Raw genomic sequence first — 57671 nt, forward strand, 5'->3', positions numbered from 1 at the left:
ATTGTCTGATATATTGTTAAAGAGCAAAAAATAAATTGGTCGGCGAGATAGGATTTGAACCTACGACCCACTGGTCCCAAACCAGTTGCGCTACCAAGCTGCGCTACTCGCCGTCAGATTTCTCACTTAAGAGAAGATGGGGTGGCTAATGGGATTCGAACCCACGACAACTGGAATCACAATCCAGGGCTCTACCAACTGAGCTATAGCCACCATTGATTAGTTGTTTACCGCATTGACTTCTGGCGCGCTCGACAAGATTCGAACTTGCGACCTTTGGCTCCGGAGGCCAACGCTCTATCCAACTGAGCTACGAACGCGTTACTGCGTCGTTGCAGGGGCGTATATTAATGATTTCCAAATATCTTGTCTAGCACTTTTTTGAAAAAAAATATCAAAAGATAAATTTTTGTTCAATTTGTATAGAATTTATTATGTATTCGTTTATTTTTAGTGCTAAAACGTAAAAAAGGATAGCAAATTGCTATCCTCTTTATTTCATTTATTCCTTATTACGACGTGCGCGACGTTTCATTCTTCTTACCCAACGGGTGATTTTCCATGCTTTTGTAATTGAATAAGCATAAAGGAAGAATAATACAATAAACGCAATAAACATTGCCCATTCATTAATATAGAAGACTTCGCCTAAGATCCCGATTGTCGCACAAATAGCAGCAAAGAAGGTAATTAATAAGAAGGCTTGGCGAGACGTTAATCCTGCACGAACCATTAAATGGTGTACGTGTAAGCGATCCGGACGGAATGGACTTTTCCCTTTACGTAAACGACGGTAAATAATGGCTACCATATCAATTAAAGGAACAGCAATAATCCAAAGTGCGGTCACTGGATTCATCGGATGTCCTTTCCCTTGCGTACTTAAAAGTAGAATCCAAATAATAGTAAAGCCGATTAAAGTACTTCCTGCATCGCCCATGAAAACTTTATATTTAGGTCCTAACGGAATCCCTAAGTTTAATAATAGATAAGGCAAAATCGCGACAATTAGGGCAAAACTCCAATATGCCATATCCATCTGACCATCACGGAACATTAAAATACCAATGGCAGCAAAGGAAACAATTGATAATCCACCCAATAATCCATCGATACCATCAATCATATTAAAGGCATTAATAATTGCTATTGTCGCAAATACGGTAATAATCAACCCAATAGAGCCAAGTGTTAATTGGAATGGTCCGAGAATTTGACCTAAATGATCTAAATAAACATTACCTAAGTCGATCATTAAAATCGCAAGCACGGCTTGAATCCCTGCACGCAAGAAAGGGCTAATATCGAAGCGGTCATCTAAGATACCAATTGCCAGTAGAACAAAAATACTGAATATATAAAGATACGGTAAACGAAGTTGATCCCACTCCATTAAATAATAGCAAAGGTTTCCCATGAAAAGAGAAACACCGCCAATAAGGGGAATTGCACCTTGGTGACGTTTACGATAATTCGGTTTATCAACCAAGCCAATTTTATTGGCAATTGGTCGCATGACAATTAAGGTTAAAAATGCCCCTAAAAAAGTGATGAGAAGACTTAGCATAGTTTTTATCCTAAAAATTTTTTGCAAAGGATAACATAAAGAAAAATCAGCACACAAAGGTTTTTCTCAAATTCAGTTTTTTAGTACAATATGCCCACTTTTAATATAAGGATTAAAAATCATGACAAAATCAACCGCACTTTTCTCTCGTGCACAAGAAGTTATTCCTGGTGGCGTAAACTCCCCTGTTCGTGCTTTTAAAGGCGTAGGTGGTACACCTGTATTCATTCAAAAAGCCAAAGGCGCTTATATTTATGATACCGAAGGCAAACAATATATTGATTATGTGGGTTCTTGGGGACCAATGATTTTAGGTCACAACCACCCTGCTATTTTAGATGCTGTATTAAAAGCAGCAGAAAATGGTTTAAGCTTTGGTGCGCCAACACCATCTGAAATTGATTTAGCGGAACTAGTCTGTGAAATTGTGCCATCTATTGAAATGGTTCGTATGGTGAGTTCAGGTACTGAAGCAACCATGACAGCCATTCGTCTTGCGCGTGGTTATACAAATAGAAGCAAAATCTTAAAATTTGAAGGTTGTTACCACGGCCATTCTGATTCACTTCTAGTAAAAGCAGGATCGGGGGCGTTAACACTTGGTCAACCAAGCTCACCAGGTGTGCCTGAAGATTTTGCAAAACACACTTTAACTGCAGAATATAACAATCTTGATTCTGTTAAAAAATTATTTGAAGAATTTCCTAACGACATCGCTTGTGTGATTATTGAACCTGTCGCAGGCAACATGAACTGTGTTCCACCAAAAGAAGGTTTCTTACAAGGCATTCGCAAAATCTGTGACCAATATGGTGCACTTTTCATTATTGATGAAGTCATGACGGGTTTCCGTGTTTCACTTGCGGGCGCACAAGCTTACTATGGTGTAACACCGGATCTCACCACATTAGGTAAAGTCATTGGCGGCGGTATGCCAGTGGGTGCTGTTGGCGGTAAAAAAGTGATTATGCAACACCTCGCACCAACCGGCCCTGTTTATCAAGCAGGTACTCTTTCAGGTAACCCAATTGCAATGGCGGCTGGTTTAGCCTGTTTAACCGAATTGAAAAAAGCAGGTAATGAACAGCACCTTGCAGAATTAACCACTAAACTTTGTGACGGCTTAAAAGCATTAGCTCAAAAACACAATGTGCCATTTGTAATTAATCATGTAGGCGGCATGTTTGGTATTTTCTTCACTGACCAAAAACAAGTTACCTCTTATGCAGAAGTCATGAAATGTGATACCGAAAAATTCAAAATATTCTTCCATAAAATGCTCGATCAAGGTGTTTACCTTGCGCCTTCTGCTTTTGAAGCTGGCTTTATGTCTTTAGCTCATACAAATGAAGACATTGAAAAAACGCTTGCTGCCGCTGATATTGCATTTGCAGCAGTTGCTTAAAATATAAAAGTGCGGTTAAATTTAACCGCACTTTTTTATTTCATATTATAAACGTTCATAGAGTACGTTTTCTAACAATCCCCTTTCCTCTTCGGTTAATGCTGTGCCTTTCTCATTTGTTAGAATAAAAAAGTCTTCAGCTTTTTCTCCCACTGTCGTGATTTTTGCATTCCAAAGATTGAGTTTTAACTCGGTAAAAATTTGACTGATTTGAGCCAATAAACCTGGTTTATCTAAAGCCACCACTTCTAATTCGGTATGCTCTTTTTTGGTTTCTTTCAAAAAACGTACATCTGTTTTTACGGTGAAATGTTGCAACTGTCGATTATTTGCAAAAGACATGGATGGCAATTTTTCGCCTAATAAAACAGAGGTTAATACCGTCTCCAATTCTCGGCGACGTTCTGAACGAACCAATTCACCATTTAATTCTGTGATGATAAAGCTGTCGAATACGTAGCCATCATCGGATGTCAAAATTTGCGCATCATGAATACTGAATTTTTTCGCGCCAATGGTTGATACCACTTTATTAAATAAATTGGCTTGATCGGGACAATAAACAAAAATTTCTGTTCCGCCGGAAGAAAAACGGTTACTGATTTTAACGAGTACTTCACCATCAAATTCAGCTAATAGCTCCGTATGCCACGCAATTTGTTTTGGGCTATTTCGTAAGAAATAATCAGATGGGCAACGCTGCCACAACGCTGAAATTTTCTCTTCCGATAATTCTGGTTTTTCTTCGGATAAAATTGCCAACGCCAATTGACGATTTTCAAGGATCTTTTCTTTATTATCTAATAATAAATTCATCCCTTGGCGGAATTGTTGTGACGTATAATCATACAGTGAGGCAAACAAAGAACGCTTCCAGCTATTCCACAAGGTACCGTTTGTTGCACAAATATCCGCGACCGTTAAACAAGTGAGGTAATCTAAGCGCACATGATTTTGTACACTTTCCGCAAAGCTCATCACGACTTCAGGATCATGAATATCTCGACGCTGCGCAGTGATTGACATGAGCAAATGTTCTTTCACTAGCCAAGCCATCGTTTCGATTTCTCGACGATCAAAACCATGCAAACGGGCAAATTCAACAATATCTTCAGCCCCTAACTCTGCATGATCACCACCTCGACCTTTCGCAATATCATGGAAAAGAGCGGCAACATAAAGCAAAGTGCGGTCAGAAATTTGGCTAAATATTTGATGGCAAATGGGATGAGATTCTGCTTCCTCTTCAGCTAAGAAACTTTCCAATTTCAACATCACTCGTAAGGTATGTTCATCCACCGTGTAAATGTGGAAAAGATCAAATTGCATTAAACCTTCAATTCCCTGCCATTGTGGTAAATAAGCCGTTAACACACCGTATTGGTGCATTGGGAGAAATGCGCGCTGAATCGCTTTCGGTTGATTAAATAACCGAATAAATTTTTCTCTTGCTTCAGGAATATCACATAATTTCTGCGTCAAACTTTCCAACGCAATCTGAAGTTGGCGTAATGTTGATGAATGAATTTCGGCTTGTTTATGCTTCGTAAGATAGAAAAAAAGATCCAATATACGATCTGGTGAACGTAAAAACACATCTTCCTTACGTAAACACAAACTTTGATTCACTAATTCAAAATTCTCATCCAAAGGATGAATAGAGAGCTCGCCATCTGTTGATAAAAAATGCGCTTTATAATGCTTAATCAGGATATCACTCAAACGAGAAATTGTGCGTAAAGCTTGGAAAAAACGTTTCATCATTTTTTCGACACCACGGTTTCCTTCACCTTCAAAACCAAGCATCTCGCTCACTTTGATTTGACGATCAAACAACAAGCGGTTGTCATAACGTTTTAAAATCAAGTGTAAAGCGAACCGCACTTTGAATAAAAATTCTTGGCTCTCTAATAATTGCTGATGTTCTGATGGGTAAATAAAGCCGCTTTCCAAAATGCCATCAAGTGTCATTTCTCCGGTATGGCGTAATGCGATCCAATATAAAAGATGAAGATCCCGTAAACCACCGGGGCTGTATTTTAAATCGGGTTCTAAGTTGTAAGTGGTGTTGTGATAACGCTGATAACGTTCAATTTGTTCTTGTACTTTAGCATCAAAGAATGATTTTACCGCCCAAAAATCTGGCTTTTTCAATATTTCATCTAAGGCATTGAAAAGGGACACATCTCCCGATAAATAACGAGACTCAAGCAAATTGGTAGCAATGGTAATGTCTTGTTTACCTTCCTTTTCACATTCTTCTAAAGAACGAACACTATGCCCTACGTCAAATCCACAATCCCACAAGAACTGCACAAACTGAGCAATTTTTTCTTCCGTTTCAGGCTCTTTTTCTTCTTTTGAAAGAACAAGAACATCCAAATCAGATAAAGGAAACATTTCTTGTCTGCCATAACCACCTACCGCAATTAAGGTGAGATGAGCTTTATCTAATTCAAATTGCTGCCAAAGCTGTTTTAACAAATCATCACAAAACTGTGTACGGCTAGCAATCAGCTCAAAAACAGAATAATCATCGAAGTGATGACGTTCAAATTCCTTCAAATTTTCACGCTGGATTTTGACCGCACTTGGCGTGAGTGGAGAGTCGAAATGATAAGGAAAAAGCATAGGTATTCCACAAACAAAATAATTATAAAAAAAGCCCACTATCGTAGGCTTTTAGCTGAACTTAAAGATTATTCATCATACGTTGAATTCGACCTTCCGCAATTTCTTCATCGCGGATTGTCATCACTTCACAACCGTTTTCGGTAACCACAATTTGATGCTCATATTGCGCTGAATGGCTACGGTCTTTGGTTTTTACTGTCCAACCATCGCCCATAATGCGTACTTCTTTTTTACCCGCATTAATCATTGGCTCAATGGTAAATACCATTCCAGGTTTTAAAATCACACCGCCATCATCCGCATAATAGTGTAAAACTTGCGGTTCACAGTGGAATTCAGTTCCCACGCCGTGACCACAGTACTCACGCACCACGCTGAAGCCTTGGCTTTCGGTATATTTTTGAACCGCTTTACCAATTTCGTTTAAACGAATACCCGGCTTAACCGTACGTAATCCCACATAAAGTGCTTCTTGTGCGGCTTCAACCAATTTTTGACTACGAATATTGGTTTCACCCACGACATACATTTTAGAGTTATCACCGAAATAACCGTCTTTTATTACGGTCACATCAATATTGACAATATCGCCCTGTTTTAATTTTTTATCGTCGCTTGGAATACCATGGCAAACCACTTCATTTATAGAAATACAGGTTGCTTTCGGGAAACCATGATAATTTAAGCACGCAGGAATCACTTTTTGTACATTCACCATATAATCGTGACAAATGCGATCCAATTCACCTGTGGTCACCCCTTCTTTGACATAAGGTTCGATCATAACCAAGACATCTGACGCTAATTTACACGCTTCACGCAACTTAACAATTTCTTCTTCAGTTCTTAATGGAATGCCCATTATTTCTCCTTATTTAATTCAGATTTATTCGCATATAATAGCACTAATTCCGTGAAAAATCTTGAATGAATTAACAGGTTATTAGATAATACAAGGATTATTTTTAGGAAAGTGGGGATAGAGATATGTCAGATTTAGATATGGCCGTACCGCTAACTTTTACTGATGCGGCAGCCAATAAAGTAAAAAGTTTAATTAGCGAAGAAGAAAACAACGAATTAAAATTACGCGTTTATATTACCGGTGGCGGTTGTAGCGGTTTCCAATATGGTTTTACCTTTGATGATAAAATCAATGAAGGTGACTTAACCATTGAAAAAGCCGGTGTGCAATTAGTGATTGACCCAATGAGTTTACAATACTTAATTGGCGGTACTGTTGATTACACTGAAGGATTGGAAGGTTCTCGTTTTGTGGTGAACAATCCAAATGCAACCAGCACCTGTGGCTGTGGTTCTTCATTCAGCATCTAATATGGATTTTCAATTTACCCATTATCTAGGCAATGTGCACGCCAAATGTTCAATGGAACACATTGCTCTAGCCAATTGGTTTAATTCAGAAGTGCGGTCAAATCCTCAAGCGTTTTTGACCGCACTTTCTGCCTGTGAGCAGATTAAAAATAATGATGAAGTCACGTTGATTGGTTCAGAATACACGCTTTTTATCAATACAGATGAAGTGATGATTCGCGCCAATAACCTTGCGATTGAAACAGATGACATTTTAGAAGACGACTTCCATTATTATGATGAAGAAAGTATCGCCTTCTGCGGTACAACAGACTTCATCCATTTTCTTAATGCCTATTTTGAATTTATTGCTTAACCTCATTCTCTGAAGCTAACTATTATGTCGGAAACGGAAAACACCTCACCTGAACAACAAGAAACACAAGCGCCAGATAAGCGCCGTTCTTGTAAAATCTTTTTAGCTAAAGTAGCCTTTACTTTAGGGACACTTGCCGTATTTTATGGTGGCTATTTAGACTGGCAAATTCGCTCAAAAATGGATGGCCAAATTTGGCGTTTACCGGCAGAAGTGTATAGTCGTTTAGAAAGCGTAAAACTTTCTGATAACCTTTCTTTTGACGAAGTGATTCAAATCTTACTCGATAACGAATACCGCCAAACCACAATGATTGCAGCACCAGGTGATTTTAAACTCGAAGAGGATACCATCGTATTACTTCGTCGCGCATTCCCTTATCCTGACAAGCCTGAGCCACAACGTGTATTACGTTTACGTTTTACAGATAACAAACTTTCTCGTATTGAAGATTTAGTCAACGTAAAAGCGGTTGATGAATTCCGTCTCGCACCTAAATTAATTGCAATGTTGGAATCAGATAATGAAGATCGTTTAGCCATTCCGTTACAGCAATACCCTCGTTTACTCATCGATGCCTTATTACTCACAGAGGATCGCCGTTTTTATGAGCATAACGGGATTAACCCTATCGGTATTATGCGTGCAATGATTGCCAATATTAGAGCGGGTCAAACGGTTCAAGGCGGCAGTACGCTGACTCAACAACTAGTAAAAAACTTGTTCTTATCGAGTGAACGTTCTATTACACGCAAAGCCAATGAAGCGTTGATGTCATTAGTATTAGATTGGCGATATGATAAAAACCGTATCTTAGAAACCTATCTGAACGAGATTTACCTTGGTCAAAATGGTGATATTCAAATTCACGGTTTTGCGTTGGCGAGCCAATTCTATTTTGGTCGCTCTATCCGTGAAATTAGCCTAGACCAAATTGCCCTTTTAGTTGGCATGGTGAAAGGACCATCCCTTTATAATCCATGGCGAAATCCACAATATGCACTCGATCGCCGAAATGTGGTGTTAAAACTGATGCTTGATCACCAAATGATTGGAGATGAGTTATATGAGATGTTGAGTAAACGGCCATTAGGTGTACAAGCAAAAGGACAAATTTCACGTAAATACCCTGCTTTCATCCAAACATTACAAGCAGATCTTCGTCGTCAATTAGGGGAAAATAAAACCTCTGCACTACTTGGTGCACGTATTTTCTCCACCATGGATTTAAAACAACAGGAACAAGCTGAAAATGCTGTGGTGAATACAGTTAATCAATTGCAAATACAAACTAAAAATCCACATTTAGAAGGCGCAATGATTGTCGCGGATTATCACTTGGGTGAAATACGTGCTGTTGTCGGTGGATTACAAACAGAATATGCCGGATTTAACCGAGCCTTAATGTCAAAACGTCAAATTGGTTCTTTGGTAAAACCATCCATTTATTTGACCGCACTGATGAATCCGGAACAATTTCGTTTAAATACGCCAATTCAAAACCAGCCAATCACGATTTATGTTAAAGGTAGCCAACCTTGGCAACCTCGTAACTACGATCGCAAATATAGCGGTTCGGTGATGTTGATGGATGCCCTTGCTCGCTCGCTGAATATTCCAACGGTAAATATTGGGATGAAAGTCGGTTTAAGCAAAGTGATCGATACGCAAAAAGCCATGGGCTGGGATAATGTAACGATTCCAAAAGTGCCTGCAACCTTGCTCGGTTCTTATAGTATTTCACCTTATGATGTGACCAAACTCTATCAAACTATTGCAAATCAAGGTGGCAAAATTGAGTTAAGTACCATTCAAAGCATTGCCGATCGTCAGGGGAATATTATTTACGAACACAATACAGTACCGGATCAAGTGGTGCCGAGAGAAGCCGCCTATCAAACCTTGTATGCGATGCAGCAAACCGTAGAACGTGGTACCGCGCGTAGCTTACAAAATGATTACGCAGATCTTCGTCTTGCAGGTAAAACAGGCACGACCAATGATGCCCGTGATACTTGGTTTGTCGGTATTGATGGTAAAAATGTCAGCACCATTTGGCTAGGTCGTGATGATAACGGTGAAACCAAATTGACAGGTGCTTCAGGTGCATTACAAATCTATAAAGATTATTTAAACCGTGTTGTCATTGAAAAACTAAAACTCGGCCAACCTTCTACGATTAAATGGGTTGGCATCAATGCTTACGGTAGTTGGAGCTGTGGTAGTAATCGAACAATTCCAGTTTGGGCAAATAAGGATCAAAACTTCTGTGCGTCTGCGCAAACAACGAGTACGGCGACTGCTACCGCTGCACAAACTACGCAATCGCCACAGCCTGATCAACCAGAATCACCAAAACAAGAAAGTGTATGGGATGTGTTAGATAATAAAGCGCCTGTTGAAGAAGCGGCACCCGCTCAATAAACTCGCTTATTTTGACCGCACTTTAATATCTCGATAAAGCGCCTAACAAGGGCGCTTTATTCTTTTGAGCATAAAATAACCATCTAGGATTTCCACCTCTTATGAATTTTTTGATCTCAATCACAAAAATTAGAATTATTTATTGTCATTTCACTGATATCAAAGGATAATCATGAATAGGAATTAATTTCATTTGAGGTAATGAGGTAAATAGACGATGCTATCCCGTTCTATTCGATTTTTCTTTTTAATTTTTTCACTCGCCTTTTCTTCTTCACTCCTTGCACAAGATAACTATCAACAATGGGTTGATGATATTACGGCTCGCTTAGATAAAACGTCTCAACTTATCCAACAAGGAAATACAGATGACGCCCGAACTGAAGTGCAAATGGCTTATTTTGAAGTCTTTGAAAATCTAGAAGGTCCAATTCGCATCAATTTCTCCGCACAAAAAAGCTACCAAATGGAAGCCACGTTTGGCGAGATCCGTAAAATGATCGGTGAAGGAAGCTCACAAAAAGAGATTCAAGCTAAAATCGATCAACTTAAAAAAGAATTAAAAGAAGTGTTGCCATCTCTGGTTGAAGGTCATCAACTCAATGCCGATGGACAACATGGTGTTTATGATAATCAAGCGATTGCCCCTTATTGGCAACAAAGTTTTAAAACTATTGATGACTTAATCGCTCAAGGGCTTGAAGCGTATCAAAATGGTGATCTCGCTAACGCGAAAAAATTGTTCCAACAAGCACAATATGATGGCTATAAAAACTCAGAAATGGAAATGTCCATTCGTCAAAATCGCTCTGCAGAAATTTCAGCGACAATTAATCAACAGTTTTACAATATCATCCGTTTAAGTGAACAAGCCGATCAAATCACAGAAATTGGCTATCAAAGTACGCAATTATTACAAGATATTGAAGAAAACTTGCCTAACCTGCCAACGACACGTGAAGAACAAAATGTTCAATCCAATGCAGCGCAGCAAGCAACAGATAATCAACAAGAGCAAGATTGGAATAAGATTAAACAAGAGATCAATCAACGTATTCAACAAGCTATCGCGCTCTATCAACAAGGTGAAAGCAAAAAAGCCATTCTTTCCGTACAAGACACCTATTTTGACGTGTTTGAAAGTACAGGGATGGAAAACAAAATTGGCTCTCGTGATAGCAATTTTAAAGCGGAACTTGAAGGCTACTTTACTCGTTTAGTGAGTTTAATGAAAGCTGAACAAGGTGATAAGTTACAAGCACAAGCTGATGGTTTAGACCAGAATCTAACTAAAGCGGTTGAAATGTTACAGGGTGGAGAACAAAGTGATTGGTCGATGTTCTTATATAGCCTTTTAATCATCCTTCGTGAAGGTTTGGAAGCCTTGTTAATTGTTGCGGCTATCGTGACTTACTTAATTAAAAATAACCACCAAGATAAATTGCCAGTTATCCGTCAGTCTGTTTATGTGGCATTAATTGCCAGTGTGATTACCGCATTTATCTTCCAACTTATCTTTGAAAATTCAGGTCAAAACCGCGAATTGCTAGAAGGCTTTACGATGATTTTTGCCGTCGTCATGCTCTTTATGATGAGTTACTGGTTATTGTCTAAAGTCGAAGCACAAAACTGGAAACGTTATTTAGAAGGTAAACTCTCTACTGCCCTCACTACTGGATCACTCATCGGCTTATGGCTTACCAGTTTCTTAGCCGTATATCGTGAAGGAGCGGAAACGGTATTGTTCTACTATGCCCTCGTGGGTGATGCGAAAAGTGCGGTCAGTTTTATCTACCTTTTCGCAGGTATCATTGTCGGTGTAATTATTCTCACCATTTGCTACTTCGTGATGCGTTATACCGTAGTGAAATTACCGCTTAAACCATTCTTTATGTTCACGGGTTCTTTCATGTATTTAATGGCCTTTGTATTCGCCGGTAAATCTGTTTTAGAACTCATTGAAGGCAAACTTTTCGAGCCAACGCTGATTAGCGGTGCGCCTGAAATTTCGTGGTTAGGTATTTATCCTTATATGGAAACCCTAATCCCACAAGCAATCTTACTCATCGCTGCCGTATTTGCTCTGTTTATTATGAAATATCAAAGCAAAAAAGCCGCGTAATACCCAACAATCCTTTAGGAGAAAAACAATGAAAAAAGCACTTTTAGCAACAGCATTATTTGCGGGTATTTTCACCGCGTCTACTGCTAACGCATTCCAAGAATATCCAATCGGTGAAGCGGTAACCATGAATGAAATGGAAATTGCGGCGGTTTATCTCAAACCAATCGATATGGAACCACGTGGCATGGGTTTACCTGCTGCGAAATCAGATATCCACTTAGAAGCGGATATCCATGCAGTAAAAGGTAACAAAAATGGCTTTGGTGATGGTGAATGGATGCCTTACTTAACTATCAACTATACTTTAGTGAATACCGATACTGGTGAAAAACAAGAAGGTACTTTCATGCCAATGGTAGCAGGTGACGGTCCTCACTATGGTGCAAACGTGAAAATGATGGGCGTGGGTAACTATAAATTAACTTACCACATCGACCCACCATCAAAAGCAGGTATGCACCGTCATACTGACTCTGAAACGGGTGTAGGCCGTTGGTGGAAACCATTTGATGTAAGCTATGAATTCAAATTCACTGGCATCAAATAATCTAAGGTAAATATTAATTTTACCGACTTGCCTTCCCTTGTATTTCAGGGGAAGGCAATAGCATTTCATTTAACCTTAAAATATCGTCTGTTTTATCCTATTAAATGGTCAAACTATGAATTATTTTTTTACTTTCCTGCTTCAAGCACTTTTACCTTTTTCATTATTGCTCGGTGTTTATCACAGTAAACAATCCTCTGTAAGTGCAAAAAAATAATTTGGCTTAGCCTATTCGGTTTTATTGCCGGTATCGTATTGCGCCTTAGTTTACCTGCGGGACAAATCACCAATTTAATCGTCAATGGCGTAATATTGGTGCTCTTGATTATCTTTACCTTATGTTTAATTTTCGGCAAAGGTCGCTTACCAGTCTTTTGGCAAACCATATTAATGCTCATAGCGGGAAGCTTCTGGGCAAAAGATCCTAATATTACTGCCCTCGTTTCTACTGATGTTATCAATACTGATTCGATCTTACATATAAGTGCGGTCATTTTTGCCTTTGTTTTTTGTTTATGCTTACAAGGCTGGATCTATTTACTTCTAAAACAAGCGGTAAAAACACAACAAAAATCAACCGCGCTTTTAAAGGGTGCAATTAGCCTTCTCTTAATTTGCTTACTTGTTCCACTTTTTGGCGAACTCTTATTAATTTTAATGAAACTTCAAGTGCTTGAACTCACCAAACTACGTTTAAGCTTTGTTGCGAAATCAGGCGAAATCACTCGCTGGTTAAATTACATCTGTGCCGCCTTACTCTTCGTTGTACTTGCCATCTTCTACGGCAAAATTCATTTATCACGCAAGCAACAAGTTAATGCCACACAAGAACCCATTGAAAAACGCCAGAAATTAGCTGCATTGCGTAACTCCTCTCGCTTACTTGGATGGGGCTATTTGGCCTTGGCAATTATTTTTGCTACACAACTTTATTGGGAGCAAATTGCTTCTCGTCCACCACAACTTTCAGAAGCAATTCCTCTGACCTTAGATGAAAAGCAACAAGTCCATATTCCAATTGAACAAGTAAAAGACGGTAAGTTACACCGTTTTGTCTGGATTGCTGATGATGGTAAAGCCGTGCGTTTTTTTGTTATTAATCGTCAACCGGATAAATTAAGTCTAGCTGCAGTATTTGATGCCTGCTTGCTTTGTGGTGACCAAGGCTATGTTATGGAAGGTAACCAAGTCGTTTGTGTGGGCTGCGGCGTACATATGTTTATTCCATCTATTGGTAAACCGGGTGGCTGTAATCCTGTGCCGATTGAAGATTGGCAACAAACTGAGACTGAAATTCTCATTAATCGAACCAGCTTAGAAGAAGGGTTAAATTTATTTAGCACGATTATTGAAATCGATGTAAAAGATCCGATTAGTGGTACCCAAATGAAAAATACTAAAACGGAGCACAAATATAATTACGAAGGTAAAACTTACTTCTTTGAAAGTGAGAAAAATCTTGATTTATTCCGTGATAACCCTGAAAAGTATTTAGGTAAGGGGGAATAATGCTAGCAAGAATGTTATTTCAATCTTGGCGTTTCAGCATTAAACGTAAACTGTTGGCTGTTATTACTATTTTCTTAGCGGCTGGCTTAGTCTCTGCGCTATTAGCTGTTTCTATTGATATTGGCGACAAAATGGCGAAAGAGCTGAAATCTTATGGTGCTAATATTTTGGTTGAACCTGCAAGCAATGCAGCCTTGCCTGGCGAACTCAGTCATAACACTGATTTAAGTAGCCAGGATTTCCTCGATGAAAAAGAACTGCCGAATATTAAAGATATTTTCTGGCGAAATAACATTGTGGGATTTGCGCCATTATTAAGTGCAGATGTGAAAGCAGAAATTCCTTCTGCAAAAACGCATGAAAAATCGACCGCACTTGAACAAATTAATGTGCTAGGTACGTTTTTCGATCACAACATCCCTGTACCGGATGAAGATGATTACCACACAGGACAAAAAATTATTAGCCCTTATTGGCATGTTCAAGGGGAATGGGTAAACGATCTTGAAACACCAGAAGGTGAATTTATTCCTGCGCTCATTGGTGAACAATTAGCACAACGAACTGGCCTAAAACAAGGCGATAAAATCAAACTTTACTATCAAAATGATGAACTTAATAATCAAAGTGCGGTTGAAATTACCGGGATTTTATCCACAGGTGGTGCTGAAGATAATCAATTAGTCATGCCACTCAATGCTGTGCAAAAATTACTGGGGTTAGAAGGGAAAATTCAATCAGTCAAAGTCTCTGCGCTTACCGTACCTGAAAATGACCTTTCTCGCAAAGCGCGTGCCAATACCGATGCATTAGATGCCGAAGAGTACGATCGTTGGTATTGTACGGCTTATGTTTCGTCTATTTCACATCAGTTAGAAGAAGCCATTTCTGGTGCCATTGTTCGCCCTATTTGGCAAGTTGCCGCGTCAGAAGGTGTGGTCATTGGTAAAATTCAGTTATTGCTTGCTGTCGTTACTCTCGCTGCTTTAATCGCGGCAGCCATGGGAATTGCCTCATTAATGAGTACAGGGATCATTGAGCGCTCAAAAGAAATTGGGCTAATGAAAGCCTTAGGCGCATACCAATGGCAAATCGCCTTATTATTTTATTGTGAAGCCATTATCAGTGCCTTAATTGGTGGATCGCTTGGTTGTATTGCTGGATGGGGCTTAGCAGGATTTATTGGTTCAGCGCTATTTGGCGTACCATTGAGTTTCGCTTGGATTGTCATCCCTTGTGTATTGATGCTGTCTATTTTAATTGCTGTGGTGGGCACTTGGTTCCCAGCCCATCGTATTGCCAAACTTTACCCTGTGGAGGTGCTGTATGGCCGCCAATAAAAGTATGTTTTGGCGTTTAATCTTCCAAGCATTACGCCTACGTTTACAACGAGTATTTATTATCTTCTCTGCGCTGACTGTCGGTGCGTCTATTGTAACCGCAATGGCAGCAGTATATTTCGATATTAATACCAAAATGAGTCAAGAGCTCCGTACTTTCGGGGCAAACTTTTATATTGGTGCAGCCAATGGTGGATTGATGAAAGAACGCCAATTAAAGCAAATCCTACACAACGCCCCAGATAATTTCATCACAGCCGCCAGCCCTTATTTATATGGTGTTGCACGAAGTGATTTAGAAAAAATCGTCATTATGGGCGTGTGGTTTGAAGATATGCATGTTCTGGCACCTTATTGGCAAATTACCGGCTCAGCCATTAATGTGAATTTTGATGATCGCAATGCCATGATTGGGAAAACCTTAGCTGAACGACTCAATTTAAACGTTGGAAGTAAATTAACTCTGTCTAAAAATGCGGTTGAAAAACATGAATTCACGATAAAAGGTATTGTTGAGGCAGGCGATGCCACAGACAACATGTTAATCGTTAGCTTAGAATTTGCGCAAAGTTGGTTAGATAAAGAAGGCTTGGCAAACAACGCCTTGCTCAATGTCAAAAATGAACAAGGTAACGTCGCACAGTTTGCACAAGACATTATGCAACATCAACCTGATCTGACTGCCCGCCCGATTCGAAAAGTCTCTGCTTCTGAAGGGCAGATTTTAGATAAAATCAAAGGCTTAATGGGGTTAATCTCATTGGTTATTTTGATTCTCGCCACCCTTTGTGTAAACACCACATTGATTGCGATTGTTGGTGAGCGAGCAAAAGAATTTGCACTACAAAAAGCCTTAGGCGCCAAACAAAGTGACATCATTAAACAGATTAGTACTGAGATCCTCATCATTGCACTTTGTGCAATTGTTGCGGGACTGATTTTCGGCTACATCTTGGCACAATTACTTGGATTAACCGTATTCAAATCTTATATTGATATGCGTCTGCCGGTTATTCCAATTACTATCGTCTTATCGTTATTGGTTGCCTTTATTGCGGTGATTGTACCAACCAAACGAGCTTTAAATATTCAAACCGCAAATGTATTAAAAGGGGAATAAAATGAGTGAATTTGTAATTGAAACGCAACATTTATATAAACGATTCGGGCAAGTCACGGCTTTAGAGGATATTAATATTCAAATTCGCCAAGGTGAGTTTATTGCAATCATGGGGGCATCGGGTTCAGGTAAAACGACACTCATGAATATTCTGACCGGTTTAGATACCGCCAGTGAAGGTAAAGTCATTTTAGATGGTGTCGATGCGGCACAACTGGATGAAGTGGGTCGTCAGCGTTTTCGTGCAGAAAAAATTGGTTTAGTCTTCCAACAATTCCATTTAATCCCTTATTTGACCGCACTTGAAAATGTGATGCTCGCACAGCACTATCATAGTGTGATTGATGAGGTGGCGGCTAAAGCGGTACTCGAACAAGTGGGATTAGGTCATCGTATTGATCATCGTCCAAGCCAACTTTCTGGAGGCGAACAACAACGGGTATGTATTGCTCGTGCATTAGTGAACCAACCACCCGTTATTTTTGCCGATGAACCTACGGGTAACCTCGACGAAAAAAATGAAGCGCTCGTACTGGATTTACTACAAGAGTTAAATCGCCAAGGTAGAACCATTGTGATGGTGACACACAACCCAGAATTGGGTGAGTTGACTGATCGTGTTATTTATCTCCACCACGGAAAATTTGTAAAAGAGGAAATTCATGAAAAATAAATTCGTCAAACTACTTGCCATAAGTGCGGTCATTTTTGGCAGCGTTTCTTGTAAAGATGAAGTCGCTGCAATTGGTCAAAAAGCACCAGACATCGCTGCCTATGATTTACAAGGTAAAGAAGTGAAACTTGATGATTGGAAAGGCACTCGCTTACTGACATTCTGGTCTGAAACCTGTGGACGATGTGTCGCAGAATTAAAAGAATTCGAAAAATTGGCCGCAGCTAATCCAGATAAAGTTCAACTTATCGCCATTAATGTGGATGGAGATAAAGTGGATACCAAAGCCGTGGTTGCCAAACGTCAGCTTACGTTACCGGTTATCAAAGATCAATTAAAAATTACTGCTGAACGCTATCAGCTTATCGGCACGCCAACAAGTTTTGTGATTACACCTGAAGGTAATATTCAGGCTAAATATGAAGGCGCAATTCCCGCAGAAGATTTAGATAAATTATTTAAAGGCTAGCCAAAATGAAAAAACGAATTTACTTATTCTCTACACTTTTACCCGTTTTAGGCTTTTTATTTGCCCCTCCTGCCCTTTCTGCTGAAGCTGACTTAGTGAAAGCAGAAAAGGTATATAAACGCTCTTGTGCAACTTGTCATGGGAAACAAGGCGAAAAACCAGCAATGGGTGAATCCAAAATTATTAATCAATTAAAACCAGAAGAAATTTCAACCGCACTTTCAGAACGAAAAGCAGGAAATATTCCTAGTGCAGGAAGTCCGGCAAAACAACGTTTAAGTGAACAAGATATTCATAATTTAAGTGAATATATTCAAACACTAAAATAGTTTTTGAATTTTTTTTAAACTAATTCTAAAATATACGGTCTTAGAAGGGGCTTAGTTTTACAAGCTAAGAAATTTTTATTATATCAATAAAGGATTGTTTATGAACAAATTCACTAAAATCAGCGCAACTGCATTATTTGCATTATTCTTAACTGCTTGTGATAAACCAGCAGATAAACCGGCTCCAGCAAAACCTGAAACCACTCAGCCTGCGCCGGAAGCTAAACAAGAAGCAGCTCAACCTGCTGAAGCAGCAAAACCAGCTGAAGCTACACCAGCGCAAGAACAAGCTGACTACAACAAATTACTTGAATGGAACGCAAGCCAAGCGCAAGCTCAAATGGCTGCTCAACAAAAACTTCAATCTGATTTAACTGCGGCTGTTCAAGCAAAAGATGATAAAAAAATTGAAGAAGCAATCAAAACGTTCAACAAAACTGTTGAAGATACAATTGCAAGCTTAGATAAATTAGATATTACAGCACCTTCAGTGAAAAGCATTAAAGATCAAAATAAAGAAGTGCTTTCATTATCAAGCGAATTATTAGTTGATCAATTAAACTTAGCAACTAAAGCGCCAACTGAAGAACAAACTAAAGCTTACCAAGCTAAAGTTGAAAAACTACAAGCTGCAGTAGCTAAATTACAAAAAGACGGTGCTGATTTAGCACAAAAATTTGCGCCTGCAGCACCAGCTGCTCCAGCTGCAAAATAATTAATCGTTAAAGATGAAAAAACCTTACTGTAAAAAGTAAGGTTTTTTTATGCGCTTATTTTAGTATTCTGCTTCTCAACACATCCATAAATCGCTCTGTCGCCCCTTCCCAACGATCTAAATATAACGCAGGTTCAATCAATTCTAATTCATTCAATAGAAATTGATCGTGAATAATCGTTCCATCTACGCGTGCATAGACGGGCATTTCAGGCAATTTATGTAAAACATGGCATGCTGTTTCAATAATATGATCATCAACCTCTACAGGAATAATTTCAACTTTATATTGTGAATTCGCTCGCCATTCATTTTGAGGTGGCTGTCGGCGAATAGCATGACTAAATACACCATTGAAAAAAATCAAACTAGTTTCACCATTTGTCGCCACTTCAGGAATAAACGGCTGCAACACAACTTGCTCACCATACGCAGAAAGATTAGGTAACGCTTCACCTTGTTTTAGTTTTGTCACCAAATTACCACTCTGCCCTACAGCAGGTTTAATGACAAATTCAGGCCATTCTTGGCGTTCAAGTGCGGTCAAAATTTCAGATGTTTTTGCAGAACAAATAAGGGTTGGGATAACATTGATACCCCAATTCTGTAAATCACATAGGTAGCCTTTATGGCTATTCCATAACATCAATTCCGCAGGATTGATGAACGCATTCTTATGCTGTTTAATCCATTGAGTAAATTCATCATAGAAATTCGCATAATCCCATGCTGCTAAAGGCAGAATAAACTGACTTTGTAATGTTTCTTGCCAAGGTAAAAATTGAGTAGGAATACCTTGATCAGAAAGTTGTGTTTGAACAGGAATAAGATTTTGAGGAGCCGAAGGATAAGTTTTGCAAGTGGTGATTGTAAGCATAGTAAATAATAACGGATTTAAACATAAAGAAGATGCGCCAATCATCAAACTGGCGCATCGATTTCAATAATTATTTTACTTGAGCAAAATATTTTTCAAGACGACCTTTGTTCGTCATAGATTTTTTCTCAAGGTCTTTCACCACTTTCTCTGCTTGTTCTTTGTTTGGTAGATTATCACCCACTTGAATCACACCATTCATATTCATTGAACGGTGTACTGGGCAAGTATAAACATAAACACCTTCTTTATCTAAAGTGATCGTGAGTTCCTGATCTTCTTCAGATTGGAATTTTTGTGCACCTTCAGGAATCGCTTTACTGTGTACAAAGTGGCTTTTATTTTCCGGACGAAATGTCACTGTATCACCTGGTTGTACTTTTAAATAACCCGGTTCAAAAACCATTGAGCCTTCACTGTTTGAATTCAACATTTTGATGTCATGATGAGCGGCTTGAGCAGCAAAACTTAAACCTAATAATGCTGCAAGTGCGATTTTCTTCATTTTAATTTCCTTCTAAGAATGTGCTGATTTACGTTGTGGACGAACCACCGGCAAACCGGCACTACATTGCAATAATTCAACGTTTACACGATATAAACGATTAATGGTTTCTACTTGTAAAACATGATGCGCATCGCCCACGCCTTGTACTTTACCTTCACCAAGTAAAATCAACTCATCTGAAAATTGAGCAGCAAGGCTTAAATCATGTAATACCATTATAGTAATCAGATTTTTCTGTTTCGTATAGGTGTAAACTTCTTCTAATAGATTAAGCTGATGATGCATATCTAACGCACTCACCGGCTCGTCTAACATTAAAATCTGTGGCTCACGTAATAAAACCTGGGCAAACATCACCATTTGACGCTGTCCACCACTGAGATTCAGAATATCACGATGGGCTAAATGACCAATGCCTAATTGTGCCATAATACTTGCTGCTTCAGTGAGAAGCTCATCGCTTACTCGCATCGTTAGACTATCCATTCGTCCCAAAAGGACAACTTCAAGTGCGGTCAAGCTTGCATCTACTCGGCTATCTTGAGGCATATAGCCAATTGGTTTGCGCCAATCTGCTAACTTCGTCCGTTCTAGCTGTTTGCCTTGATAGGTAATCATTCCTTCATGTGGTAATTCACCAAAAATGGTTTTCAGCATGGAGGATTTTCCCGTGCCGTTTGGCCCAAGCACCGTGTAAACTTTACCTTCTTCAAAACGGACATTAATGTGATCAGCAACGGTGAGATCACCTCGTTTTACCGTAAGATTCTTTAATTCTAACATTATTGTCCCCTCTTGTTATTTAAAATAATCCAAAAGAAGAAAGGCACCCCAATAAACGAGGTAACAATCCCCACTGGGAATAATGCACCAGGGATAATAACTTTGGATAATACCGAAGAAAGGGATAAGAATGCCGCACCGACTAACATCGCGCCCGGTAAGAAGAAACGTTGATCTTCACCAAGTAACATTCGAGCAACATGTGGTGCAACTAAGCCGATAAAGCCAATCACGCCAACGAAACTAATTGCTGTCGCCGTCATCATTGCGACAAGAACTAAAACCTTAATACGTAATACTTGCAAATTGATGCCAAGACTCGCTGCACGATCTTCACCTAAACGAAGTGCGGTCAATTTCCAAAGCTCTTTGGAAAGTAATGCGACACAAATTGTGGTGACGACAATAATGATGATTAAACTTTGCCACGTGGCTTTATTTAAGCTACCAAATAGCCAAAAAAGAATTTGCTGCGAGACTTCGGGAGCCGAAATAAATTGTACTAATGAGAGTAAGGATTGGAAAATAAAGAGCAATGCAATCCCTACCAGTACGAGCATTTCAGAATTAAAACGACGTTTAGACGCGAACAAGAAAAGAATCCCTGACGCAAGCATGGTCATGACAAACGCACCAATTGGCACTGCAATTTGTACCGGTAAACCAAAACTTCCGAAAGCAATCACAACAGAAGCCCCAAAACCTGCTGCTGCTGCGAGTCCTAATGTATAAGGACTTGCCATAGGGTTATTTAATAAGGTTTGGATCTCTGCCCCACCTACAGCCAATGTTGCCCCGACTACAAGCGCCATTAATGCCATCGGTAAACGTAAATTATGCACAATATTGTCTGTCATTTTATCGACTTCACCGATGCCGAATAACGCATTCACAACTTCAGATACCGATAGCATCGCTGGGCCTGTCATCACGTCGAGAATAAGACTGACCACGCCAATCACAAGAAAAGATAAAATAACAAACCAGCGTTTGCGTTCAAGCTTACGCTGGTTAGCCACAATATCTGCTACAACAGAATTGTTTTTCATTAATTAACGTTTCCTTTATTTGGTTTCAGGGAAAAGATAAATCGTACCTTCCGGGGTAACCGGTAAGTAGTTTTTATAGAAGTTTAAGTAAGTTTGTTGCGGATCTAAATCTTTAAACAGATCAGGATAAGCGGCTTTAGCTACAAACTGAACTGAAGCACTGTCTGATAGAGTACGAGAGTTCGCATGATAGGCTGCGTAAACACGGTTGTTTTTCACTGCCGGTAATTCAGCCCAACCTGCACGATGTTTAAATGCGTTTAAACGACGTTCTGCTTCTGCTTTTTCAATACCAAAGCCCATTACCATACCGTCTTGATTTTTCTTCAATTCAGTTTCACGGCCTGTAATAATAATCGCATCCGGTTTCGCGGCTAATACTTTTTCAGCAGCTAATGTACCCCATTTACCAATTTCTGCAGGAGCAACGTTTTCTGCGCCTACAAGGCTAATCATTGAGCCCCACATACTTGAGAAGAATGTCATCCCTTGTTCAGCTGGGCCACCACGACCGAACTCTACATACACTTTCGGTTGTTTTGCTAATTTTGCATTTTTAACCGTCGTTTGAATATATTCTACGATATCTTTGTATTCTTTCGCCATTTTCGCGGCACGATCTTTCTGCCCCGTCAATTGGCCAATAATTTCCGTTGATTTGATGTGTTTATCTAAGGTTTGAGCGTTGTAATCTAATACAACAATTGGAATACCCGCTTCATTGATAGCATCTAAATCAGATCCTAGCATTTCGTACTGCCAATCAGCTAAGACTAAAAGATCAGGTTTTAATGAAAGCACTTTTTCCACAGAGAATGTGCCTTCCTCTACTTCACCCACATCATCTAGTTGATTCAATTTTGGCACAGCTTTACTAAATAACTCCCAGCTTGCTGGAGCCCAAGAAGACCATACTTTCTTAGAAAAACCGACAACGTTATCTAACGCTTTATCACCACCAACTGCCATATAATCTTGGTAATAGAAACCAAGCACCACGCGTTTTGCCGGTAAATCAACAGTGACTTCACGATCAAGTATATCTTTTACTTTCACGGGATCAGCATTGGCAAAACCTGCACTTAAACCAAGAATAGTGGCAATCGCTAAAGTTGAAAAACGTCTTTTCATAAGAAAAATCTCCTGAGTAAAATTAAACAATTTAAATGATAATAATTATCGCCACGCATAGTAACGAAAACGATTGCTAAATTCAACTCAGGCGTTTAATTATTCTTCATAAGCTTCGTCAGTTAATGTTTTTAAGAATGCCTCTAACGCATTAATCTCTTCATCTGTAAGCGGTTTAGCTTTTAAAACATCAGGATTAATGGTTTGAGCATATTCGACTTTATCCCAAGCTTTCCCTGTTTCAGGATTCACTTTACGATTAGGATTATTGAAACTGTCTTTAAATAGTAAAACGGTTTTTAAATCGCGGAAAACACCGTTATGCATATAAGGCGCAGTGACACCAATGTTACGCAAAGTTGGGACTTTAAATTTACCTTTTTGCTTTTCATCACCTTTCACCATCGGATTATCCAATAGTCCATTATCTACAAAATCTGCAGCTAATTTATTGTGCTTAATTAATTCTTGATTACTTGGTACGCCGATATTGTAATAGCGGTAATTCGTAAAGGTTTCTTTTGCTGAATTCGCTTCACTTGATTGGTGGCAGTTACTACAATTTGTACGTGTTTTATCGAAAAATAGCGCCTTACCTTCGGCTTCAAGTGCGGTCAATTCTGCTTCACCTTTTAAAGCGCGATCATATTTTGAAGAGAATGGCGCAAATAATTCCTGTTTTTCGAACTCGCCAATGGCTTTTTCCATGATGGCATAAATCTTGTCAGTATCTGCCCAAATACTTTCACCATAAAGATCTGTAATTGGCTTGTAATAGGTAGGATCCGCTTTTAATCGTTCAACAATGGCTTTCTTATCCGGCATGCCCATTTCTACTGGGTTTACTGGTGGCCCACCTGCTTGCTCGGCTAAATCTTTTGCTCGCCCATCCCAGAATTGTCCGCCTACATAATCTTTAATTTTTTTATCAAAATGAAAATCCGGAGAGAACATAGCATAAAGCGCCGTATTGGCATTACGATTACCATGAAGATGAGGATTATCCCCTTCTGAGACCATTTGATTTGCGGAATTCTTACGTTGATCCACAAAGGCGGTATCCGGGCTATGGCAGGTTGAACAGCTTTGTGTTTTATTAAAAGAAATAGATTTATCAAAAAATAACACTTCACCGAGTGCTTTATAATCCAATTCTTTTTTCACTGCTTGATCAGCTAATGCATAATTGCTCTGCATCAAAGGTGCAAACAATAAAATAGAAAGCCATTTTTTTTGCATCGTGTTCTCCAAATATTCAATTTATAGATAAAAAATAATCCAACAAAGCTTTGTTGGATTATAAAAGGAAAATAATTTTCTACAAGCCGGTGGCCATCTTAATGCGATCAGCAAACATACCGATGCTCACACCGAAGTAATTTGATTTGTTCCAATCTAAAATCGTGCGGTAGTTATTGGAGACCAAGAATGCACGCCCAACTTCTTTATCTGGGCGAACTAGCCAAAGATCGGCTTGCGAAAGCGCGGCAAGTTTATCTTGTTCTTGTTGGCTGAAACTCGCCAAGGTGATACCTTTAGACTGCCAGTCACTGAGTGAACGCGCTTTGTTCTTCTCAATACCTGAAAGCGATAAATCTAATGGTTGATTTAATGTTACTTCAACGCCCCAAGGCAATTTGTTATCCCAACCTACCGTGTGAAGATAATTGGCAATTGAAGCAAACGCATCAAATTGGTTTGTCCAAATATCCTTTACGCCATCATCATTGCCATCTGCGGCATAATTTAAGAATGCGCTTGGCATAAATTGGGTTTGTCCCATTGCGCCCGCCCAAGAGCCTAACATTCTGTTACGTTGAATATGATCACGTTCTAACATTTTCATCGCATTCACAAATTCTTTACTGAATAAGGCTTCACGTCTGCCATCAAAAGCCAAGGTGGCTAAAGCTGAAAGCACATCATAGCTACCTTGATAATAGCCAAAGCTACTTTCCATACCCCATAAGGCAAGGATATATTCTTGTTGAACGCCATAGCGTTGGCTTGCTTGTTGTAATGGCGCTTGGACTTCCCAATAACGCTCTTCGGCAATATCTACTTTGTTTTGGGTCAGTACTTTATTCAGATAATTGGTTGTACCGTTTGGATTCGGTAACTGTGGTTGATCCGCATTACGCTGACTTCTACCCGCTTGAGCACGATCCAAATCTACAGCCTTTTGCATATATTGAATATTATTTTGTGCATTCAATACTGACAACGAGACGCCTTCAGCCGCCGCTTTGCCTTTTAAGAACTGTACATAATCATTAAAGTTATCTAAAGTTCTTGGTTTGCTATAAACAGCACTACTGCTTACTGACGGAATACTTTTTGTGGATGACGTGGTTGTTGTCGTATTGCTTGAACAACCCACTAATAAAAGTGCGGTCGATAACGCAGTCATTTTTAACATTGAGATTAAATTCATTTCTTTTCCTTTTTTAATTATCAAAATATCGCATTATTTGCGTAAAAATTGGTTATAAACAGCTTTCAATAATGAGGTTGGTAATAAGCGAGAACCTGAACGCAAGGCAAAGGTGAATAGGCCAGAAAATAAGCCTTGAATACCTAAGCGGTGCTTCAATTTAAACAAACGCCATTCTGCCTTGGCTTGGTTTAAACCACGACGACGCCCTACCATACCATTGCCTACGCGGGCATAAACTAAAATATCCGGCAAGTTTGCCACTTTTTGACCTTGTGCCACAAGCTTAATCCACAGGTAATAATCTTCCTGTAAATCTTCATATCCACCACAATTAATAACCGCACTTTTCTGATATGCAACTGTCATGTGATTGAACGGACAACGTTTTTGCGTAAATTTAACAATATCTTGTGCTTCAGTCGGCACGTTACGATATGCCACGATGTCTTGAATATTTTCGCCAAACTCAGCAATCTGCCCACCGAAAATAATCGTATCCGGATGTTGCTCAATAAACGCCACTTGTTTTGCAAAACGTTCTGGCACACAAATATCATCAGTATCCATACGGAATACCCAATCGTGTGAACAATGTTTCAATCCTTCATTGAGCGCTTTACCTAAACCTAAATTTTTTGGCAATTTCACTAAGTTTAAGGGTAATTTTGTTTCGAATTCAGCAACCACGGCTCCCAATTCTGGTGTGACAGCACCATCAAACACTAACACAATCTCATCTGCCGGATGAGTTTGAGCCACTAGACTTTCAAAACATTCTCTTAAATATTGTGGATTTTCCTTAATATATAAGGACATTAAAACTGAAAATTTCATACTTCTCTATCTAAATAAGTTATCTACATAAACCGTTTCAAATTAATTGCCAATTTAGGTGAAATTAAAACCACAAAGGCAATGACTAGCTGCTTAATGCTTTTCGTTAATTTAAAAATCTCAAAATAGTAAAAAGCCGCTTTACGGGATAAATTCATTATATGTGGGTAGGCCAACATATATTGTGCGTTGATGGCAAAATTCTTTTCTTGCTCTGCCGTTTTCACATAATTTTCACGGATATAATCAATCGCTTTTTGCGTATTAGTCGTATCCGTTGATACGCTAGAACGCTTAGTATGGAACGTACAATAAGTTAATGGTTCTGCTACTTTACACGCTTTAAACGTTGGATCTTGCACAAGTTTCAGCAAGAAATCATAGTCTTCCAATGAACGAAGTGCGGTCGATAATCCGCAAATTTTTAAAAACAGCTCTTTTTTCACCCCAATCATCGGCATACCACCGATTTTATTCGCCAGTAAAATTCGCTCTACGCTAATCTCTTGAGGCTCAATCGGGTTGGTCACATAGCTAAAGCCTTCATTCACCATTTCACATTTAGCTGGATGATAAACAAAGTTAACATCAGTATGCTCAGCAATTACATCGGCTAATTTCTGACATTTATCATTTGCAAAACGATCGTCATCATCAAGGAATAACAACCAATCATTATCGGCATTTCTTGCCCCGATATTACGGCTTTCTGCGGCACCTTGATTGGTTTCGTTACGAATCACTTTAACTGCAAATGGATAAGATTGTGTCACTTCAACAGGTTCTTTCGAGCAATCATCCACAATTACCACATCAAAATTATAGGCGGTCTGCTTGGTTAAACTTTCCAATAACGCAGGAATTTCTTCTTTCCGATTATAAGAAGGCACGATGATACTAAACATCTTTCGGCTCCTTTTGTTTAAATAAAATAAGCTGTTTACCGTGAGTGCCAAAAAGCGATAAGAACATCAACATCACGAACATAATGCCAGGAAAAGCAAAGGTATCCGCTTTGATGTTACAAAATGCCAAAATCACAAAGGCAGAAAGAATAAATTTCCAGCTACCATCAAACCAATTTAAGGCGACTTTACGCACAAAATAGAATGTCACGGCAAAACACACTAAAGCATAAGATACGCCACCATAAAGAATCTGACGTAAGAAACCGGAATCCGTATGACCATAATAACGGCCGACTTCCAACTGCCCTGTCATATACATGCCATCGCCATAAATAAACTGTTTAAGCGTTGGCATGAACAGGTGGTTTTTCATCAATGTATCTGTTGACGAACTGACAAATCCTGCACCGTGTAATAAGTTGATCACGGGTTCTAAAGCATGTGCCACATAAGGATTTTCTGGTAAGAAATACGCCAATAACAATACCAAAATAGCAAATGCAATGAGTGATGGAACATAACGCCATTTGAAATACACTAAAATGCTCACAACCGATAACAGAAGGAATGTACGTCCTGAAATTAATCCGATACATAACATTAAAAATACCAAAATACTTGGAAGCGTATTATGTTTAGCGTTGTATGCCAGTAAGAAATGCAACAGCATTAAATAGAATAAACTCAGTTGGAAAAAGGCGGTTGCGGTGATGTTATATAAGCGATATTCCTGCTCTGAACCATAAAAACGTGCAGGTAACACCGCATTGGTCGAAAGCAAGAAATCAATCATAAATGATGCACCGAGTAAGCCAATCACGCCCACAGCAAACTGTACAACCACACCAAGTTGTAAATCACGCACCACGCTCTGTTGACCATTTACATTGGCATAGAAGGCATTATAAAGTCCCACGCCGAAGATAAATAAAATCAGCTCTTTCACATACATGGTGATGACAGAAAAATCTCGCGTACCGTTAACTAAAAGCGGAATCACACTAAATGCAATCAGCCCAATGATAACGGCTAAACTATCCACGGGCACAGTGATACCTTGTGGTTTCTGTTTTTTAAGGTATTGATAAGCCAATACAACCAATGCCGCTAAGCCCGCGACGAATGACATTCGTACGACATGAAACAACCAAGGATCGTAAAGATAAAAAAGATTAAAAAGTGCTGTCATTTTTACATTATTTTCCTAAATTCTTTTTCACAGCTAAGATTTTTTTGAGTGGATATTTAATTAATTTCTTCACTAAATTATTAGATTTTGAACCGCGAATCGACTCCAAATTACTCACTAGTTGTGGATTTTCAATGGCTACAAGCGGACGAACCACATTGTTATTAATCTGGAATTTGGTTTCAAATAATAAGAAATCATCAGCCAGCCAAAACGATTTTTCTTGTTCGAGTTGCTTTAAAAATGCACGTGCCGCTGATTTTTTAATTAGGTATGCCACCGTCCCCGCAAAATAACTTTTATACGGATAAGCCACGGTGACATCACCAATTGTTTGACGTAAAAATGAGAAGGTGGTTGGATAATTAATTTCCAATTCCACATCATCAAATTCCGCAATTTTTGATTGCCCGATTAATACGATATCTGCATCACATTTTTCGGTTAAAAGTGCGGTTGTGTTTGGCGATAAATTAGCATTAAATAACGCATCATCTTCACAGACTAACGCATAGTCATTTTCCGTCACATTTTGATCTTCCACGATCTGGCGATAAACCGCTAAATGGCTTAATGTACAACCAATTTCGCCTTTTGTGACGTTGCGTCCATAATGCTGTTCAAACTTCGTTGGATTGAACACTTCTGCCAATTCATCCCACTCTTTTTGCATGGTATTAATGGCTGAAAATACAACGAAATCTGCTGTATCCGGTTGAGCAAAAAACAGCTCTCGACGCTGAACATCTTTATCTAGTGAAATCAAATATTTATTCATAATTATCTCAAATTTGGTTTTTGCAGTATTTTGATTACAACAAACGGAAATAGTTGCAAATTATACTAAAGAAATAGTCCAATGGCATGGCTTTTAGCACAACTTTAAAAGCCTTAAAAAAATAACCGCACTTTAAATGCTTAAAGCGCGGTCTATTTTAAATGGATTAGTACGTTATTTCTTTCAATTAAAAAATTGCAGTCGCTAAACCTACTACAACACTTAAAGAAAGCACTACAGCTAACATTGCATAACCAAAATCACTCATTTAAATTTCCCACTTGTTTAGTTAAAGATAACCTATTCTAACAATAAAGCTCGTTTTTTCAAAAATTTTTTATAATTTACTTAACCTATTTGGTGACAGTCTTTATAATGGGAAAAATTCTCTAGAGGCAAAATTATGGCAACAATTAAAGATGTCGCAAAAATGGCTGGTGTTTCCACCACCACTGTTTCACACGTAATTAATAAAACCCGTTTTGTAGCAAAAGAAACCGAAGAGTCGGTGATGCAAGCCATTAAAAGCTTGAAATACTCACCAAGTGCTGTTGCTCGGAGTTTGAAAGTCAACACGACAAAATCCATTGGGATGATTGTGACCACCAGTGAGTCCCCTTATTTTGCTGAAATCATTCATGCTGTTGAAGATCATTGTTATCGTCAAGGCTATTCACTTTTTTTGTGTAATACACAAAATGATCCTGAAAAAATTAAAAACCACGTCGAAATGCTTACCAAAAAACGCGTAGATGGTTTATTGGTAATGTGTTCTGAATACACACAACATTCACTCGATGTACTTTCTAGTTTCTCGTCTGTTCCAATGGTGGTAATGGATTGGGGGCCAAATACAGACACAGATATCATTGAAGACAACAGTTTTACCGGCGGTTATATTGCGACTAAGCACTTAATTGATTGTGGTCATAAAGAGATCGGTCTTATTGCAGGTGAATTAGATAAAACGACGGCAAAAACCCGTTACGAAGGCTTTGTAAAAGCCATGAATGAAGCCAATCTACCAATCCATGAAAATTGGATCATGGAAGGCTTCTTTGAGCCTGAAGATGGTTATGAGTGCATGAACAAGATCCTTTCACAAGACAGCCTACCTACTGCTGTATTCTGTTGTAATGATGTGATGGCATTAGGGGCAATTTCTGCCATTACGGAAAAAGGCTTGCGTGTGCCTGATGATATCTCGATTATCGGCTATGATAATATTCACTCATCGCGTTTCTATGCACCACCACTCACCACGATTCACCAATCGAAGTCTCGTTTAGGTGCACAGGCAGTGAATCTCTTATTTGAACGTATTGCGAATAAAGATAACGACAATCACGAAAAACACCGCATTGCGATCCATCCTGAACTCGTTATTCGAAAATCAGTTCGCAACCTTAAATAAACATTAAACTTTTTGACCGCACTTTGAATTTTATCTAAAAAAGTGCGGTCATTTTTTTACTTATTTTAGCCTTTTTTGATTTAATACAAGTTTTTGACGTATAGCATTTGATCCCGATACATATTTTTGGTTATATCTCTCCTGGTTTTATTTTTTCTTTATCGGAGTTCATATGACTGATGAGTATCGCACTCTCCGCCATAATATTAATATGTTAGGGCGTTTTCTTGGAGAAACCATCAATGATGCGCAAGGCGAAGACATTCTCACTTTAATTGAAAATGTTCGTCAATTGTCCAAACAATCTCGAGCGGGCGATAGCCAAGCGCGTAAAACATTGTTGGATACCCTATCTACCATTTCTAACGAAAACATTATTCCCGTTGCGCGTGCATTCAGCCATTTTCTTAACTTAACGAATATTGCTGAACAATACCAAACGGTCTCTCGTCAACATAAAGATTTACAATCTTCTAATCGTTCATTAAGTGCTTTATTCCAACGCTTAAAAGCATTAAATGTTTCAAAAGAAAAAGTTTACAAAACCGTTGAAAACTTGCTCATTGAGCTAGTATTAACCGCACACCCAACCGAAACCACACGACGTTCGTTAATCCACAAACACGTTGAGATCAATAAATGCTTAAGCAAATTAGAGCACGATGATTTGACGCCTAAAGAACGCGGTATTATTGAACGATTGCTACTTCGTTTAATTGCTGAAGCTTGGCATACCAATGAAATCCGTACTGTTCGCCCTACGCCATTCGATGAAGCAAAATGGGGCTACGCCATGATTGAAAACAGCCTATGGCAAGGGGTGCCGGAATTCTCACGTCAATTAAATGAACATGCTCGTGAATTTTTGGGGTACGATTTACCAGTGGGCTTACGTCCTGTCCGAATTTCTTCTTGGATGGGTGGTGACCGTGATGGCAACCCATTTGTTACTTCAAAAATTACTCAACAAGTACTCTATTTTGCTCGTTGGAAAGCAGCGGATTTATTCTTAAATGACATTAAATCTCTTGCTGATGAATTATCCATGGTGAAATGCACACCTGAATTTACCGAAAAATATGGTGAACATTTAGAGCCTTATCGTTTTGTAGTTAAAGCGCTTCGTGCAAAACTTATCGTCACTCTTGACTACTTTGATGATTGTCTAGCAAATCGTCCGCCACGCGTAAGCCAAGCCGATATCATCATGGAAGATAATCAACTTTGGGAACCACTTTATGACTGCTATCAATCATTAATGGCATGTGGTATGCGTATTATCGCTAATGGTTCCTTACTGGATATTTTGCACCGCATTCGCTGTTTTGGGGTTACCCTTTCACAAATAGATATCCGTCAAGAAAGCACTCGCCATACCGATGCTATTGCTGAAATTACCCGTTATCTTGGCATAGGCGATTATGCACAATGGAGCGAAGCTGAAAAACAATCTTTCTTGGTGCGTGAATTGAATTCTCGTCGTCCATTAATCCCTACCCATTGGGAACCCTCTGCTGAAACCCAAGAAATTTTAGAGACTTGCAAAGTCATTGCCCAACAAAAACAAGGCGTAATTGCTTGCTATATTATTTCCATGGCAAGAAGTGCCTCTGATGTGCTTGCCGTGCATTTATTATTAAAAGAAGCGGGCGTGCCTTATCACATTCCTGTCGTGCCACTCTTTGAAACCTTAGATGACTTGGATGCCTCTGAAGGTGTCATGCGTCAATTGTTTAATATTGGTTGGTATCGTGGCGTGATTAATAATCATCAAATGGTGATGATTGGTTATTCTGACTCTGCTAAAGATGCGGGAATGATGGCAGCTTCATGGGCACAATATCGTGCACAAGAAGCATTAGTCAATTTAACCGAAGAACTGGGTATTGAACTCACTTTATTCCATGGTCGTGGTGGTACGATTGGGCGAGGTGGTGCACCTGCACATGCGGCATTACTTTCTCAACCACCGCGCTCACTTAAAAATGGTTTACGTGTGACTGAACAAGGGGAAATGATCCGATTTAAACTTGGTTTACCCGAAGTCGCAGTTGAAACCTTTGATCTTTACGCCAGTGCAATTTTGGAAGCAAACTTACTTCCACCGCCAGAACCTAAAGCAGAATGGCGTACCGTCATGGATGAGCTTTCCGCTACTTCATGCGATATTTACCGTAGTGTTGTTCGTGGTGATAAAGACTTCGTGCCTTATTTCCGCAGTGCCACACCGGAACAAGAACTGTCTAAACTGCCACTTGGCTCTCGCCCTGCAAAACGTAATCCAAATGGTGGCGTGGAAAGCTTGCGTGCCATTCCATGGATTTTTGCTTGGATGCAAAACCGCTTAATGCTACCAGCATGGCTGGGTGCGGGTGCGGCAATTCAAAAAATTGTAGATGAAGGCAAAGGTCATATTATTGAAGAAATGTGTAAAGCGTGGCCATTCTTCTCTACTCGTGTGGGTATGTTAGAAATGGTGTTCAGTAAAACTGATACTTGGCTTTCTGAACAATATGATCATAACTTAGTGAAAAAAGAGCTTTGGTACTTAGGTGAAAATCTGCGTAATCAACTCAATGCGGATATTAAAACCGTGCTTTCGCTTTCTCACAAAGATGAATTAATGGCGGACTTGCCGTGGATCGCCGATTCTATTGCGTTACGTAATGTTTATACGGATCCACTCAATCTACTTCAAGTGGAATTGCTCCGTCGTTTCCGTGAATCGCCTGAAAACCCAAGCCCTGATGTGGAGCAAGCCTTGATGATTACCATCACTGGTATTGCAGCTGGTATGCGAAATACCGGCTAGTTACGGCAACTAAAAATAAGTGCGGTCAAAAATAATGATAAATTTGACCGCACTTTTTGTTTTCTATTTCTTGCGGTATCATACGCACAATTTACTTGATAAAGGAAAACCCAATGACAACTGATATCCAAAAACTCGATCCCGATGCAGCGATTGATCTTGCTTATGATATTTTCTTAGAGATGGCAGGCGAAAATCTCGATCCCGCTGATATTATGCTATTCAATCTGCAATTTGAAGATCGTGGAGCAGTCGAGTTTGTCGAAACAGCAGACGATTGGGAACAAGAAATTGGGGTGTTAATCGATCCTGACGCTTTTGCTGAAGTTTGGGTAGGGTTAGTGAATGAGAAAGATGAAATGGATGATGTGTTTGCAAAATTCTTAATTTCACACCGAGAAGAAGATCGTGAATTCCACGTTATTTGGAAAAAATAATCACTCTTCTCTCTATATCAATTGACAAACTAAAACCGGTTTAATTTTAAATTAAACCGGTTTTTGCTTAACAAATTCGTGGTAAAGGTTCGTTGCGTGGTAAGTCTAATAAACGACTTTGACCGAAAAGACCAACTGCACGAACTTTGCCATCAGTCGTCACTTCACCGATTACGGCCGCATTTTCACCTAATGGATGGCGACGAAGTGCGGTCAGAATTTCAGCTTTTTTTGCTTTATCCGCAACAATCACCAATTTGCCTTCATTAGCAAAATTTAATGCATCCAAACCGAGTAATTCGCAAATACCACGTACTTCCTGACGAATTGGTAATACCGTTTCATCAATTTGTACCCCTACTTTCTGTGCCTGTGCAAATTCATGGAGTACCGCATTCACACCACCACGGGTCGCATCGCGCACGGCTTTCACCCCTTCAATCGGACGAATGCAATCAATGAGCGGTGCAAGCACAGCGCAATCACTGCGTAAGTCCGTTTGAATACCAAGATTTTCGCGTAAATTCAAAATGGTTGCACCATGATCACCTAAAGTACCACTCACAATAATCTGATCACCTGGCTGAATGCGATGCACACCCCAGTCGAGTCCGTTTGGAATCACACCAATACCGGCTGTATTGATAAACACTTTATCTATCGCGCCTTTTTGTACTACTTTGGTATCACCTGTTACCACTTGAATACCGGCTGACTGACAGGCTTTTGCCATAGACTGGATCAATTTTTTTAAGGTTTCTAGTGGTAAGCCTTCTTCTAAAATAAATCCACAAGACAAATATTTTGGTACGGCACCGCATACGGCAACATCGTTAGCTGTGCCACAAACGGCGAGTTTACCAATATCTCCACCAGGAAAAAAAATCGGATCAATCACAAAACTATCGGTAGAAAATGACAATGTTCCACCTAAAGCATTTAACTCTTGTAAAGCAATACGAGCCTGATCTTCGCCTTGTGAAAGTATCGGGTTATCAAATGCCTCGACAAAATAATCGCGGATCAACTCTTGCATTGTGGCACCACCATTTCCGTGTGCCATTGTAATAAAATCAGTCATTGTTTTATTCCCGTCTATATTGATAATAGGCCGCACATGCCCCTTCGGAAGACACCATCAAGGCACCATAGGCATTGTCAGGATTACATTTTTTAGCAAATAATGGACAATCAGCAGGTTTACATTTTCCGATGAGTACATCGCCGCAGCGAGAATCTGGATCATCAGCAACTTGATGTGGCTGACAAGCAAAATGCGCTTCCGCATCAAAGCATTTATAATCATCTGTCAGTTCTACGCCAGATTCTGCAATTTCGCCTAATCCACGCCATTCGCTGCTGGCTTTCAAGCGGAACACTTCACTGATTGCCTGTTGTGCTAACTCATTACCATGTTGGTGTACGATACGTTTATACTGATTTTCCACTTCACAGCGTTTTTCAACAATCTGTGTCACCAACATTAAAATTGCTTGTAGAATATCTAAAGGCTCAAAACCAGTGATCACAAAAGGTTTGTGGTAGGTATCACACAATTCCTGATAAGGTTCAGAACCAATCACCATGCTTACATGACCTGGTGCAAGAAAGCCGTCAATTTTGACTTGTCCTTGTGACAATAAGCTGTGTAATGTCGGAATGATGGTAATATTTTGGCATACCACAAAAAAGTTTTTTACCTGCTGTTTTTTCGCTTGTTGCAAGGTAATTGCGGCACTTGGCATGGTTGTTTCAAAACCAAGTGAAAAGAATACCACTTTTTTATCAGGATTATTTGATGCGATATTCAACGCATCAAGCGGCGAATAAACGATACGAACATCCGCGCCCTGTGCTTTAGCTTCCAATAACGAGCCTAGACGTCCGCGTACTCGCATGGCATCACCGAAAGTACAGAAAATCACTTCTGGACGACGAGCAATCTCAATACATACATCAATTCGCCCCATCGGTAATACACACACTGGACAACCTGGACCGTGAATAAATTCAATACTTTTCGGTAATAAACGATCAAGCCCAAATTTAAAAATGGTATGAGTATGTCCGCCGCAGACCTCCATTAGATATAACGGATTTTCTGGCGTAAAGTGCGGTTGGTTTTCCATTATTTTTTGTAGTCGCTGCAACAGACTTTTAGCCAGTTCAGGATCACGAAATTCATCAACAAACTGCATTTGATGCTCCTATCGTTCTTGCGCTTTTAACCAGTCTAGCCACTGCTGTAATCCTTCTCCACTTTGAGAAGATAACTGGATAACCTCAATTGTCGGATTCACTTGTTTCGCATAAGCAATACATTTTTCTACATCGAAATTCAAGTAAGGCAGTAAATCCACTTTATTTAAAATCATTAATTTAGAAGCCGCAAACATATGCGGATATTTCAGCGGTTTATCTTCACCTTCTGTCACAGATAAGATCACCACTTTAGCATGCTCACCTAGATCAAATTCTGACGGACAAACTAGGTTTCCGACATTTTCAATAAACATCAGACTATTTTCCTGTGGCTGCAATTTCACCAATGCATTACCAATCATTTGTGCATCTAAGTGACAACCTTTTCCTGTATTAACTTGAATCGCCGGCACACCGGTTTGGCGAACACGATCCGCATCGTTTTCTGTTTGTTGATCGCCCTCGATCACATAACAAGGATAGTCATTTTTTAATGCATTTAATGTGGTCGTCAACAAAGTTGTTTTGCCTGAACCTGGACTTGAAACAAGATTAAGTGCCAAAATGTGTTGATTGGCGAAAAAGCGACGATTCATATCGGCTAATTGATTGTTTGCGCCGAGAATATCTTGTTCTACTTTCAGTAATCGTTGCTGAGTTTCATCTTGTTGTGGAGAGTCTGGCATGCGGAAGGAGGAGTAAGAAAAATTAGGTAGTTTTGTTGCATGTTGCGCATTGGAATCATTATGAACATGCGGTAATTCTCCGATTCTGACTTGGTCTGGATGGCCACAGCCACAGGTTGTACACATAAGTCACCTCAATAATGTTTCGTTTATTCTGTAAATACTTAGAATCTATGATAATTCACATGCGTTAGAATACCATATTCTCTATCTTAAATATATTCTTTGAAGAGAGATAAATACATACTATCAAGTAGTTAGCGTATTTTATATTCAAAAGATCTGGTTAAATTTGCTAATTTAGACGTCTTGCTATTTTACGGCAATTTCTTTCACTCTAAATTCGGTGCCACTTCGACGTTGTAAACATGCACTGTGACAATGTGGACAGCAATCTTGATAGGCTTCAATCTCAACTTCCTTTTGACATTGCCAGCACCATGCAATCGCAGGTAAATGAATAAAATGTAACTGACAGTTTTCAGCAACGGTATCTTTGCGCATAATTTCAAAGCAAAATTCTACCGCACTTTGCTCGACACAAGACAGTGCCCCAATTTCTAGCCAAATATCTGTCACTTCATGGATTTCATGCTTTTTCTGTTGTTGATCAATAATTTCCATAATATTCTGACAGAGAGACATCTCATGCATGATTTTCTCCTTAAAATAAAAAAGCAGTCTGTTCCAATTCTACTCTTTTTTGATGGTTATTTTCAGCATTTCTGTGTTTCGTTGCTTGATATTTAAACGTTGTTTGAAAAATTTTTACTGCCGCTCGCACAATGCATTATTTTAACGGTACAAAATTAATGCCGCTATGCTGCAATAAAGTATTAATTAAATCATTGTTTTGCTCAAACTGACTACATTTACCTTTGAGCTGAATTAAACGAATTCTTAAGTGAGCTAATTCATGGATACGTTTTGATACTTCTCGAATATGTCGGTCTAACAGCTCATTGATTTCTCTTTCCTGCTCTTGCGTGGCACATTGCGGATTGAGCAACATTTTGATTTCTTTTAGTGAAATATCCAAACTACGGCAATAACAAATAAAAGAAAGTTGTTTCAAATGCTCTTCCGTATAAACGCGAAAATTACCGCTCGTTCGCTTTGCAGGTTCAATTAATCCTTGCTTTTCATAGAAACGTACGGCTTCCACCGTACAGCCAACGATATTGGCTAGTTGACCAATTTTCATTTTTTTAAAATTACACTTGACTCTGAAGTTACTTCATATTTTATACTTTATCACAGTGTTCACATGTTAGAAAAGGAGAACTTCCATGAAAAAAACAGCATTACTTATCACTGCACTATTCGGTGCCTCACTCGCTAATGCGCATAATGTTTGGTTGGAGCCTGTTAAGGATGTAAAAGGGCAATATGTGGTTAAATTTGGTCATGAGGAAACTGAAACCTATTCTCAAAGCAAATTAAAAGCGGTGCGTCTACTTGATGCGAAAGGTCAATTACAAAATGCCACAGTGAACTTTAAAGAAGGCGAAGCACACTTTGCTGCACCTGATGCTGCCATCGCATTTATTCGCTTTGATAATGGTGTTTGGTCAAAATTACCAAGCGGTAAATATGTCGAAAAGACCAAACAGCAAGCACCTGATGCTGTGCTTAGTGTTAATCCAGTCAAATTCGGCAAAGCGATTTTACACTGGGATGCGCAAGCAAATAAATCACACAACATGGATTATGAATTGATCCCACAAAGTGAACCGAAAGCGGGACAACCACTCGATATTCTCGTGTTAGTAAAAGGTAAACCTGTGCAAGGCATCAAAGTGGGTTTAGGCGAAGATCACCCATTCAACTTAACCAATGAAAAAGGTATCGCACAATTCACCCCTAAAGCGGGTTATAACAAAGTTTGGGCAGAATTTGACGAGCCGGTTAAAGACAATCCTGACTATAATAAACGTAGTGTTGAATATATGCTGACTTTTGATGTGAAATAATGAAAAGAGTTGTATTTTTAACCGCACTTTTCACCTGGCTGTGCGCACCATCAGCATTGGCTCATAGTTTGCATGTTTTTGCACAATATGATGGACGCACAGTCTCTGGCAAAGCCTATTATTCCGATATGACTCCTGCAGCAGAAACTTATATGGAAATTTTGCAAGCAGGCCAGGACTCCCCTCTATTGGAAGGCAAAACAGATCGCGATGGGCAATTTGCCTATCCGATCAATCCCCCTGCCGAAGGTGCCATTAAAGTAGTGATAGAAGGTGAAGAAGGACATAAAGCCTCAATTGTTGCCAACAGAGTATCCGCGCAAACCACAAATAATAGCGACAATTCGTTGATGCTGGTTCGCGAAGATATCTCTAAATTGAAAGACAAAATTTACCTGCACGACATTATTGGTGGTATTGGTTATATTGTTGGTATTTTTGGCTTATGGGCATTAGTTCGAGCATCAAAAATGACGCGTACATCACAATCTAAGGAAAGATAATATGCATTTATCGGAAGGTGTACTGCATACGCCAGTATTGCTTGGGGGAGCGGCTGTCGCATTAGTCTGCGTAATGATTGGTCTTAAACGACTCAATTCGCAGCAATTGCCGCTAACGGCATTGTTTGCCGCTGCCTTTTTTGTTGCGGGTACCATTCATGTACCGGTTGGTATTGGCAGCGTGCATCTCATCTTAAACGGCATGGCCGGTCTGTTTCTCGGCTGGGCTGTTTTCCCTGCATTTTTAATCGCATTGGTATTACAAGCCCTACTCTTTTCCTTCGGGGGATTTGCTGTATTAGGTGTCAATTTATGCGTAATGGCATTACCTGCCCTTCTCGTACATTGGCTATTTGCAAAAAGACTTGAAAATGACAATTCCCGTCGCACTCAAATTACTGCAGGAATTGGAGCTGGCGTGATCGGCGTTGGCGGTTCAGCCTTGCTCGCTTCTTTAGTCTTGGCTCTAGATGGCGGTAAAGCCTATAGCGATCTGATCATGCTACTGGTGATATCACATATTCCCGTGTTTATTATCGACAGTATCGTCAGCGTCGGGGTAGTCTTATTGTTAAACAAAATGTATCCAACAGCGCTCAGTGTGGTGAAATGAATTTTCTTACTTTTTTTCAACCGCACTTGCGATTAATTTATGTGTTTTTGTGTGGACTTATCGTCAGCACAATGACACATATTTCAACGCTTGTTATCCTTAATCTGGTTGTATTCGGCGGATTACTTATTGCGCTAATTCACTATCAAAAATCCCTTGCCGGTTATTTCAAATATTGGCTGAAACTAAATCTCTTTACACTACTCGTTTGGTTAACCTTAAGCTGGAAAATCACCGAGCAAGGTTTAGTATTAAATCCAATGGGCATTCAGCTCGCGCTACTCATCACGCTACGTTTCAATTTAATTTTAAGTTTAACTCGCCTCTTGTTAATTGATATGAACGAGAGCCTTTTATTGCAAGCGCTGTGTCGTTTACCATTGCCTGAAAAACTACTTCACCTATTTGTTCTGACCGTGCGTTATATTTCTGTACTTGGTGATGTACATAAAAAAATGGATATGGCGATGCGCGCGCGCGGATACCAGCCAAAACTTAACGGCAGAACCTTATTCATTGCATCACAACGTGTGGCATTATTATTAATTCATGCGCTCGTTAAAGCAGAAAAAACAGAAATGGCGCTAAAAGCACGTGGCTTTCAACTGCATGATGTGAAAAAAACACAGGATAAACCTTGATGAACGTCCTCGAAGTCAAACTATTACAAATCATGCGCGACCAACGCGTGATTATTAATAACCTTTCTTTTGAACTCCCTGAAGGTCATCGTCTTTTTTTACAAGGCGATATCGGGTGTGGAAAATCGACGCTATTACATAGCCTATTAGGATTCATCCCTTATCAACAAGGGGAAATTCGCTGGTTTGATAACACCTGCCGTCAAGAAAAAGATTTTGTACCGTTACGTGGAAAGATTGGTATCTGTTTCCAACATGCAGGCGATCAACTTTTCGGTCCAACCGTACTTGATGATGTGGCCTTTGGTCCACTTAATCAAGGATTGAACAGAGATGAAGCCTATCAAATTGCCTTACAACAACTGGAACGTCTGAATATTGTTGGATTAAAAGATCGTTCTGTGAATACCCTATCTGGTGGAGAACAGAACTTTACAGCACTGGCTGGCGTGCTAGCGATGCAACCCAAAGTATTATTACTTGATGAACCAACCAATGGACTGGATGTAAAAAATATTGCCAAACTGACCGCACTTTTACGCGAATTACAGTTGCCGATGCTTATTGCCTCGCATGATTTACGCTTTAGTGAAACACTTGCGGATTCCTGTTTATCTTTAGCTACGGATAACGATAGCTAAATGCGTTCATAATGCGTAAGGAAATAATTCAATAAAAAACGGGCGAACCATTTAAGTTCGCCCGTCATTCATTAATGACACTAATTAAGCCACAAGTGCGGTTTCTTTTAAGCGATTTTTTAATTTCGCGTATTCAGTTACCACATAGCGTTCAGCCCAGGCTTGGTCTTCGATTTTCTCAATACGAACCGCACTGTATTTATATTCTGGTGTTCTAGAACCCGGATTCAAATGTTCAGCGGTTAATTCGTTACATTTACCGATCCACCATTGATAGGTCATATAACAAGCGCCTTTGTTGGTACGAGTGCTGACATCCGCGCGAGAAATAACTTTACCACGTGATGAGGCAATCCAAACCAAGTCGTTGTTTTTAATGCCCAACTCTTTAGCATCCTGATCGTTCATTTGTACGAATCCCGGCTCATCCGCAAGTGCAGCAAGAGCTCGGCAGTTACCTGTCATTGAACGGCAAGAATAGTGACCAACTTCACGAACTGTAGAAAGTATCAATGGGAATTCTTCAGAGAGATCCTCCATTGGTGGTTCCCAGTCGCAAGCAAAGAACTCAGCTTTGCCGTTCGGACGGTCGAAGATTTGGCCTTTATACAAGTATGTTGTACCTTGATCTTCAGGGCCTTCGTCAGTACATGGCCATTGGATATAGCCCATGCCTTCCATTTTTTCGTAGGTTGCCCCTTTGTAAATTGGGCAAAGTGAACGAAGTTCATCCCAAATTTCTTTGGTATTGTTATAGTGCATTGGGTAGCCCATTGCTGTAGCAAGTTCGCTAATGATCACCCAGTCATCCTTGACATCGCCTGTCGGTTCAACGGCTTTATAGAAACGTTGGAAACCACGATCAGCGGCACTATACACACCTTCATGCTCAGCACAAGAAGTGGCTGGCAATAAAATATCTGCTTCTGCGGCTGTTTGAGTCATAAAGATATCTTGAACGATAAGAAGCTCAACTTTCTCGAAGGCTTTTTTAACAGCATTAATATCAGGCTCAGTTTGTAGTGTATCTTCACCCATGATATAGAATGCTTTAATTTTATCTTCCATGATCGCTTCAGGGACTTCACTCAACGGCACACCTGGTTTGGTTGGAATAGATGGCACGCCCCAAGCTTTCGCAAATTTTGCGTTAGTTTCTGGGTCAGCAAAACTTTGATAGCCTGGTAATGTGTTGAATAACGCACCCATATCGCATGCACCCTGTACGTTGTTTTGACCACGTACTGGGTTCACCCCAACATTTGGTTTACCTAAGTTACCGGTAAGCATTGCCAAGCTTGCTAATGCACGTACGGTTTCTACACCTTGACGGAATTGACAAACGCCCATACCCCATAAGATAGTAGCTGTTTCCGCTTTTGCATAAGTGCGGGCAATTTCACGCAACATTTCAGGTTCAATACCGGTGATATGTTGTGTGGATTCCGGTGTATAAGCTTTCACGGTTTCATAGAACGCATCGAAGTTTTCGGTGTGTTCATCAATAAATTTTTGATCTTGTAACCCTTCTTCTAAAATCACATTCATCATCGCATTCAAGAATGCTACGTTAGACCCGTTAGCAAGCGGCGCATAAATATCCGCAATACGGGCTGTTTCGATTTTACGAGGGTCACAAACAATAACTTTCGCCCCTTTTGCTTTGGCGTGGTTAATCCGACGCGCCACAATAGGGTGTGAAGTGGAGGCATTATAGCCAAAAATGAATACGCATTTGGTATCTTCAATCTCAACAATTGAGTTGGACATTGCGCCGTTACCGACCGATTTGAGCAGACCTGTTACAGAAGGGCCGTGTCACACGCGCGCACAACAGTCAATGTTGTTATTTCCTAATACCGCACGGGCGAATTTTTGCATAACGAAGTTCACTTCATTACCTGGTCCACGGGAAGAGCCCGTTACCATAATAGATTCGTTACCGTACTTTTCTTTGATTTCACTGAGACGTCTTGCTGTGTAAGAAATCGCTTCTTCCCAGCTCACTGGTGTGAATGGTTCGCCACGTTTGTAGCGGATCATCGGTTGAGTTAGGCGAGGAGTCAGGATTTTTGTGTCATGCACAAAATCCCAGCCATAATATCCTTTTAGGCATAACTCCCCTTCGTTTGTCTTGCCGTTTGCACCTTCAGCTCCCACAATTTTGTTGTTTTCCACCAAAAGATGGATTTTACAACCTGAGGCACAATACGGACATACGGTAATTACTTTTTTAATAGCCATAGTAACGTCCTTATTTTAGTACAACACGAGGTTAGAGATAGAATTAGAATAATTAATTCTGGGTATATATTACACCCAAAATCAGCTTATAGTCTTACAAAAAACATGGATTTATTGATATAAAACATGTTTTCGTAATATTTTTAAAATATGTTTAGAAAATCACCCTCACTTTTTTACAAAACAGGAATCTCTTCAAGCGATCTTCCCTCTTTTAAAAAATCATACATAAATTGCACAGACTCTTTTACGCTTTCTGTCATCGGAAAACCAAAGGAAACCAGATCGGGTTGGAGTCCAACAAAAACGATTTGTTTAATATCCTGTTCCAGTTGTTCAATGAGGTAATTGAGCGGCATATTATGCGTACTCATGAAAAACATTTCCGCAATGCTTTCTTTCTCAATGATTCGGATTTTGCCTGGTGCTAATTCCATATCAGCCGCATCAAAAATTAAAAGCAAATCGGGTTTCATGTCTCGCACAATATGTGCAACATTTTCTGGTGCCGAGCCGCCGTCAAGTGCGGTCCAATTTGGCAATGGATTTTCACTCAATAGCTGATAGAGATAAGGGCCTGCACCGTCATCCCCCATCATACTGTTGCCAACGGTTAAGATCACATTATTCGTCACGACGTTTCACCATAATATACATCACAGGTTCACGCTGAATCGATGCTAACGTATTCATTAGAATTTCGACCCACTCTTGATGTTCTGGAGTGAAATTAGCTTTATTTTCATCCATCGCTCTCGCCAATAAATTGACATGGCTGGAATCAATCACTATTTCACCGAATCGCATTAAGCCGGCAAATTTACGTTTAGCATCCCCTTCAGGAAAGCTATCTACAAAACGTTGATAAGCATCGTAGTCACAAACCAGTAATTTTTTAAAACAATCAATTACGCCAACATGGTGACCAATCGCCAAAGAGTAATACATCACCTGTTTTGCTTGCTCTGGCACCTGTTCATCGTTTTCGACGAAACGTTCGTTTAATAAATAGAAAAAGACTTTCGTTGTCATAACATTCCCATTTTTATAGGGGCAATCACTTGCCCCATAATTAATTATCCCGAAAACGGCAGACTAATCGCATGTAAACGATTGACGATTTCGCTTAAACGCGGATCGGCTTCGCGTTCTAGGTATTCACCTAAACGTACACCAAATGGCACTTTGTCATTTTCTGTCATCATTGCCATAAATTGGTTAGCGATGTTGCTACCTTGACGATAACCGGCTAGACGACGAGCTTCTCGTTCAAGACTAATACGTAAATCCAACGGAATGGTTGGAAAACGCAATTTAGCTTCCGCGTTAGGATCCGCTTTTTCTTGTTTGCCTTTGAGCTTTTGATCAAGCAAACCAAGTGCTACCGCGAATCCATAAATGGTCGCTGCAGGGGTTGGTGGACAGCCAGGGATATACACATCAATTGGCACAATTTGATCACTACCGCCCCAAACACAATAGAGATCGTGGAAAATACCACCGCCACAACCGCAAGCACCGTAAGAAATACAGATTTTTGGATCTGGTGCAGCTTGGTAAGCACGCATTGCTGGCGTACGCATCGCACGGGTAACCGCACCAGTGAACAATAAAATGTCCGCATGACGAGGTGAAGCTACCACTTTAATACCAAAACGTTCCGCATCGAATGTTGGCGTAATGGTACTGAATATTTCGATTTCACACCCATTACAACCGCCGCAGTCCACACGATAAACGTAAGCTGAACGTTGAATATCTTTCAGCAACGTTTGTTTCATTTTGGCAATATTTTCATCAATACTAAACGGTGTTGATATGCCATTGACCGGCATTGGAATTTGTGTGTTCATCGTCTTTCGCCTCCTGCTAAAACGTTAGGTAAATCAACCGCACTTTGTTCTCGTTGCTCGAGCGCTTTTTTGAAATTCAAGCGAACCGGCTCTTTAAAGTCGATTAATTTCATCCGCATATTGGATTCCATATTCGCGGTTTTTTCTAAGCTGTGCTGACGTTTACAAACCGGACAAGTATGCAACTCCGCCAATTTTTGTTTCACTAATTCAGGTTTATCCAAAGTTTGTTTGAATAAATCAATGGTGTAATTCAATTCTTTATAAGAAATAAACGGTTTACCACATTCCTGACAAGTTACTGTAGCAAAGGTTGTTTCTTGGAAAAGATCCTGTTTATTGGTCACTGAGAGTTCAAAATCTTGTGATAAGCGAATCGCCTTAGTTGGGCAAACTTCTTCACAACGACCACAGAAAATACAACGACCAAGAAATAATGACCAGGTACGGTCGCCTGTCACCGGATCCGTTCTCATGGTCAACGCATTAGCTGGACAAGCAATGGTACAAGCCGCACAGACAATACATTGATCAGAATTGAGTTCCGGTTTTCCTCTAAAATCCTCATCGACTTCATAAGGTTTGAACGGATATTTGGTGGTGACATCACCTGCTTTAAATACCGTTTTTAGTAATTTAAACATATTCCGCCTCCCCTATTTCAATGGTGAATTTTTACGTTCAATACCGTAGCGTTCAATCTCTTTATAATCTACGGTTTTCGCTTTGCGTTTACGCACATCCACCACGGTGACACGGTCGGTACAAGAATAGCAAGGGTCAAGACTACCAATAATAAGTGGTGCATCAGACACTGTATTGCCACGCAACATATAGCGTAATGTTGGCCAGTTAGCATAAGTAGCAGCACGACAACGCCAACGGAAAAGTTTTTGGTTGTCTCCTAGCATTGACCAGTGAATATCTTCGCCACGTGGTGCCTCAGTAATCCCTAAAGCAAAACGTCCAGGGGTATAATTGAAACCTTCTTTTAAGATTTCGCCACTTGGCAAATTGTCCACCATGTAATCGATGATATTCATGGATTCAAACACTTCATTAATCCGCACTTTCACACGAGATAACACGTCACCATTGGCTTCAGTGAAGAGATTGAAAGGAATATCGCCATAACCAGAGAATGGATGTACTTTACGCACATCTCGCGCAAAGCCAGAACCACGAATCATTGGCCCAACCGGGCTAAAGTCACGAGCGATATCTTTTGCCAAGACACCGACACCCACCGTACGTTGTTCCATATTCGGTGTATTTAATAAAATATCAGTCAAGGTTTTGAGTTCTTCACGCATTTCGCCGATAAGTTTGATACATTGCTCACGTTGATGTTTCAACATATCGCGACGCACACCACCGATAAGGTTAATACCATAGGTTTTACGTGCACCGGTTAGCACTTCTGCCAAGGTCATAGATTTCTCACGAACGCGGAAGAATTGCATAAAGCCAGTATCAAAGCCGGTAAAGTGGCTAGATAGACCTAAGTTTAATAAGTGACTATGTAAACGTTCTACTTCTAATAAAATCGCACGAATCCATTCAGCGCGTTTTGGAATTTGAATCCCTAAAGCACTTTCGACGGAATTGGCATAGGCCACACTATGTGTGAAACCACAAATCCCACATACACGGTCAGCCAGGAAGTTAACTTGGTCGTAATCCATGCGAGTTTCTGCTAATTTTTCCATACCACGGTGTACATAGAACAAACGATAATCCGCATCAATGATGTCTTCCCCATCCACGAACAAACGGAAGTGTCCAGGTTCATCGGAAGTGATATGTAACGGACCAAGTGGAACGATACGTGCTTCGCCTTTTTCGTTAATAAATTCGTATGTTTCTGTTGCGGTTGTCGGATCGGGACGTAAACGGTAATCCATGGAGTCTTTACGTAATGGATAAAGATCATCCGGCCAATCATCTGGCAACACTAAGCGGCGTTGGTCAGGTAACCCGACGGCTTTCAAACCATACATATCGAATAATTCACGTTCGCCCCAAACCGCCGCTTTGACTTTTGGTGTCACAGACGGAAATTCTAGGCTCACAGGATCAACTAAAGCTTTAATGGTGATAAAAGTTTTCACTTCCCCTTCCATGGAAAGCACGTAGTACACTGCATAATTGCCATGAATTGAACGCTCATCATTCCCGAATACCAAAGGTAACCAACCTTCATGTTGATAATAAAGGTATTCAACAACATCAGGTAACATATTGGTTTTAATGGTAAGAGTAACCTGATTTGGTGTTGACCACTCCTCATCCAAAATGGTATTTGGAAATTTTGCATTGACTGCTTCAATGTAATTTTTGCCAATCATTTTGGCTGGATCGACTGATGTATTTTTAGTTAATTCCATATATTTATCCCTCCTGTCGATCATTGCGCTAAACTTTGCCAAGGTAAAACTAACATTTCACCAAAAGACACTTGTTCAGATCCGAGTACAATTCCGACCGCACTTTTTAATAACTGCAAAATTGGTTCGGCAATATGAATACCCATAATAAACATGAATAACAGTAAAATTGCCATCGCCACGAGTGAAACTTTGTTCACATCCCCCACTTCAACATTATTCGGTTGTTTGCCTAATACGGTTTTTAATACCATTAAAGACAATCCCGCTAACACGATAGTGAGTAAAATTAAACAGAACACCATTAACCAAGTTTTACCTGCGTAAATACCGGCAACAGCAATACTGAATTCACTGACGAACACGTTAAATGGTGGGATACCACCTAGTGCTAATGCACCACCGGCAAATAACACCGCCGTCATTGGTGCTACACGCCATAAACCACGTACTTGGTTCATATCACGGGTTTTATATTTTAATAATATGTTACCTGAAGCACAGAATAACAAGGTTTTCGCTAAACTATGGTTGATGGTATGTAATAAACCCGCAAATACACCGATTGGGCCACCTAAACCAAAGGCAAAGCTAATTAACCCCATGTTTTCAATACTGGAATATGCCAATAAACGTTTGATGTCGAATTGGACGATAATAAACAACGCCGCCACTAATACAGAGAGTAAACCAAATACCAACAATAAGGTTTGCGGGTATGTAGAACCAACTGCTTTAGAAACTAAGATGTAATAACGCAATACCACCAACATGGCACAATTCAATAATACAGCTGATAGAATCGCACTCACTGGACTTGGCGCCTCACTGTGTGCATCAGACAACCAAGTATGCATTGGAAATAGACCGCATTTAGTACCAAACCCAACCAAAATAAAGGCAAAAGCAAGATACATGAGCATTGGATTCAAACCAGCTGCCTGTTGATTGATTTCTGTCCAGAAAATAGCTTGGCTTGGATCAGCTAAAAGATTTGTTCCATTAGAGAACGTTAAAATCGTGCCATACAATCCAAACGCCACCCCAACTGAACAGATAATAATGTATTTCCATGCAGCCTCAAGAGAGGTTTTTTGTTTGTATGTGCCGACCAAGAATGCAGAACTTAATGTGGTTGCTTCAATGGCTGCCCACATCAAAATCACATTATTGGTGATCACAGAAATAATCATGGTGAAGAAAAACAAATGCAAAAAGCCGTAATAATTGCAGTATGTTTTAAAATCAAGATGCCCTTCACGATATTCCGTACCAATGTAGCCGATAGAATAAATACCGGCTAATGTTCCGACAATAGCGATGAGACCTAAGAAAATAGCAGATAGACTGTCGATGTAAACCCAGTTATTTAATGCACTGATTTCCCCCTGAGTTAGCACGCCATTAATAATTTGTAAGGCAAATGCTAACATCAAAATCAAACCTGTAACATGAAGTGCGGTACAAATTGTCCGTGCTTTTGTCACGCCACAAGCAAAACTGGCAAGTGATATTGCTAAAGGTGCGATTAATAACGCGATTATCCATTGTTCATACATAGCGTTACCCCTTCAAACTCATAAGTTGTTTTGCATCTAATGAATGGAATGTACGGTAAATTTTGTTTACCAACACCACCATTATGATGACGGCAAAAATAGCATCTGTGGCAATTCCGATTTCCACTAACTCAGGTGCTTTATTTGCCAATAAGGCTAATGTGAGATGAGAACCGTTTTCCATCAAACAATAACCGAATACTTGTTTTACGATATTGCGTTGGCTAACAATGCACACTAAACCTAATAAAAAGTGACTTAATGACACTGATAATGCCGGTTTAAGATGTGCAACCAACGATAAATCGATTGGGACAACTACAAAGTAGCACAATGTGACTATCACTGCTGTGATCGGGATCAACCAAGCGACATTTATTCCAGCCGGAGTTTGACTTTCATCAACTTTTTTCATTGCATAGATTAAAATTGCTGGCACCAAAACCACTTTGGTAATAAATGCGCTAATTGACCACATGTAAAGTTCCTGGGCTTGCATTTCATTAGCAAGATAAACAAACAGTAATACCAATACCAATGATTGCAAACTGTAAAATAATGCAGCTTTTTTGGCGGTTCGAACCATAATTACGCAAAGAGAGGTAATAATGAGTAAGCACGCAAGTCCATTTATCATTAACATAGATTCCTCCTTAACCTAACCAGCCAAACCTAACCAATATGCGGCGATAAAACTGGACACCACGGACATCACCATTAATACAACTAATACGAAACGCATAGAGAATGGTATAGGTTGTGCATTGGCAACCGCTTCTGATGGTTTACCGATGACACATTGTCCGAATTTATACAACAACCATACGAATGTCGCGGTAGATTCAACTAAAGCAAGCACCATTAACCAAGTAATCCAGCCATATTCATGGCCTAATTCAAATCCGGCCGCAAATAATGGATATTTACTGAAGAATCCGTTAAACGGTGGTACCCCGGCAATCGCTAATGCTGCTACACCAAATCCAGCCCCTACCACTGGCATTGTACGCATAATGCCTTGTAGTAATGGCATAGAACGGGTTCCTGTTGCATAACTTAACGAACCAGCGACCAAGAAGAACAAGCTTTTCGCGAAAGCATGGTTGAAAATGTAGCTAATCGCTGCCACAAAGGCCAATTTAGAGCCTAATGCAGCAAGAGAAATCCCAATGAAAATATAAGAAAGTTGGGTAATGGTTGAATACGCCAATAAACGTTTTAAGTCAGTTTGTGGCAAGTACATCAAGAAGCCATAAATTAAGGTAATCATCGCCATAATGATGCCGACTTCGCCCACAATATGTGGAATCTCACCTGCAGACATAACTGAACGAGCAAAAATATACACCCCAACTTTAACCATTGATGCGGCGTGCAAATACGCACTCACCGGTGTTGGTGCTTCCATCGCATTCGGTAACCAAATTTGCATTGGTAATTGTGCTGATTTACCCCACGCTGCAAACATCACACCGAATAATACGATGGTTTTCGCACTCGGATCTAAATGTTCTAACGCTGTGATAGAGAAAGTACCTGATTGGCTGAACAAATAGGCTGCAGCAATATATAATCCGATTGCACCAACGTGGGTAATAATCAAGGCTTTCATTGCAGCTGCTTGGGCTTTTGGTGTTTGATAATAACTAATCAATGCCCAAGAACATCCCCCGGTAATTTCGAAGAACAATAATTGTCCTGCTAAAGTTGAGGAATACACCAAGCCCGCCATGGCACCGATAAAAATGAGCAAGAAGGCATAAAAACGAGGCAATCCGTTATGCGGATGCTCACGGTTTTTATCGGTTAAGTAACCACAAGAATATAAGCAGATTAAGAAACCTAAGGCCACAACAGCAAAAGCAATTAATGTACTGACTGCATCAAGCGTTACACCAAAGATCGCGGTTTTATCAAAAGCGACAATGTCATAAGTGACGCTTTGATGGCCATCAGCAAACCATTGCCCAGCAACTAACATGGTTCCTAACGTAGCAAGCGCTGCAAATACAGTGGCAATTTGAGCAAAGTGTTTTTTGTTCAAACCGACAATAAACGCCCCTACAAAAGGTAAAATGATTGTAATCAGAGCTAAACGTTCCATATTTGTCCTCCTTACAACCCTGTGAAGTAAAATACAAACGCCAACACAGAAATGCCGAAGCCGACCACGGTTAAACGTCCTGTTAACATAAAGCGGGTACGAGAAAGTGTGTTTTCAAAGACACAAGCCAATACGAACACCACGAATAATTTCACGAAGAATAAAATACCACCTAAAATGACCGCACTTAAGCTCATCTCTGTCGGGATACCGAAAGGAAGCAACACGCTCACAAAGATAGATGCCACAACCATAGATTTTAAACTTAAGCCGATTTTTAATAAGGCGAGTGCTGGACCAGAATATTCAGTCAATGGACCTTCTTGTAATTCTTGTTCTGCTTCTGCCAAATCAAATGGAATTTTACCCATTTCAATAAATACGGCGAAGAATGCTGCAGCGATAGCAATCACTGTCGCAATTGGATATTGCCAAGTGTTATCGAAAAGTGCATTACCGATAACCGCAAAATTGGTTGAACCAGCAATTAACGCAATGACAAGGAATGCCAACATGAGAATTGGCTCTACCAAGACACCTAATGTGACTTCACGACTTGCCCCTAAACTTGAGAATGTGCTGTTTGAATCCAAACCCGCAATTGAAAAGAAGAAACGGAACAAGGCGAATAAGTAAATCACGGTGATTAAATCACTGCCTGCGCCAAACGGTGCAACACGAGTAAATAAAGGTAAGCTCATGGCAACTACCATCACAGTGCTAATTAGCACATAAGGCATCACTTTAGAAACCCAACCCGCATTGTCAGGCCAAATATTTTGACGTTTCATTAATTTCGCAATGTCGCGATAATCTTGTAACACGCCTGGACCGCGACGAGATTGAATGCGAGCACGGATCATACGTGAAATACCGGAAAATAACGGTGCAAGAGCAAGTAAAATCAAGGCTTGCACAATGGCAAAAACAAACATTCCGGCAGATGTTGCAATTTCTGAAGGTAACGTAATCATCTTCAACCTCCTACATCAACGCAATGGAAAGTAGTATTGCCACCAAGGCAATCACGAAGTACACGCAGTACAAACGGAAGTCACCTTGTTGCAACCATTGAATTTTAGTTCCTAACCAAGGAATAAAACGAGCGATCGGCATGGTCACTTTTTCTTCCCAGAAAGGTTCTGTTTTTGTTGCGCCTTTAATTACTGCTTGGATACCTTTATCACCTAAAGGTGCAGGATCCAACACTTCGCGCAAGGTATAAAGCGATTTGAAAATTGTACGTAATGGACGAGTAAAACTACCCGCAGAAGCCGCCATATCTTGTTCATAAGCATAACCACAAGCCCATGGATTGCCTTTTGCACGATCGGATAAACGTTGATTTTTGGTGAACGCATAAAAACTAAATGGCAAGAAGAAAAATGCCAATAACATGATAGTCACCATCGGTGTTGAAAGTGCTGTATGCGGTTCAGCTTGTGCAACCACTACTCCATTTTGAGCCAACATGAGTGGTTCGCTATGAGCAAGTGCGGTCGAAATTTTTGCTATTATTGGGGTTACCACTGATGCGCCCACACCTAACAACACACAACATAACGCCAACACAGCCATCGCAATGACCATTGGTTTTGGCACTTCACGTGCATTAGCTGCTTTTTCACTACGTGGTGCACCACCAAAGCTGATACCGTATACTTTCACGAAACAAAGTGCTGCTAACGCACCCGTCAATGCCAACATAATGATGGCGATAGGACCAGCAAGTTTTAAGACGAAATCATCACTTTGGCTTAAGGTGAATAAGGATTGATAAGTAAACCATTCACTGACAAAACCATTAAACGGTGGCAATGCAGAAATCGCCATGGTACCGATTAAGAAACAGAATGCAGTGTAAGGCATAAGTTTGCCTAAGCCGCCCATTAAGTCCATGTCTTTAGTATGCAAGCGATACATTACTGAACCTGCACCTAAGAATAACAAGCCTTTGAACACGGCATGGTTAAGTAAGTGGTATAACCCACCAAGTAAGCCTACGGTAGCCAATACAGGATGATGTGTCGCGATACCAATCATACCAACGCCCACACCCATCATAATGATACCGATATTTTCTACCGTGTGATAAGCCAAGAGTTTTTTGATGTCATGTTCTGCCAAGGCATAAAGTACGCCAAGTACGGAGGATACCGCACCGAAACCGAGTACGATAACGCCATACCAAACATTGGTAGAACCGAGAAGATCGACACCGACTTTGATGATCCCAAAGATACCGATTTTTACCATCACACCAGACATCATCGCTGATGCATGAGAAGGTGCAGCCGGGTGAGCTTTCGGTAACCAGCTGTGTAATGGAATCATCCCTGCTTTGGCGCCAAAACCTAAAAATGCCAAAATAAAGGCAGTAAAGGCAAGCGGTGCCGGCAAAGTGGTTTGACGGAATGCGCTAAATTCAAAACTACCGGCATAGCAGTAGAAAATGAAGAAGGCGATCATAATTAATACCGAACCGGCATGCGCAATAAAGAAATAAAGTAAGCCTGCATTTACGGCGTTGTCATCTTGTTCGGTAAGGACTAAGAAATAAGATGCCAATGACATCATTTCAAAGAAGACAAGAAAGTAGAACGCATTATCGCTGGTCACTAACGCCACCATGGAAGCGATAAATAAATTCATAAATAAGCCCATGGAACCTGCGCCTTTACCTTTGTATTCTTTTACATAAGAGAAAGAATAAAGTGCGGTCACAATAACTAGTAAAGAAATGACACACACCATAAACGCTGCCAATCCGTCAATACGGATGGAGAACGAGGCAAATTCAAATGGGGTTTTGAAAACATCAACGACTGTGTCGCTGCTGATCAGAACGGGGATGCAGGCAACAATACCTAACACTCCAGCAAGTACACCGGTCACGCCGGATATATTGATTGAAAGTTGTTCGTTTCGTCTCACTGCGAGCGAAATAAACGCACCTACGACATAAATCAACAGGGTCGTGATGAGTAAATTGATAGGTAAACTCATAATATCACTCCATTGATTACAAGTTAAAACACACTAATTATCTTGGGATCGCAGGCGAAGAAACCATTGCCATTTCACGTTTTCTTTCGTTAGCCTGCTTGATACTCTCATCACTAATAATAAATAAGGTTTTGGTCGGACAGGTTTGTACACAAGCCGGACCATCTTCACGGAAATAGCAAAGATCGCATTTCACCGCAATGGCTTTCACACCTGGTTGCCATGCCAGCATATTGTGTAAATCTGTATTATCTGGTGCTGTGCGAATATCTCGTTTTACCGCATCTGTAAAGGAGAACCCTTCGTAATAAGTAGGTGCGTCAATCGGTGCAGAACCATGTTGGGTAATTGCACCGAATGGGCAAGCAATACCACAAAGTTTACAACCGATACAGAGACTTTCGTTAAGTTGAATAGTGTCATCAATATGTGTAATCGCATGTACAGGACACACGGTAGCACATGGTGAATCATCACAATGACGACAGAGAATTGGCACGGTTACATCATCATTACGCATGACTTGTAAACGTGGAAAAGATTGTAATCCGAAAGCTTTATGCACTTCACTACAAGCGGCCATACAGGTGTTGCATCCAATGCAATCCTTCGGATCACCGATTACAAAACGATTCATACATTCCCCTCCTTGTATGTAAATAACGTTTCTACAATAACCACTCTAGAAGTAAGGATACTCCTGTCGAAAAGTAAAGCTCAAGAAGTAATTCGAAAATTTGTGATTAAGATCAAAAGATTTCCATTGTTTTTCTATTACTGTGATGTCCCTGTTAAATAACGGTGAAACATAATAATTTTATGTTAAAAATGTGAACAGATTTTCAACAAATGGACATCACCCTATTTGAAATATCGCTATACAAATTTAAATGCTTACGTGATAAAATTTCCTTTTCGCAGTATGTTTATTGCCTCACAATAAACAATTCATCTCATAAACATTCTAACTAAGGACAGATTATGTGTTTAGGTATTCCGGGACAGATCATTCAAGTAGCTGACAGCGCATTACAGCTTGCTGTAGTCGATGTCTGCGGAGTAAAAAGAGAAGTTAATATTTCATTAATTTGTCAGGATGACCCAAAACCGCTGGTTGGCAAATGGGTTCTCGTACATGTGGGTTTTGCCATGACGATTATTGATGAAGAAGAAGCAAAACAGACTCAAGAAGCCTTAATTGCCATGAGCCAGCTGGAACACGAAGTCGGCGATTTTCTTGGCCTCAATCAAAAATAAACAGGATTGCGTTATGCAAGGGATCGAATTACGCATAAAAGGAAAAGTTCAGGGCGTGGGATTTCGCCCTTTTGTCTGGCTTCTGGCAAATCAATATGGATTAAATGGAGATGTCAATAATGATGGACAAGGCGTGTTAATTCGTTTTGTCTCTCCACCATCCGACTCTCTTGAACAATTTTTATCCGATCTACAAAATAAGCTTCCACCACTGGCTCAAATTACGGATATTACTCAGCGCGCCATTGATTGGCCAGAAGCAACTGAAATAACAGGTTTTACTATCCGGGAAAGCGAAAACAATCAAATGGATACGCAAATTATTCCCGATGCAGCAACCTGTCCACATTGTTTAGCTGACTTATTCGATCCCAACAATCGACGTTATCACTACCCTTTTACCAATTGTACCCATTGTGGCCCGCGTTTTACCATCATCAAGGCAATTCCTTACGACCGAAAAAACACAGCCATGTCTGTTTTTCCGCTTTGTCCACAATGTGAAAAAGAATATAAAGATCCCGCTGATCGTCGTTTTCATGCTCAACCCAATGCTTGTTCGGTCTGCGGCCCGCATATCTGGTTACAAGATCGAGAACAAACGCTTGCTACTCATGAAACTGCGCTAAAACAGACCGCACTTTTATTGCAACAAGGTTACATCGTCGCGGTTAAAGGCTTAGGCGGTTTTCATCTGGCCTGTGATGCGAATAATCAAAAGACGGTTAATTTATTACGTCAACGGAAGCATCGTCCCACAAAACCATTAGCTATTATGGTGCCTGACCTGCAGTTTTTACAAGATTTAAGCGCCCAAGAAACAGAATTGCTAACCAGTAGTGCAGCGCCAATTGTACTGCTAGCAAAACATAAAGTACCACATATTGCCGATAACATCGCACCAAACCTACAGGAAATAGGAGTGATGCTACCGAGCAATCCACTACAACATTTATTGCTACGAGCAGTCAATCGTCCACTCGTGATGACCTCTGCGAATGCCAGTGGGCAACCTCCAGTACTAAAAAATGAACATGCAGTGGAACAATTAGCTGATTTAGCGGATTTTTACCTTTGTCATAATCGCGATATTCTACAACGCGCCGATGATAGCCTTGTTCGTGTTGCCTTCGATGGATTAGAAACACTACGTCGTGCTCGAGGCTATGTGCCCGATGAAATACCACTTGAAACACAAAGCACAAAAAATGTGTTGGCGTTGGGTTCTGATCTGAAAAATACCTTCTGCTTACTACGTCACAATAAAGCCGTACTGAGCCAACATATTGGTGATACTGCAAATGAGCAAGTGCGGTCACAATTAAGTGAAAACCTTGCATTATTTCAGCAGATTTACCAATTTAAACCAGACATTATCGCGGTGGATGCTCACCCTGGCTATTTTTCATCTTCTATCGGGAAAAAACTTGCCGAACAGCAACAAATCCCCCCCATCGAAGTACTTCATCATCATGCTCATATTGTCAGCGTAATGGCCGAACATCATTGTAATGAACCTGTAATTGGTCTTGCACTAGACGGTATCGGCATGGGGGAAAATGGACAACTTTGGGGAGGCGAATGCCTACTCGTTGACTATCAACATAGTCAATATTTAGGTGGTCTGCCGGCTGTTGCTCTACCAGGTGGCGATCTTGCAGCTAAACAACCTTGGCGAAACTGGTTGGCTCACCTGCATCAATTTGTACCACAATGGCAAGAAATTCTCACCAAAACCTGTACCGAACCGAATTGGCAAATATTAGTCAACGCCATTGAACGTGGACTCAATTGCCCACCTATATCATCTGCCGGTCGTTTATTTGATGCCGTAGCTTATGCTCTCGGTATTGCACCAACCATTGTTTCTTGGGAGGGCGAAGCTGCCTGTCATTTAGAAGCACTGGCAAATACCTCATCTTTGGCAACACAAGCACAAAGTGCGGTCAATATTCCAGTAAAAATGCCACTTATCGGCAATAAACTGGATTTAGCTTATTTCTGGCAAAGTTGGTTGAATTACCAGGCGCCTCTTGCAGATAAAGCCTTCGCCTTTCACTATGCTCTCGCCCAAGGTTTTGCTGAACTTGCTGCGAACCAAGCACGAAAATACCAATGCCGTACCATCGTATTATCTGGCGGTGTGATGCATAACCAACTGCTACGTCGCTTATTAAAAGAAAATTTGAGCGAATTCCATGTACTAAGTGCGCATAAACTACCGATGGGTGATGGCGGACTCAGTCTAGGTCAGGCGGTTATTGCTATGCATAAAAACTGATAATCCCTAATATTAAA

At 40.1% G+C, this 57671-nt stretch carries 53 protein-coding genes, 3 tRNA genes and 1 pseudogene; 23 read left to right on the forward strand and 34 right to left on the reverse strand.

Annotated features, from left to right (window positions below; all coding sequences use genetic code 11):
• Positions 1-36 precede the first annotated feature (36 nt).
• From HMPREF2750_RS06400 to wecA, 4 genes are all read right to left on the reverse strand, one after another.
• Positions 37-113 (reverse strand) — tRNA-Pro (locus tag HMPREF2750_RS06400).
• A 24-nt stretch (positions 114-137) separates the two neighbouring features.
• Positions 138-213 (reverse strand) — tRNA-His (locus tag HMPREF2750_RS06405).
• Between the two features lie 30 nt (positions 214-243).
• Positions 244-320 (reverse strand) — tRNA-Arg (locus tag HMPREF2750_RS06410).
• A 182-nt stretch (positions 321-502) separates the two neighbouring features.
• A complete protein-coding gene (gene wecA / locus HMPREF2750_RS06415; protein ID WP_070583092.1) occupies positions 503-1567 on the reverse strand; it encodes a UDP-N-acetylglucosamine--undecaprenyl-phosphate N-acetylglucosaminephosphotransferase in 1065 nt (354 codons plus the stop codon).
• Positions 1568-1688: 121 nt separating this feature from the next.
• On the opposite strand from wecA, the gene hemL reads away from it, so the two are divergent.
• Positions 1689-2972, forward strand: a complete 1284-nt coding sequence (gene hemL / locus HMPREF2750_RS06420) for a glutamate-1-semialdehyde 2,1-aminomutase (protein WP_070583093.1) — start codon at positions 1689-1691, stop codon at positions 2970-2972.
• A 45-nt stretch (positions 2973-3017) separates the two neighbouring features.
• Here hemL and glnD read toward each other — a convergent pair whose 3' ends face one another.
• Together glnD and map are read right to left on the reverse strand one after the other, a co-directional pair.
• Entirely contained in the window at positions 3018-5603 is a 2586-nt protein-coding gene (gene glnD, locus HMPREF2750_RS06425; protein WP_070583094.1) for a bifunctional uridylyltransferase/uridylyl-removing protein GlnD, read from the reverse strand.
• 61 nt (positions 5604-5664) lie between these two features.
• Positions 5665-6468, reverse strand: coding sequence for a type I methionyl aminopeptidase (gene map, locus HMPREF2750_RS06430; RefSeq protein ID WP_070583095.1), 804 nt, complete (start codon positions 6466-6468; stop codon positions 5665-5667).
• A gap of 125 nt (positions 6469-6593) precedes the next feature.
• Between map and erpA the strand changes: the two genes are divergently transcribed.
• The 12 genes and pseudogenes from erpA (at position 6594) to HMPREF2750_RS06490 (ending at position 18547) form a co-directional block, all read left to right on the forward strand.
• Positions 6594-6941 (forward strand): iron-sulfur cluster insertion protein ErpA, encoded by a 348-nt coding sequence (erpA, locus tag HMPREF2750_RS06435; RefSeq protein ID WP_070583096.1) that lies wholly within the window; start codon positions 6594-6596, stop codon positions 6939-6941.
• Position 6942: 1 nt separating this feature from the next.
• The gene (locus HMPREF2750_RS06440; RefSeq protein WP_070583097.1) at positions 6943-7296 is read left to right on the forward strand and encodes a YacL family protein; all 354 of its coding nucleotides are present in this window, start codon (positions 6943-6945) and stop codon (positions 7294-7296) included.
• Between the two features lie 24 nt (positions 7297-7320).
• Positions 7321-9720: a penicillin-binding protein 1B gene (mrcB, locus tag HMPREF2750_RS06445; protein ID WP_070583098.1), complete on the forward strand. Its 2400-nt coding sequence runs from the start codon at positions 7321-7323 to the stop codon at positions 9718-9720.
• A 217-nt stretch (positions 9721-9937) separates the two neighbouring features.
• Positions 9938-11842 (forward strand): FTR1 family iron permease, encoded by a 1905-nt coding sequence (locus tag HMPREF2750_RS06450; RefSeq protein WP_049373327.1) that lies wholly within the window; start codon positions 9938-9940, stop codon positions 11840-11842.
• Between the two features lie 28 nt (positions 11843-11870).
• Positions 11871-12392, forward strand: coding sequence for an iron transporter (locus HMPREF2750_RS06455; protein ID WP_005696223.1), 522 nt, complete (start codon positions 11871-11873; stop codon positions 12390-12392).
• Between the two features lie 115 nt (positions 12393-12507).
• Positions 12508-13901: pseudogene (locus tag HMPREF2750_RS06460) on the forward strand (Fe-S-containing protein).
• The gene (locus HMPREF2750_RS06465) at positions 13901-15241 is read left to right on the forward strand and encodes an ABC transporter permease (protein ID WP_070583099.1); all 1341 of its coding nucleotides are present in this window, start codon (positions 13901-13903) and stop codon (positions 15239-15241) included. The pseudogene HMPREF2750_RS06460 and the gene HMPREF2750_RS06465 overlap by 1 nt, the downstream one beginning before the upstream one ends.
• Complete coding sequence (locus HMPREF2750_RS06470; protein ID WP_049373321.1) at positions 15228-16361, forward strand: ABC transporter permease; 1134 nt, start codon at positions 15228-15230, stop codon at positions 16359-16361. The genes HMPREF2750_RS06465 and HMPREF2750_RS06470 overlap by 14 nt, the downstream gene beginning before the upstream one ends.
• A gap of 1 nt (position 16362) precedes the next feature.
• Entirely contained in the window at positions 16363-17034 is a 672-nt protein-coding gene (locus HMPREF2750_RS06475; RefSeq protein ID WP_049373319.1) for an ABC transporter ATP-binding protein, read from the forward strand.
• On the forward strand, positions 17024-17503 hold the full coding sequence (locus HMPREF2750_RS06480; RefSeq protein WP_070583100.1) for a TlpA family protein disulfide reductase: 480 nt from the start codon (positions 17024-17026) through the stop codon (positions 17501-17503). The genes HMPREF2750_RS06475 and HMPREF2750_RS06480 overlap by 11 nt, the downstream gene beginning before the upstream one ends.
• Positions 17504-17508: 5 nt before the next feature.
• Positions 17509-17832, forward strand: a complete 324-nt coding sequence (locus HMPREF2750_RS06485; protein ID WP_070583101.1) for a c-type cytochrome — start codon at positions 17509-17511, stop codon at positions 17830-17832.
• A 100-nt stretch (positions 17833-17932) separates the two neighbouring features.
• Positions 17933-18547 carry a lipoprotein HlpB gene (locus tag HMPREF2750_RS06490; RefSeq protein WP_070583102.1) on the forward strand — a complete coding sequence of 205 codons (615 nt, stop codon included), beginning with the start codon at positions 17933-17935 and terminating at the stop codon, positions 18545-18547.
• Positions 18548-18602: 55 nt separating this feature from the next.
• Here the strand turns inward: HMPREF2750_RS06490 and HMPREF2750_RS06495 are convergent, their stop codons facing one another.
• The 11 genes from HMPREF2750_RS06495 to HMPREF2750_RS06545 form a co-directional block, all read right to left on the reverse strand.
• Positions 18603-19424, reverse strand: coding sequence for an ATP-grasp domain-containing protein (locus HMPREF2750_RS06495; protein WP_070583178.1), 822 nt, complete (start codon positions 19422-19424; stop codon positions 18603-18605).
• Positions 19425-19494: 70 nt separating this feature from the next.
• Positions 19495-19929, reverse strand: coding sequence for a pseudoazurin (locus HMPREF2750_RS06500; RefSeq protein WP_049357412.1), 435 nt, complete (start codon positions 19927-19929; stop codon positions 19495-19497).
• 12 nt (positions 19930-19941) lie between these two features.
• Positions 19942-20715 (reverse strand): ABC transporter ATP-binding protein, encoded by a 774-nt coding sequence (locus HMPREF2750_RS06505; protein ID WP_005696236.1) that lies wholly within the window; start codon positions 20713-20715, stop codon positions 19942-19944.
• Positions 20715-21764, reverse strand: a complete 1050-nt coding sequence (locus HMPREF2750_RS06510) for a FecCD family ABC transporter permease (protein WP_070583103.1) — start codon at positions 21762-21764, stop codon at positions 20715-20717. Before HMPREF2750_RS06510 ends, HMPREF2750_RS06505 begins: the two co-directional genes overlap by 1 nt.
• Before the next feature lie 15 nt (positions 21765-21779).
• A complete protein-coding gene (locus tag HMPREF2750_RS06515) occupies positions 21780-22895 on the reverse strand; it encodes an ABC transporter substrate-binding protein (protein ID WP_070583104.1) in 1116 nt (371 codons plus the stop codon).
• Between the two features lie 99 nt (positions 22896-22994).
• The gene (locus HMPREF2750_RS06520) at positions 22995-24134 is read right to left on the reverse strand and encodes a cytochrome-c peroxidase (RefSeq protein ID WP_070583105.1); all 1140 of its coding nucleotides are present in this window, start codon (positions 24132-24134) and stop codon (positions 22995-22997) included.
• 79 nt (positions 24135-24213) lie between these two features.
• On the reverse strand, positions 24214-25329 hold the full coding sequence (locus tag HMPREF2750_RS06525) for a lytic murein transglycosylase (protein ID WP_070583106.1): 1116 nt from the start codon (positions 25327-25329) through the stop codon (positions 24214-24216).
• 33 nt (positions 25330-25362) lie between these two features.
• The gene (locus HMPREF2750_RS06530; protein WP_070583107.1) at positions 25363-26166 is read right to left on the reverse strand and encodes a glycosyltransferase family 2 protein; all 804 of its coding nucleotides are present in this window, start codon (positions 26164-26166) and stop codon (positions 25363-25365) included.
• A 23-nt stretch (positions 26167-26189) separates the two neighbouring features.
• Positions 26190-27071, reverse strand: a complete 882-nt coding sequence (locus HMPREF2750_RS06535) for a glycosyltransferase family 2 protein (protein WP_070583108.1) — start codon at positions 27069-27071, stop codon at positions 26190-26192.
• Positions 27064-28263 carry a hypothetical protein gene (locus HMPREF2750_RS06540; RefSeq protein WP_070583109.1) on the reverse strand — a complete coding sequence of 400 codons (1200 nt, stop codon included), beginning with the start codon at positions 28261-28263 and terminating at the stop codon, positions 27064-27066. Before HMPREF2750_RS06540 ends, HMPREF2750_RS06535 begins: the two co-directional genes overlap by 8 nt.
• A gap of 7 nt (positions 28264-28270) precedes the next feature.
• Positions 28271-29041 carry a glycosyltransferase family 25 protein gene (locus tag HMPREF2750_RS06545; protein WP_070583110.1) on the reverse strand — a complete coding sequence of 257 codons (771 nt, stop codon included), beginning with the start codon at positions 29039-29041 and terminating at the stop codon, positions 28271-28273.
• 403 nt (positions 29042-29444) lie between these two features.
• On the opposite strand from HMPREF2750_RS06545, the gene purR reads away from it, so the two are divergent.
• The 3 genes from purR (at position 29445) to HMPREF2750_RS06560 (ending at position 33704) form a co-directional block, all read left to right on the forward strand.
• Positions 29445-30455, forward strand: a complete 1011-nt coding sequence (gene purR / locus HMPREF2750_RS06550; protein WP_070583111.1) for an HTH-type transcriptional repressor PurR — start codon at positions 29445-29447, stop codon at positions 30453-30455.
• 172 nt (positions 30456-30627) lie between these two features.
• The gene (gene ppc / locus HMPREF2750_RS06555; RefSeq protein WP_070583112.1) at positions 30628-33267 is read left to right on the forward strand and encodes a phosphoenolpyruvate carboxylase; all 2640 of its coding nucleotides are present in this window, start codon (positions 30628-30630) and stop codon (positions 33265-33267) included.
• Positions 33268-33380: 113 nt separating this feature from the next.
• Positions 33381-33704: an HI1450 family dsDNA-mimic protein gene (locus HMPREF2750_RS06560; RefSeq protein ID WP_049357433.1), complete on the forward strand. Its 324-nt coding sequence runs from the start codon at positions 33381-33383 to the stop codon at positions 33702-33704.
• A gap of 67 nt (positions 33705-33771) precedes the next feature.
• Here the strand turns inward: HMPREF2750_RS06560 and hypE are convergent, their stop codons facing one another.
• The 5 genes from hypE to HMPREF2750_RS06585 all read right to left on the reverse strand — a co-directional run bounded on the left by hypE (position 33772) and on the right by HMPREF2750_RS06585 (position 37796).
• A complete protein-coding gene (gene hypE / locus HMPREF2750_RS06565) occupies positions 33772-34785 on the reverse strand; it encodes a hydrogenase expression/formation protein HypE (protein WP_070583113.1) in 1014 nt (337 codons plus the stop codon).
• Between the two features lie 4 nt (positions 34786-34789).
• On the reverse strand, positions 34790-35902 hold the full coding sequence (gene hypD, locus HMPREF2750_RS06570; protein ID WP_070583114.1) for a hydrogenase formation protein HypD: 1113 nt from the start codon (positions 35900-35902) through the stop codon (positions 34790-34792).
• A gap of 9 nt (positions 35903-35911) precedes the next feature.
• Positions 35912-36718: a hydrogenase nickel incorporation protein HypB gene (hypB, locus tag HMPREF2750_RS06575; protein ID WP_070583115.1), complete on the reverse strand. Its 807-nt coding sequence runs from the start codon at positions 36716-36718 to the stop codon at positions 35912-35914.
• A 186-nt stretch (positions 36719-36904) separates the two neighbouring features.
• The gene (hypA, locus tag HMPREF2750_RS06580) at positions 36905-37246 is read right to left on the reverse strand and encodes a hydrogenase maturation nickel metallochaperone HypA (RefSeq protein ID WP_049367967.1); all 342 of its coding nucleotides are present in this window, start codon (positions 37244-37246) and stop codon (positions 36905-36907) included.
• A 136-nt stretch (positions 37247-37382) separates the two neighbouring features.
• Positions 37383-37796 (reverse strand): MerR family transcriptional regulator, encoded by a 414-nt coding sequence (locus HMPREF2750_RS06585; RefSeq protein WP_070583116.1) that lies wholly within the window; start codon positions 37794-37796, stop codon positions 37383-37385.
• 85 nt (positions 37797-37881) lie between these two features.
• Between HMPREF2750_RS06585 and HMPREF2750_RS06590 the strand changes: the two genes are divergently transcribed.
• The 5 genes from HMPREF2750_RS06590 to HMPREF2750_RS06610 are packed head-to-tail and all read left to right on the forward strand — an operon-like array spanning position 37882 to position 40963.
• Positions 37882-38565, forward strand: coding sequence for a DUF4198 domain-containing protein (locus tag HMPREF2750_RS06590; protein ID WP_070583117.1), 684 nt, complete (start codon positions 37882-37884; stop codon positions 38563-38565).
• Positions 38565-39068 (forward strand): hypothetical protein, encoded by a 504-nt coding sequence (locus HMPREF2750_RS06595; protein WP_070583118.1) that lies wholly within the window; start codon positions 38565-38567, stop codon positions 39066-39068. The genes HMPREF2750_RS06590 and HMPREF2750_RS06595 overlap by 1 nt, the downstream gene beginning before the upstream one ends.
• Before the next feature lies 1 nt (position 39069).
• A complete protein-coding gene (gene cbiM, locus HMPREF2750_RS06600) occupies positions 39070-39681 on the forward strand; it encodes a cobalt transporter CbiM (RefSeq protein WP_049385149.1) in 612 nt (203 codons plus the stop codon).
• Positions 39678-40322 carry an energy-coupling factor transporter transmembrane component T family protein gene (locus HMPREF2750_RS06605; protein WP_070583119.1) on the forward strand — a complete coding sequence of 215 codons (645 nt, stop codon included), beginning with the start codon at positions 39678-39680 and terminating at the stop codon, positions 40320-40322. The genes cbiM and HMPREF2750_RS06605 overlap by 4 nt, the downstream gene beginning before the upstream one ends.
• Complete coding sequence (locus HMPREF2750_RS06610) at positions 40322-40963, forward strand: energy-coupling factor ABC transporter ATP-binding protein (RefSeq protein ID WP_070583120.1); 642 nt, start codon at positions 40322-40324, stop codon at positions 40961-40963. The genes HMPREF2750_RS06605 and HMPREF2750_RS06610 overlap by 1 nt, the downstream gene beginning before the upstream one ends.
• A gap of 84 nt (positions 40964-41047) precedes the next feature.
• On the opposite strand, the gene fdhF is transcribed toward HMPREF2750_RS06610, so the two are convergent.
• The 12 genes from fdhF to HMPREF2750_RS06675 form a co-directional block, all read right to left on the reverse strand.
• Positions 41048-43201: a formate dehydrogenase subunit alpha gene (gene fdhF, locus HMPREF2750_RS06615; protein WP_083304609.1), complete on the reverse strand. Its 2154-nt coding sequence runs from the start codon at positions 43199-43201 to the stop codon at positions 41048-41050.
• 182 nt (positions 43202-43383) lie between these two features.
• Complete coding sequence (gene hycI, locus HMPREF2750_RS06625) at positions 43384-43842, reverse strand: hydrogenase maturation peptidase HycI (protein WP_005696264.1); 459 nt, start codon at positions 43840-43842, stop codon at positions 43384-43386.
• Positions 43832-44239: a formate hydrogenlyase maturation HycH family protein gene (locus tag HMPREF2750_RS06630; protein WP_070583122.1), complete on the reverse strand. Its 408-nt coding sequence runs from the start codon at positions 44237-44239 to the stop codon at positions 43832-43834. Before HMPREF2750_RS06630 ends, hycI begins: the two co-directional genes overlap by 11 nt.
• Positions 44240-44283: 44 nt before the next feature.
• Entirely contained in the window at positions 44284-45060 is a 777-nt protein-coding gene (locus tag HMPREF2750_RS06635; protein ID WP_070583123.1) for an NADH-quinone oxidoreductase subunit B family protein, read from the reverse strand.
• Positions 45057-45704: a formate hydrogenlyase complex iron-sulfur subunit gene (locus HMPREF2750_RS06640; RefSeq protein WP_070583124.1), complete on the reverse strand. Its 648-nt coding sequence runs from the start codon at positions 45702-45704 to the stop codon at positions 45057-45059. The genes HMPREF2750_RS06635 and HMPREF2750_RS06640 overlap by 4 nt, the downstream gene beginning before the upstream one ends.
• Before the next feature lie 12 nt (positions 45705-45716).
• Positions 45717-47447, reverse strand: a complete 1731-nt coding sequence (locus HMPREF2750_RS06645) for a hydrogenase large subunit (RefSeq protein ID WP_049365604.1) — start codon at positions 47445-47447, stop codon at positions 45717-45719.
• Positions 47448-47467: 20 nt separating this feature from the next.
• Entirely contained in the window at positions 47468-49006 is a 1539-nt protein-coding gene (locus tag HMPREF2750_RS06650) for a hydrogenase 4 subunit F (RefSeq protein ID WP_070583125.1), read from the reverse strand.
• A gap of 4 nt (positions 49007-49010) precedes the next feature.
• Positions 49011-49649, reverse strand: a complete 639-nt coding sequence (gene hyfE, locus HMPREF2750_RS06655) for a hydrogenase 4 membrane subunit (protein WP_070583126.1) — start codon at positions 49647-49649, stop codon at positions 49011-49013.
• A gap of 15 nt (positions 49650-49664) precedes the next feature.
• On the reverse strand, positions 49665-51110 hold the full coding sequence (locus HMPREF2750_RS06660) for a hydrogenase 4 subunit D (protein WP_070583127.1): 1446 nt from the start codon (positions 51108-51110) through the stop codon (positions 49665-49667).
• 11 nt (positions 51111-51121) lie between these two features.
• On the reverse strand, positions 51122-52084 hold the full coding sequence (locus tag HMPREF2750_RS06665) for a respiratory chain complex I subunit 1 family protein (protein ID WP_070583128.1): 963 nt from the start codon (positions 52082-52084) through the stop codon (positions 51122-51124).
• Positions 52085-52094: 10 nt separating this feature from the next.
• Positions 52095-54116 carry a hydrogenase 4 subunit B gene (gene hyfB / locus HMPREF2750_RS06670; RefSeq protein WP_070583129.1) on the reverse strand — a complete coding sequence of 674 codons (2022 nt, stop codon included), beginning with the start codon at positions 54114-54116 and terminating at the stop codon, positions 52095-52097.
• Positions 54117-54153: 37 nt separating this feature from the next.
• Positions 54154-54753: a 4Fe-4S dicluster domain-containing protein gene (locus HMPREF2750_RS06675; RefSeq protein ID WP_049357467.1), complete on the reverse strand. Its 600-nt coding sequence runs from the start codon at positions 54751-54753 to the stop codon at positions 54154-54156.
• Between the two features lie 344 nt (positions 54754-55097).
• Between HMPREF2750_RS06675 and hybG the strand changes: the two genes are divergently transcribed.
• Both hybG and hypF read left to right on the forward strand, forming a co-directional pair.
• Positions 55098-55373: a hydrogenase maturation factor HybG gene (hybG, locus tag HMPREF2750_RS06680; protein WP_005696275.1), complete on the forward strand. Its 276-nt coding sequence runs from the start codon at positions 55098-55100 to the stop codon at positions 55371-55373.
• A gap of 13 nt (positions 55374-55386) precedes the next feature.
• Positions 55387-57654, forward strand: a complete 2268-nt coding sequence (hypF, locus tag HMPREF2750_RS06685) for a carbamoyltransferase HypF (protein WP_070583130.1) — start codon at positions 55387-55389, stop codon at positions 57652-57654.
• Positions 57655-57671: the final 17 nt, after the last annotated feature.

Origin of the sequence: Haemophilus sp. HMSC066D02, assembly GCF_001810545.1 — a bacterium.
Lineage (GTDB): Bacteria > Pseudomonadota > Gammaproteobacteria > Enterobacterales > Pasteurellaceae > Haemophilus_D.

What these genes read in the sequence shown, in the direction of transcription:
- HMPREF2750_RS06500 (WP_049357412.1), bottom strand. Translation starts at nt 19,929, where the DNA reads ATGAAGAAAATCGCACTTGCAGCATTATTAGGTTTAAGTTTTGCTGCT.
- hypA (WP_049367967.1), bottom strand. Translation starts at nt 37,246, where the DNA reads ATGCATGAGATGTCTCTCTGTCAGAATATTATGGAAATTATTGATCAA.
- HMPREF2750_RS06480 (WP_070583100.1), top strand. Translation starts at nt 17,024, where the DNA reads ATGAAAAATAAATTCGTCAAACTACTTGCCATAAGTGCGGTCATTTTT.
- HMPREF2750_RS06605 (WP_070583119.1), top strand. Translation starts at nt 39,678, where the DNA reads ATGAATTTTCTTACTTTTTTTCAACCGCACTTGCGATTAATTTATGTG.
- HMPREF2750_RS06465 (WP_070583099.1), top strand. Translation starts at nt 13,901, where the DNA reads ATGCTAGCAAGAATGTTATTTCAATCTTGGCGTTTCAGCATTAAACGT.
- HMPREF2750_RS06510 (WP_070583103.1), bottom strand. Translation starts at nt 21,764, where the DNA reads ATGAAAAACAATTCTGTTGTAGCAGATATTGTGGCTAACCAGCGTAAG.
- map (WP_070583095.1), bottom strand. Translation starts at nt 6,468, where the DNA reads ATGGGCATTCCATTAAGAACTGAAGAAGAAATTGTTAAGTTGCGTGAA.
- HMPREF2750_RS06645 (WP_049365604.1), bottom strand. Translation starts at nt 47,447, where the DNA reads ATGGAATTAACTAAAAATACATCAGTCGATCCAGCCAAAATGATTGGC.
- glnD (WP_070583094.1), bottom strand. Translation starts at nt 5,603, where the DNA reads ATGCTTTTTCCTTATCATTTCGACTCTCCACTCACGCCAAGTGCGGTC.
- erpA (WP_070583096.1), top strand. Translation starts at nt 6,594, where the DNA reads ATGTCAGATTTAGATATGGCCGTACCGCTAACTTTTACTGATGCGGCA.
- hemL (WP_070583093.1), top strand. Translation starts at nt 1,689, where the DNA reads ATGACAAAATCAACCGCACTTTTCTCTCGTGCACAAGAAGTTATTCCT.
- cbiM (WP_049385149.1), top strand. Translation starts at nt 39,070, where the DNA reads ATGCATTTATCGGAAGGTGTACTGCATACGCCAGTATTGCTTGGGGGA.
- HMPREF2750_RS06640 (WP_070583124.1), bottom strand. Translation starts at nt 45,704, where the DNA reads ATGTTTAAATTACTAAAAACGGTATTTAAAGCAGGTGATGTCACCACC.
- HMPREF2750_RS06450 (WP_049373327.1), top strand. Translation starts at nt 9,938, where the DNA reads ATGCTATCCCGTTCTATTCGATTTTTCTTTTTAATTTTTTCACTCGCC.
- hyfE (WP_070583126.1), bottom strand. Translation starts at nt 49,649, where the DNA reads ATGTTAATGATAAATGGACTTGCGTGCTTACTCATTATTACCTCTCTT.
- HMPREF2750_RS06630 (WP_070583122.1), bottom strand. Translation starts at nt 44,239, where the DNA reads ATGACAACGAAAGTCTTTTTCTATTTATTAAACGAACGTTTCGTCGAA.
- hybG (WP_005696275.1), top strand. Translation starts at nt 55,098, where the DNA reads ATGTGTTTAGGTATTCCGGGACAGATCATTCAAGTAGCTGACAGCGCA.
- hypD (WP_070583114.1), bottom strand. Translation starts at nt 35,902, where the DNA reads ATGCAGTTTGTTGATGAATTTCGTGATCCTGAACTGGCTAAAAGTCTG.
- hyfB (WP_070583129.1), bottom strand. Translation starts at nt 54,116, where the DNA reads ATGAGTTTACCTATCAATTTACTCATCACGACCCTGTTGATTTATGTC.
- HMPREF2750_RS06545 (WP_070583110.1), bottom strand. Translation starts at nt 29,041, where the DNA reads ATGAATAAATATTTGATTTCACTAGATAAAGATGTTCAGCGTCGAGAG.
- mrcB (WP_070583098.1), top strand. Translation starts at nt 7,321, where the DNA reads ATGTCGGAAACGGAAAACACCTCACCTGAACAACAAGAAACACAAGCG.
- HMPREF2750_RS06525 (WP_070583106.1), bottom strand. Translation starts at nt 25,329, where the DNA reads ATGAATTTAATCTCAATGTTAAAAATGACTGCGTTATCGACCGCACTT.
- HMPREF2750_RS06515 (WP_070583104.1), bottom strand. Translation starts at nt 22,895, where the DNA reads ATGAAAAGACGTTTTTCAACTTTAGCGATTGCCACTATTCTTGGTTTA.
- HMPREF2750_RS06675 (WP_049357467.1), bottom strand. Translation starts at nt 54,753, where the DNA reads ATGAATCGTTTTGTAATCGGTGATCCGAAGGATTGCATTGGATGCAAC.
- HMPREF2750_RS06665 (WP_070583128.1), bottom strand. Translation starts at nt 52,084, where the DNA reads ATGATTACGTTACCTTCAGAAATTGCAACATCTGCCGGAATGTTTGTT.
- hypF (WP_070583130.1), top strand. Translation starts at nt 55,387, where the DNA reads ATGCAAGGGATCGAATTACGCATAAAAGGAAAAGTTCAGGGCGTGGGA.
- HMPREF2750_RS06560 (WP_049357433.1), top strand. Translation starts at nt 33,381, where the DNA reads ATGACAACTGATATCCAAAAACTCGATCCCGATGCAGCGATTGATCTT.
- HMPREF2750_RS06475 (WP_049373319.1), top strand. Translation starts at nt 16,363, where the DNA reads ATGAGTGAATTTGTAATTGAAACGCAACATTTATATAAACGATTCGGG.
- HMPREF2750_RS06590 (WP_070583117.1), top strand. Translation starts at nt 37,882, where the DNA reads ATGAAAAAAACAGCATTACTTATCACTGCACTATTCGGTGCCTCACTC.
- HMPREF2750_RS06440 (WP_070583097.1), top strand. Translation starts at nt 6,943, where the DNA reads ATGGATTTTCAATTTACCCATTATCTAGGCAATGTGCACGCCAAATGT.
- HMPREF2750_RS06595 (WP_070583118.1), top strand. Translation starts at nt 38,565, where the DNA reads ATGAAAAGAGTTGTATTTTTAACCGCACTTTTCACCTGGCTGTGCGCA.
- HMPREF2750_RS06660 (WP_070583127.1), bottom strand. Translation starts at nt 51,110, where the DNA reads ATGGAACGTTTAGCTCTGATTACAATCATTTTACCTTTTGTAGGGGCG.
- HMPREF2750_RS06540 (WP_070583109.1), bottom strand. Translation starts at nt 28,263, where the DNA reads ATGACAGCACTTTTTAATCTTTTTTATCTTTACGATCCTTGGTTGTTT.
- HMPREF2750_RS06650 (WP_070583125.1), bottom strand. Translation starts at nt 49,006, where the DNA reads ATGTATGAACAATGGATAATCGCGTTATTAATCGCACCTTTAGCAATA.
- HMPREF2750_RS06455 (WP_005696223.1), top strand. Translation starts at nt 11,871, where the DNA reads ATGAAAAAAGCACTTTTAGCAACAGCATTATTTGCGGGTATTTTCACC.
- HMPREF2750_RS06520 (WP_070583105.1), bottom strand. Translation starts at nt 24,134, where the DNA reads ATGCAAAAAAAATGGCTTTCTATTTTATTGTTTGCACCTTTGATGCAG.
- purR (WP_070583111.1), top strand. Translation starts at nt 29,445, where the DNA reads ATGGCAACAATTAAAGATGTCGCAAAAATGGCTGGTGTTTCCACCACC.
- hypB (WP_070583115.1), bottom strand. Translation starts at nt 36,718, where the DNA reads ATGTGTACAACCTGTGGCTGTGGCCATCCAGACCAAGTCAGAATCGGA.
- wecA (WP_070583092.1), bottom strand. Translation starts at nt 1,567, where the DNA reads ATGCTAAGTCTTCTCATCACTTTTTTAGGGGCATTTTTAACCTTAATT.
- HMPREF2750_RS06485 (WP_070583101.1), top strand. Translation starts at nt 17,509, where the DNA reads ATGAAAAAACGAATTTACTTATTCTCTACACTTTTACCCGTTTTAGGC.
- HMPREF2750_RS06470 (WP_049373321.1), top strand. Translation starts at nt 15,228, where the DNA reads ATGGCCGCCAATAAAAGTATGTTTTGGCGTTTAATCTTCCAAGCATTA.
- HMPREF2750_RS06495 (WP_070583178.1), bottom strand. Translation starts at nt 19,424, where the DNA reads ATGCTTACAATCACCACTTGCAAAACTTATCCTTCGGCTCCTCAAAAT.
- HMPREF2750_RS06585 (WP_070583116.1), bottom strand. Translation starts at nt 37,796, where the DNA reads ATGAAAATTGGTCAACTAGCCAATATCGTTGGCTGTACGGTGGAAGCC.
- HMPREF2750_RS06610 (WP_070583120.1), top strand. Translation starts at nt 40,322, where the DNA reads ATGAACGTCCTCGAAGTCAAACTATTACAAATCATGCGCGACCAACGC.
- HMPREF2750_RS06490 (WP_070583102.1), top strand. Translation starts at nt 17,933, where the DNA reads ATGAACAAATTCACTAAAATCAGCGCAACTGCATTATTTGCATTATTC.
- ppc (WP_070583112.1), top strand. Translation starts at nt 30,628, where the DNA reads ATGACTGATGAGTATCGCACTCTCCGCCATAATATTAATATGTTAGGG.
- HMPREF2750_RS06530 (WP_070583107.1), bottom strand. Translation starts at nt 26,166, where the DNA reads ATGAAATTTTCAGTTTTAATGTCCTTATATATTAAGGAAAATCCACAA.
- HMPREF2750_RS06535 (WP_070583108.1), bottom strand. Translation starts at nt 27,071, where the DNA reads ATGTTTAGTATCATCGTGCCTTCTTATAATCGGAAAGAAGAAATTCCT.
- HMPREF2750_RS06635 (WP_070583123.1), bottom strand. Translation starts at nt 45,060, where the DNA reads ATGAACACACAAATTCCAATGCCGGTCAATGGCATATCAACACCGTTT.
- hypE (WP_070583113.1), bottom strand. Translation starts at nt 34,785, where the DNA reads ATGACTGATTTTATTACAATGGCACACGGAAATGGTGGTGCCACAATG.
- HMPREF2750_RS06505 (WP_005696236.1), bottom strand. Translation starts at nt 20,715, where the DNA reads ATGTTAGAATTAAAGAATCTTACGGTAAAACGAGGTGATCTCACCGTT.